Origin of the sequence: Amycolatopsis alba DSM 44262 (genome assembly GCF_000384215.1) — a bacterium.
Lineage (GTDB): Bacteria > Actinomycetota > Actinomycetes > Mycobacteriales > Pseudonocardiaceae > Amycolatopsis > Amycolatopsis alba.
Genome location: NZ_KB913032.1, coordinates 2,356,273 through 2,413,389, shown reverse-complemented (window position 1 = coordinate 2,413,389; position 57,117 = coordinate 2,356,273). Strand labels below are relative to the sequence as shown.

Sequence of the window (57,117 nt, the reverse complement as noted above, 5' to 3'; positions counted from 1 at the left end):
GTCTCGTACGACGACCTGATCGAGAACGGCTCCATGGCTGCCGCCCGGTCCGCCGGGAAGGTGCGGATGGAAGGCAAGGACTACGTCATGTCCGATGGTGACGTGGTGGAGTTCCGCTTCAACGTCTGAGCCGGTGCGGATGACACGCACGGATCTCGCGGAGAACCTGCCTGCGGCGACGGGAACACGTCATCGGACTTGGCGCCCCGCGGCTTGAATGAACGCGGTCAGGGTTTCCTGGCTGCGTTTTTCGAGCTGTTTCACGGTGGCCAGGTCCGGTGCTCGATGCAAAGCCCCGATCGGCTCGAAGGTGGCGTCGACGAGCCGGAGGAGCTCGGGATCTTCGGTGAGCATCCGGATCCTGAGCCGTGCGTGATCGGCCGTCGCGCCGCGCTTGTCCGACTCCGTGTATCCGGCCCGCATTTCCTCGTCCGGCGCGTCGCGCTCTTTGAGGAACCACTTCGCGACCACGCCTTGCCGAAGTTCAGTCATGGCTTCGGCGAAGGCCACGTAGGCGCTTATCCGTTCCTGACGAAGCCGTTCGTCACGAGCGGTTCGCTCTGTTCGACGCGTGTTCAGGAGACCGAGCAGATAGGTGAGGGTCGAACCGGCCAAGGTTCCGGATATCGCGACGACAGTGGTCAGCACACCGTTCATGCCGGTGAGCCTGCCACTTCACCCGAGCAGTGGTTCGAAAGCGGAATCCTCCTCGCCGGGAACGTGCGGCAGGAATCCGTCGGTGACCGTGCGGGCGGCGCTGGCGAGCAAGCGATCCAGGACTTCCTGCCCGGTGGCAGGGGGCAGCCGGAGTTCGACCAGGAGCCGGTCGCGGACGGCGGGGTGATCCGGGTTGTCTTCGAGGTGGTCGGCTCCGAGTTCAGGGGGACGTGAGCCTGCCAGAGCGTCGTGCCAAGACGGGAGGACGATCGCGAGGGTCAGCGCCTCGGCGACGGATTCGGCGATGAGGGAAGCGCCGCCTTCCGAGTCGGTGTACAAAACGGGGCGCGAGCCGTCCGGCGTTGCCGGGCCGCAGAGGTAATGGGTGCCGCCGGCGTTGCAGCCCGCGACAGGTTTCACCGAGAAGCCGTTGGGCAGGGCGATGGACTCGATCGGGTCGGTGCGGGCGAGATCGAATTCGCCGTCACAGGCCAGATATGAGGCGGCTTCGGGATGCTCGGCGATCCTCTCGAGCAGTGCTTCGTCGGAGAGCACGGCCGGGTTGAGGGCCACGGCGACCGCGGGGGTGAGCGGGTTCCCGTCGAGGACATGACGGATGGCGTCGAGAGGGACAGGGCGCTCGTAATAGTCCTCGAAGTGGGATCGGACGGCCTCAGGAGAGCGGTCGACGAGGAGTCCGAAGAGGAAGCCCGTACCGTCCGGGCTCTCGCTGTCGGCAGGGAAGGTGATGGCCGATCCGGTGTGCCAGGCGGTGTCTCCGTGCTCCCACCACAGGCAGGCGGTGACCCGAGGAACGTCGCTGCCCTCTTCGTGGAAGGCGGCATCGTCCAAGAGCGAGCGCAGGGCGGCGGGCACGTCGTCGATGACGCCGGGCCAGACCTGCTCGTCGTCCGCCGCGTAGGGACTCATCGGCGACTCGTGGTCGAAGCCGCGGACGAGCACGCCGGACGGAGTGAAGAGAACGGTGAAGTCGTCGCCTGAACCGTTGTCCATGAAGGCGGCTTCGACACCAGGACCCCAGTCGGAGTCGAAGGTGTACTGGCCGTACTCCGGATCTTCGCCGATCGCCGATTCCAGGACCGCGAGTGCGCGCAGGTGTTCGCGGAGCCGGGCGGGGTCGGGCAGGAGTGCGGCGATCTCGTGCGCGGTGGTCATGGCGTAATGGAAGCAGTGGCCACCGACAATCAGGACCCCCGAGTGTCATGAAAGGGTCGGTCAGGGCAAGAAACGTCCTGACCGACCCTTTCATGACATGGGCGTGCGCTACTTCCGCAGCAGGCTGTACGCCGCAGATCCGATCAGCTCCAGCGAAACCTGAAGCCGCTCAAGGGAAACGTTGTCCTTGATGGTGTCTTCCGGCGTGTGATAGGTCGGCTCCAGCAGCGCCGGGCCGCTCTCGCCACGCCAGCTGAAGTTGCCCGACGCGATGCCACGCTCGAAGAACGGCACGTGGTCGCTCGAACCGCGCGCGACCGGGCCCTTGACCCGCGGGTCGTAGCCGAGCCGCTTGGAGGCGGCGTTGACGGCCGCGGTCGTGGCGTTGTCGGCACCGTCGACGGAAAGCAGCCAGTAGGTGATCGCCGGGTCCCAGCTGGTGGCGACCATGTCGTTCTGGAAACAGCCCGCGATCCGCTTCGCCTCCGGGTCGGACAGGTTCGACACGTAGTGCCGCGAGCCGATCAGCCCGTACTCCTCCGAGCCCCACAGCGCGAACCGCAGCGTCTTGTTCGTCGGCAGGTACCGCAGGACCCGCGCGAGTTCGAGGCACAGCACGGTGCCGCTGCCGTCGTCGTTGGCGCCGGGGGAGCCGGGGACGCTGTCGTAGTGCGCGGTCACCATGACCACGCCGTTGTCCTTGCCGGGGAAGGTGGCGGGCCGCTCGGCGATGACGTTGTACGACGTCAGGTTCTTGTGGTGGGTGGCCGTCGCCTTCACCTTGACCGAGCCCTTGGCGAGCCGTTCGCGCAGGCGCTCCACCTGCACCTGGGCCAGGCCGAGCACCGGGATGGTGACCGGGGTCGGGAGCGTCGGGGAGAACGCGGACAGTTTGCGTGCCGGGTCGGCGCCGACCCGGCCGAGCAGCACGGCGTCCGCTCCGCGCTGCGCGGCCGTCAGGTACGCGTCGGCCTTGTTCGTCACGGCCGCGATCAGCACGATCTTGCCGGTCAGGTCGTCCGGAAGCGTGGTCCCGTCACCGGCGTCGACGACGACGGCCTCGCGCGTGACGTTCTGCGCGCCTTGGGGCGAGGAGCCGGTCTGCCAGCTGTCGCGCCCGACCGACAGGCCGCCGAGGAACTTGTCGGCGATCGGGAACGGCTGCAGCGTGACCTGGTAGCGCAGGTCGCGCAGCACCTTCGCGATGTAGTCCTTGGCCCGCAGCTCGCCTTCGGTCCCGGCGATCCGGGGGCCGATCTTGTCGCTGAGCACCCGCAGGTGCTCCAGCGCCCGCCGCGACCGGACCCGCGCGATCACCGGGTAGTCGCCGAAGTCCAGCGACGGCGGGAACTGCGCGCCCGGACGTTGCTGCGTCGCCGCGGCGGCGGTGCCGGGGTTCAACCCGATCGTCGCCGCGCCCGCCAGTGCCACCGCGCCCGCGAGCACCTCACGTCTGCGCAGACCTGCCATGGAACACCCCTCACTTCTCGGAGAACCGTCGTCCGAGTAGCCAATAGGCACCGATGTGTCAGGACAACCTCCGATCGTCCCCTTTTTCCGGTTCAGCGCGCGGCGACCCGGCGGTATGCCTGCGAGACGGCGACGACGCCGCAGGTCGCGGCCGCGATCACCCCGCCGATCAGGAGCACGGTGCCGACGAAGGGCCCGAAGTCGCCGACGTCGGCGAGCCGTCCCCAGAACGAGCCTTCGAGCAACGCTCCGACGAGGATGAACGTCGGAGCGACGATGCCGAGGAAGAGGATCCAGCGGAACCGGGCGGCCAGCGTCAGGACGAGGATCCCGGTGCTGCCGAGGATGAACGGGCCGGGCGGGATGTCCGGGAATCCGGGTACGCCCGACGCGATCTGGATGATCAGGCCGGCGACGCCCGCGAACAGGAAAAAGGCGTTGGCGACGGCTGCGGTGGAACGGTTCATGGCGGAACTCCTCACTGGGTCGGATGACCACTGAAGAGTCCTCTTCGAGGCAGCTGAGGGCGTCGGCCCGGAAGCGGCAATCGGGTCTACGCGGACCTGCGTACGGGTTCGCCGAGGACTTCCGTGACCTCCGCCGAAATCGCCGTCACCAGCGCGTCGCCGAACACGCAGAGCGTGTACTCCCACGGGTGCCCGAACGTGCCCAGCCGGAAGTCGGAAGTCAGGTACACGTAGTAGTCACCGTCAGGGAACGGGCTGAGCGGCCAGTCCTTCGCGGACGTCGGGAACCGGAACGACTCGTGGTGCCAGTCGAGCGCGTACAGCTCGTCGGCGCAGGAGGCGAGGCCTCGCTGGATCACCGCGACCATCCGGTCGAGGAGCAGGTAGCCAGGGTCGTCGTCGAGGGCGGACAGGCTCCAGGTCGCCGATCCTGCCGGCTCCTCGATCCCCGGCCACTCGAACCGGTCGGTGCTCGGCCGGAAGGCGAATTCCCTGGAGAAGCGGTCCCACACCTGCCGGTACTCGGCGTCCCCCAGCGTCTCGATGCTCACGCCGGGAAAATACGCTCCGCCAGTCTGATACCAGAGTGGTAGCATCAATCTCATGGCCATGACTCTGAGGTTGAACGACGAGCAGGAGCGCGCTCTCGCCCTGCTGGCGGAGGCCGACGGCGTGAGCAAGCACGAAGCCACCGTTCGGGCCATCACCGAGGCCGCCGCGCGCCGCGTCCGTGACGACCGTGTCCGCGCGCTGTCCAAGGACGGCAGGGAGCGCTACGCCGCTCTGCTCGACCGTCTCGCCCAGTGATCGAGTATCTCACCGTCGAAGACCTGCTGGCGCTCGCGGAGGATCTCCGTGTGCCCGACATCCGTGATCTCGGGCTGCTCGACTCCGCCGCGCACCGGCCGCAGGCGTCGTTGATGGGCCGGGACGCGTATCCGACACTGCACGAGAAAGCGGCGGTGCTGCTCGAATCGCTGACGCGCAACCACGCGCTCGTCGACGGCAACAAGCGCCTGGCCTGGATGGCGACGTTCGTCTTCTACGGGCTCAACGGTCACGACCTCGACGCGCCGGAAGACGACGCGTACGACCTGGTGATCGCGATGTCCATCGGCTCACGCAGGTACCCGGAAGCCGCGGTCGAGCTGGCCGCGTGGGCGAGGGTAACTTCGAACGGGTGAAGCCGTTGAGCCCCGACATGTTCGCGCCCGAATGCCCGTCGAATCTGACGCCGTTCCGGATCGGCGACAAATGGGCAGGCCTGGTCGTGCTGTGCCTGGAAGAAGGTCCGCGCCGGTTCACCGAACTGCGGGTGCCGCTGAGAGGCATCACGTCGAAGGTCCTCACGGAGACCCTCAGGGCTCTGGAGCGCGATGGCATGATCACGCGGACGGCGTACGACGAGACGCCGCCACGGGTGGAGTACGAGCTCACCTCGCTCGGCCGCACGTTGTTCGAGCCGATGGAGGCATGCCGCGAGTGGGCGGCGAAGCACCTTCCGGCGCTCGCCGCGGCTCGTGAGGCTTCTTTGGCGGGCGGCCAGGCGAAGCCTGCCCGTTGAGGGTGGTGGCGGGGCGGGGTCGGGCTAGCCGAGGAGGCCGAGAACGACGATCGTCAGCAGCGTGATGGCGGCGGCGAAGGCGGTCACCCAGGCGCGCTGGGCGGCGGTGATGGAGGCGTTGTTCACGGCGGCTCTCCGGGGGCGAGAAGCGACAGGTCCGCCGGGAACAGCGCGTTGATCAGGCCTCGCGTTACCCTTTGAACGCCAGTGTGATCAAGGTCACTGATCGTGCTGATGGTGCCGATCACGCGCCGTGTACCAGAGCACTCCGGCAGCGGCCGCCACCATCGCGCCGAATGCGGAGAAACCCACCACGATCGCCTGCGTCATCATTCGTCCTTTTCTCTTCGGTCGTATCCGGGAGACGTCCGAGAAGCGGTGTCGTGGCGCAGTCGTTGCGGACGTCACACAGCGTCGAGTACCCCGTCGATCTGCGACGCAAGCGCGAAGTCCTTCTCCGTCAGCCCTCCGGCGGAGTGCGTGCTGAGCCGGAACGTCACCGTCCGCCAGCGGATGTCGATGTCCGGATGGTGGTCGGCAGCCTCCGCCAAAAGGGCCACCTTGTTCACCGCCGCGATCGCGTCAGGGAAGCTCGGCAGCTTCGCCGTCCGCTCGATCGTGACGCCGTCACGCGTCCAGCCGGAGAGTTTGGTCACGGCCTCGTCGGCCTGCTGGTCGTGCAAGATTTCCGCCATGACTCCATGGTGGTACGCCGTCGGCTACGCTGCACGTTTGCCACGGGTCCCCCCTTGAAGAACGCAGGAGGCTAGATGAAACGCGCCCTCCGCACGGTCGTTGCGGCTGGCACGGTGGCCGCCCTCGTCGCGGGCTGCTCGCTCTCCGGGAACACGGGGAACGACCCGCAGGCGCCGACGACCGTCACCCTCGTGACCCACGACTCGTGGCTCGCCCCGCAGGAGGTCCTCGACGCGTTCGAGCGGCAGTCCGGGATCAAGATCTCCGTGCTCAAGCAGGGTGACGCGGGCGCGCTGACCAACAAACTGGTGCTGACCAAGGCGAACCCGATCGGGGACGTCGCGTACGGCGTCGACTCGACGTTCGCCTCCCGCGCGCTCACCGAGGGCGTCTTCGAGCAGTACACCAGCCCGGAGGCCGATCGCGGCCCGCAGCGTTACTCCGTCGACCCCGAGCACCGGCTTTCCGCCGTCGACCTCGGCGACGTCTGTGTCAACGTCGACAGCCGGTACTTCGTGGACAAGGGGATCCCGGAGCCGAAGTCGTTCGCGGACCTCGCCGACGCCAAGTACAAGGACCTGATGGTCGCCGAAAGCCCCGCGACGTCGTCGCCGGGGCTGGCGTTCCTGCTCGGCACCGTCGCCCAGTTCGGTGAGCAGGGCTGGCAGGCGTACTGGACCCAGCTGAAGGCCAACGGCCTCAAGACGGTCAGCGGCTGGGAAGAGGCCTACACCAAGGAATTCTCCGGCTCCTCGGGCAAGGGGCCGCGCCCGATCGTCGTTTCCTACGCGTCTTCGCCCGCCGCCGAGATCGGCGACGACGGCAAGCCGCGGACGAAGGCGCTGCTGGACACTTGCTACCGGCAGGTCGAGTACGCGGGTGTGCTGGCGGGCGGCAAGCAGGTCGAGAAGGCCCGCAAGGTCGTGGACTTCCTGCTGTCCCAGCAGTTCCAGGTGACCGTGGCGAGCAACATGTACGTGTACCCGGCCCGTCAGGGTGTCGAGCTCCCGCAGGGCTGGGCGCAGGCCGCGCCGCTTCCGCAGCAGCCGAAGACGCTCGAACCGGCCAAGATCCAGGCCGGGCGCGAGCAGTGGATCGCCCAGTGGCGCACGCTACTCGAAGGCTGAACACCGGCAGGCTGACTCTCCGAGGAGCCGGGCTGGCCGCACTCGCCGTGCTGCCGCTCGGTTTCCTCGTGCTCTTCTTCGCCTGGCCGGTCGCGGCGATCATCGGCCGGGGCTTCGGTTCCGGCGGGGTCGGCACGGCCATCGGCGACCCGCTGACCTGGAAACTCGCCGGATTCACCGTGGCAAGCGCGGGGGTTTCGACGATCGTCGCGGTGCTCGCGGGCCTGCCGGTCGCGTTCCTGCTCGCGCGCGTGAAGCTGCCGGGTGTCTCGCTGGTCCGGACGCTCGTGCTGGTGCCGTTCGTCCTGCCGACCGTCGTGGTCGGCCTGGCGTTCCGCGCGCTCTGGCCCGACGGCGGACTGCTGCCCTTGGTGCTGGCCAACGCCTTCTTCAACGTCGCCGTCGTCGCACGCACGGTTTCCGGGCTGTGGAGCCATCTCGACCCGCGCACCGTGGACGCGGCACGGGCGCTCGGCGCGTCGCCGTGGCGTGCCTTCCGTTCGGTGACGCTGCCCGCGCTCGCGCCGGCCATCGCGTCCTCGGCCGCGGTGGTGTTCCTGTTCTGTGCCACCAGTTTCGGGGTCGTCCTCATTCTCGGCGGGGCGAAGTACCGCACCCTGGAGACCGAGATCTACCTGCGCACGGTCGAACTGCTCGACCTCTCCGGCGCGGCCGCGCTGTCCCTGGTGCAGTTCGCGGCCGTGATCGCCGCGCTCGTCGTCGGCGCGCTGGCGAGGCGGCGCCGCGAGAACGCGGTGCGCTTGCGTTCGGGGAGCGAGACCGCGCGGCGGCCGAGGGGCGGCGAGTGGTGGGCCGTCTCCGCCGGGCTCGCGGTGATCGCGCTCCTGATGACGCCGATCGTGGCGCTGCTACTGGAGTCCGTGTCCACTTCGGACGGTTGGAGCCTCGCCGGGTACGAGGCGCTCGCCGGTCACGGATCCCGTGGCGCACTCCAGGTCTCGGGCTGGGACGCGGCGTCGATGTCGCTGCGGACGGCGTTCGACGCGACCATGCTCGCGATGATCATCGGGGTGCTGGCCTCGGTCGTGCTGGTCGCGTTGCGCCGCACGCCGGGCAGGCTGGCGCGGGGCATGGGCGAGACGATGGACGCCGCGCTGATGCTCCCGCTGGGTGTGTCCGCGGTGACCGTCGGCTTCGGCTACCTCGTCACGCTCGACGCGTTGCCTGGTGACCTGCGGACGTCGCCGCTGCTGGTGCCGCTCGCGCAGGCGCTGGTGATCATCCCGCTGATCGTGCGGATGGTGCTGCCGGTGCTGCGGTCGGTCGACATCCGGCTGCGGCAGGCCGCGTCGACCCTCGGCGCGAGCCCCGGCCGGGTGTGGCGGGAGATCGACCTCCCGCTGACGGCGCGTTCGCTGGTCGCGGCCGCCGGATTCGGTTACGTGGTCGCGCTCGGCGAGTTCGGCGCGACGAGCTTCCTGGCCAGGCCGGACGCGCCGACGCTGCCGGTCGCCGTCGCGACGCTGATCTCGCGGCCGGGAGAGCTGAACAACCAGATGGCCTACGCGGCCTGCGCGCTGCTCATGATCGTGACCGTGGTGGCGGTGGTGCTGATCGACCGGTTCGGCGCGGTCCGCGGGCAGAATTCGGTAGGGGAGTTCTAGTGTCGCTGTCGGTACGGGATCTGACCGTCCACTATGGATCCTTCGCGGCGGTGAAGGACGCCGGGCTGGACATCGCCGACGGCGAGGTGCTGGCACTGCTCGGCCCGTCCGGTTCGGGGAAGTCGACGCTGCTGCGGGCGATCACCGGACTGGAGCCGCTGACGTCGGGCATCGTGCGGTGGGACGGCGACGACCTGTCCGGTGTCCCGGTGCACCGGCGGGGGTTCGGGCTGGTCTTCCAGGACGGGCAGCTGTTCCCGCACAAGGACGTCGCCTCGAACATCGCGTTCGGCCTGCGGATGCACGACGTCCCGCGCGCCGAGCACACTGACCGTGTCCGTGCGCTGCTGGAGCTGGTCGGGCTGAGTGGTTACGAGCGGCGAAGGGTGACCGAGTTGTCCGGCGGACAGGCGCAGCGGGTCGCGCTGGCCCGCGCGCTGGCGCCGGAACCGCGGTTGCTGCTGCTGGACGAACCACTGTCCGGTTTGGACGCCGGACTGCGGGAACAGCTCGCGATCGACCTCGCGGCCCTGCTGCGGCGCAGCAAGATCACCGCGCTGCTGGTCACGCATGACCAGGAAGAGGCGTTCACGCTCGCCGACCGGGTCGCCGTGCTCGACGACGGCGAGATCCGGCAGGAGGGCGCGGTCCGCCGCGTCTGGCGGCAGCCGGTGGACGAGAACGTGGCGCGGTTCCTCGGCGTGACCACGTTCGTCGACGGTGAGGCGTCCGGCGGTGTGGTGCGGACGCCGCTCGGCGAGGTCTCGCTGCCCGACGTCGAGGACGGCGCGGTGCGGCTGGGGCTGCGGCCGCACGGTCTGCGGGTCGCGTCCGATGGCGTCGAAGGCGAGGTCACCGCGGTGGTGCACCGGCGGGAACACGTCCGGCTCGTGGTGGCGCCCGGCGGCGATCCGGCTGGAGTGTCCACTGTGGACGCCGTCGCGCCGGTGACCGCCGATCTGCGCCCCGGTGACACCGTGCGGCTCGCCCTGGACCCGGACGGCGTCGCCCTCGTCAGCTGAAGCTGACCGGTGGGTGGGCGTGAGTGACGATTCGTGTCTCGTTCGCCGGGTTCGCGGCCAGGACGAAGACGTGACTCGCGTGATTGAAGGCGGAACTCACGTGACTGGACGCCGAACTCGGGTGTGCGGCTTCTGATCACGCGAGATCCGCCTTCAAGCACGCGAGTTCGGTGCCCCGTCACCGTTGCCTTACCCCTTGAGAGGACGCGAATCGCCACTTACGAGCCAGCGAAGGTCAGCCGTCCCGTGTGGTCAGGCGCGAGTAGGCGATCGAGAGCCCGATGACGATGTAGCAAGCGGCCCGCAGGGCGCCCTCGCCGAGCAGCGTCGTGTCCAGCGGGTCCATCAGCACCGACGCCGGTGCCTGCGCCCAGTCCTTGTTGAGCAGGAACGGATGCAGCCACGAGACCGCGTCCAGGAAGCCGAGGATGGTGAACACGATCGTCCCGGCCAGCACCGAGGCGACCACCAGCATCGGATGCTCGGTGAACGACGAGATCGCGAGCGCGACCGCGCCGACCGCCCACAGCTGCAGCGTGATCCACAGCGCCACGATCAGGAGCCTGCCCAGCGCGTCCCACACGCTCAGCGTCGAACCGGTGAGGGTGAACATCGAGTCGGTGCCGCTGATGATCAGCCCGGTGACGAAACCGGTGAACGTCATCGCCAGCACCGCGAGCACCGACACCGTCGCGACGCCGAACGCCTTGATCGCGAGCAGCCTGCCCCGTCCGACCGGCGCGATCAGCCAGCCCCGCAGGGTGCCGTGCGCCGCCTCGCCCGCGATCGCGTCCGCCCCGGCCATCGCCGAAGCGAGCGGCAGGAGCAGCGCCAGCGTCATGGTCAGCGCCGCGACCGGCAGGATGAACCCGTTGTTCATCGCGGACGCGAGCAGCGCGCCGTCCCCGCCGCCACCACCGCCGTTCGCCTCCGCCGGGTCGACCAGCGTCAGCGCGACCCCGATCACGATCGGGATCAGCGCGAGCAGCCCCAGCACGGCCAGCGTGCGGGGCCGCCGGAAGATCCAGCGCAGTTCGGCGCGGTACAACCGGAGCAGGCCGACACTGTCCTGGCCCGTTCGTGCCGCGGGTGCCGCGGCCAGAGCGTGGGTCACGACTCCCCCTCACCGTCTACAGTGGACTCCGGCTGGGTCAGCCGGGCGAACAGGTCTTCCAGCCCGGTGCGCGCCCGCGCCGCCTCGTGCACGGCCACCCCGGCCGTCACCAGATGACGCAGCACGTCGGGAGCTTCGGCGGCGGTGAGGTCCACGCGGACGCCGTCCGGTGTGAGCCTGCTGCCGATCCTGTTCTCCCGCAACGTTTCCACCGCGAGCTCGGCGTCCGGCGTCCGCACCAGCAGCGCCGCGTTCCCCGACTCCAGCAGTTCCGTGAGCTCGCCCTGGGCGATCACGTTCCCCGACTGGAGCACCGCGACATGCGTGCAGGTCGCCTCGACCTCGGCCAGCAGATGCGACGACACCAGCACGGTGACGCCGTCGGCGTGCAGTTCGTCGATGATCCGGCGGATCTCCCTGGTACCCGCCGGGTCGAGGCCGTTGGTCGGCTCGTCGAGCACGACCATCCGCCGCGGCACGAGCAGCGCGCTCGCCAGCCCCATCCGCTGCTTCATGCCCAGCGAGTACCCCTTGTAGCGCCGGGTCGCGGCGTCGGTCAGGCCGACACGCTCCAGCGCCGCGTCGACCGCGCCGGGGATCCCGGCCGAGGCCAGTCTCGGTTCGGCCGCCGCCACGCGCAGCAGGTTCTCCCGCCCGGAGAGAAAGGGGTGGAAGCCCGGCCCTTCGACCAGCGCGCCGACGTCGGGCAGCGCGTGCGCCGCCTCGTCGGGCATCCGCTTGCCGAAGAGTTCGACCTCGCCCTCGGTGGGACGCACGAGTCCGAGCAGCATCCGGATGGTCGTGGTCTTGCCCGAACCGTTGGGGCCGAGCATCCCCAGCACGGCGCCTTCGGGAACGTCGAGATCGACGTGGTCGACGGCCACCGTGCGGCCGTAGACCTTGCGCAGGCCCCTGGTGCGGGCCGCCAGGGGTACCGCCGGAGCGGACGTCTCCTGAGAGGCGTCCGTCCCGGCTTCGAACGTGGTGGTCACTTCGCGGCCAATGCCTCGAAGAGGACCTGCTCCGGCACCGCGCCGACGGCGTAGCGGCCGTCGTCGGTCAGCACGCCGCTGCCGACCTTGGTGGTCACCAGCCAGCCGCTGCCCCACGCGCCGCTGACCGGCTTGGCGAACCGCGAAAGCAGCGCCTTCGGGTCGACCTGACGGCCTTCCTCGTCCTTCGCGCTACCGGCCTTGGCCAGCGCGTCGGCCGGGATCTTGCCGGTGATCGCGGTGTCCCAACCGTCGCCGACGACCTTGACGTCGGACTTCGCCTGCTCGGCGAGTTCACGGTTCTTCGGGTCGACCTCGGCGGTCTTCTCGGTCACCTTCGCGCCCTTCGGCGGGGTGAACTCGAAGTTCCCCGCGGGCTGGTTCGCGAAGTTGATCTCGCTGAAGGAGACCTCGAGTGCCGGGGAGGAGGTGCCGTTGGCCAGCACCGTCAGCCGCAGCGGCATCCGGGTCTGCTCGTCGATCGCGACCCGGATCTCGCGCAGGAGCGTCCGCTCGGTCGGCTTCGGGGTCAGCACCAGCTCGTACGCCGCCCGGTTCGCCACCGAGGACGTCCCGTCGACGGCGATCGTGCTGCTCTCGCGCACCTTGCCGAGCAGTTCCGAAGCCACCGTCGCCGGGTCGACGGCCTGGCCCTCGACCTTGTTCTGGTGCTCCTTGGCCAGGTCGGCCGGGATGGTCACCTTGGTCGCGGAGTTGTCCTTGGAGTTGTACTCCCAGACGGTCTGGCCGTTCCGGACGATGGTCTGCTGGCTGGAGCCCTCGGTGAGCGACACCTTGCTCTTGCCCGCGCCATCGGTCGAGATCTGCGCCGAGTCGATGCTCAGCGCGGACGCGCCGGGCAGCGTGCTGCCGATCTGCGGCAGGCCGAGGTCGTTGTTGACCTTGACCTTCCCGTCGAACGCCGACGGCTTCGCGTTGAGCGTGGACTGCACCAGCTCTTCGGCGCTGATCTGCGGCAGCACCGGGGCATCACCCGCGCTGGCAGGCATCGCGACGACGGCGAGCCCGCCGACGCCCAGAGCCGTCCCCACCACCGCCGCGGTGATGGCCTTCCTCTTCGGATCCATGCTGTCTCTCCCTGTTTCCCCGAACCCCAGTGTGCTCGGGTCTTGGCGACAACGCTTCCCCGGAAACGCTGAGATACCACTCAGACTCCGCCGTCCGAGCTGAGATGGCGCTGAGAGCTCGCGCGTGAGCTGGTGAAAGCGTGAATGATGAGGGACGTGAAACCTCGAGTACTGGTGGTCGACGACGAACCCGGCGTCCGCAAGGCGCTGCAGCGGGGGCTGCGCGCCGAGGACATGGACGTGGTCACGGCGGCCGACGGGCCGAGTGGCCTGCGGCTCGCGCAGACGGGCTCCTTCGACGTCGTCCTGCTCGACATCATGCTTCCCGGTCTTTCCGGCTATCGCGTGCTCGAACGGCTGCGCGCGCTCGGCGTCACCACGCCGGTGCTGATGATCTCCGCGAAGGACGGCGAGGTCGACCAGGCGGACGGTCTCGACCTCGGCGCCGACGGCTATCTCGTGAAGCCGTTCTCGTTCGTCGTCCTGGTCGCGCAGGTGCGCGCGGTGCTGCGGCGGGCGTCGCCGGACGCGATCCGCGGACCGCTGCGGATCGGCGCGCTCGAAGTCGACCGGAGCCTGCGGCAGGTCCGCTACGACGGCATCGACGTGGCGTTCAGCCCCCGCGAGTTCGCGCTGCTGGAGGTATTGGCAGGCCGGGCGGGCACGGTGGTCACCAAGGACGAGCTGCTGCGCGCCGTCTGGGGTGACGAACAGGCCGCGACCCGCAACGTCGTCGAGGTCTACGTCGGCTACGTGCGCCGGAAACTCGACGCGGTCGGCGCGGGCGCGCTGGTCCGGACCGTGCGCGGGCACGGCTACCTGGCCTCGGATCCGCAGCTCGACGAAGTGATCGCCCCGGCGGGACAGGGGTGATCGGCTCGCCGTCTTGGTGGCGCCGCCGCTCGCTCCAGGTCCGGATCACCCTGCTCACGGCCGCGGTCACGCTCGGTTTCCTGCTCGGGCTGGCGGCGGTCGCCGGTGACAATCTCCGGCCGCTGCTCATCGGCTCGGTCGACGACGAACTCAGCGCCCAGCTGGAGATCGCGAAGGCCGACGCCGCCGCCGGGCGGTCACCGGCGGCCTCGGCGGTCACCGTCCGCGTCCTCGACACCGGCGGCGCCCCGGCCGACGGCCTGCCACCGGCGAACCTCGGCCCGGCGGACGTCCGCGCGCTGAAGGCGGGCGAGCCGGTCACGACCGGCGGCGAGCACAGCTGGCGCTGGGTGGGCACCGTGGTCACCGCGCCCGACGGGCAGCAACGCCTGGTCGCCGCCGGCGCCGGTCTGGTCGGCTTCGCCACCGCCGTGCATTCCGGCGGGCTGTGGCTGTTCGTGGTCGCGTCGGTCGGCGCGGTGGGCGCCGGGATCGCGACGTGGCTGCTGGTGCGGTTCGCGCTGCGGCCGGTGGCCCGGATGCGCGGTTCCGTGCGGGCCCTGCCACCGGGCGCGCGGCTTCCGCTGCCGGACTCGCACGACGAACTCCGCGCGCTGGCCGAGGAGTTCAACGCCCTGCTGGCCAGGCAGGAGGAGGGCGCCGACCGGCTGCGGCGGTTCACCGGCGACGCCGCGCACGAGCTGCGTTCGCCGGTCGCGTCGATCCGTGTGCAGGCCGAGGTCGCCGTCACCAATCCCGATCCCGACCTCTCGCAGGAGACGCTTTCCGACATCCTGGAGGAGTCGGAACGGCTTTCCTCGCTGCTCGACGGGCTGCTGGCGCTGGCGAGGTCGGACGCGGGGGAGGTGCCGCCCGCCGAACCGGTCGAGCTGGTGAGCGAGGTGCGGGCCGCGGTCGCGCGGATGCCCGCCGACGCGCCGGACGTCCGGGTGAGCGGCACGGCCGGGACGGCGTGGGCGCTGGCCACGCACGCCGAGGTCGAACTGGTGCTGAGCAACCTGCTGCGCAACGCCTCCCGGTACGCGCGCGGCGAGATCGTGGTTTCGGTGCTCGCGTCGCGGTCCTCGGTGCGGGTGGTGGTCGACGACGACGGGCCGGGTATCGCGCCGGAGCACCGGGACCGGGTCTTCGACCGCTTCTACCGCGTTTCCGATTCGCGGGCCCGGTCCTCCGGCGGGACCGGGCTGGGACTGGCGATGGTCGCGGAGGCCGTCCGGCGGCGCGGGGGTCGGGTGCGGGTCGGCGAGTCACCCGATGGCGGGGCGCGTTTCCAGATCGTCTGGCAGGCCGCGCGGCCTCAGTAGACGCTCCCGCTCCTCGTACCTGTGACCAGCCGGCCGACCCGCGTGTAGTCGGGTTCCGTCGCCGTGTCGTCCGTCTGATCACACGTGTCGTCCGTCTGGACACGCGTGCCGTCCGTCCGATCACGCGAGCAGGCGGCCCGGCCTCAGTAGGGTGTGCCGCGTGGTGATCGTGGGTGCCGCCATCGTGCGGAACGGACAGTTGCTGGCGCAGCAGCGGGCCTGGCCCGCCGACCACGCCGGGCAGTGGGAACTGCCGGGCGGACGGGTCGAAGACGGCGAAAGCGACGAGGCCGCTCTGGCGCGTGAGTGCCTGGAGGAGCTGGACGTCGCCGTGACGGTCGGTGGCCGGGTCGGCGACGATGTTCCGCTGCCGAAGGGAAAGGTGCTGCGGATTTACGCCGCTTCGCTGGTCAGCGCGGGGGACGAGCCGCGGGCGGTGGAGCACAAGGACGTGCGGTGGATCACCGCGCGCGAACTCGACGACCTCGACTGGCTCCCCGCCGACCGGATCCTCCTCCCGGCCCTGCGCGCCCTGCTCGCAAGTCCGTGAAGGCCTCCTTCCCTACTTTGAGGGTAGGGAAGGAGGCCTTCACGGACCTTCAACCGGCACCGATGAGACGTAGGGCGGACTGGAGCCGGTGGTCACCGCGCTCCGCCGCCCGGACGGCACCCGCCTTGCGCACCCGCTCCAGCTCGCCGGGGTCGGCGAGCAGCGCCAGGGCACGCTCCCGGACCGGCCGCAGCTCCTCGATGAGCGCCTCGGCGACAGCCTCTTTGACCTGGCCGTAGGAGTCGAACCGGTCGGCGAGTACTTCGGGCTTCTCCTTCGTACACGCCGAGAGGATGTCCAGCAGGTTCGCCATCCCTGGCCGGGCCTCCGGCGCGTACGCGGGCTTCGACCCGCCGTCGGTCTTCGCGCGTTTGACCTTCCGCCTGACCTGGTCGGCCTCGTCGAGGACGAAGACGACCCCGGCCTCCTCCCGCGTCGACTTCGACATCTTGCGGGTCGGCTCGGCGAGGTCCATCACGCGCGCCCCGGCGGGCGGCAGGACCGCCTTCGGCATGGTGAACACGTCGCCGTAGGTGGAGTTGAACCGCTTCGCCAGGGTTCTCGCCAGTTCGACGTGCTGCCGCTGGTCCTCGCCGACCGGGACCTCGTCCGCGCCCTGGAGCAGGATGTCCGCCGCCATCAGCACGGGATAGGTCAGCAGGGACAGCCGGACCCCGGCGCGGCCCTTCGACTTCTCCTTGAACTGGATCATCCTGGCGGCCTCGCCGTAGTTGCAGGTGCACTCGAGGACCCAGTTGAGGGCGCCCAGCTCGCGGGCTATGTCGGATTGCACGAACACGCGGTCCGGCTCGATCCCGGCCGCGATCAGCACGGCCAGCTGTTCCGACGCCATCGAGCGCAGCTTCGCCGGATTGTGCGAGTTCGTCATGGCGTGCAGGTCGGAGACGAAGTACAGGTCGTCCGGCCCGCCTTCGTCCGCCCAGCGCCGGATGGCTCCCAGGTGGTTCCCGATGTGGACGTGGCCGGACGGGGTGATCCCGGACAACCTGATCATCTGCCTTCTTCCTTCCGGATTCGGGCCGCCCCAGGAGTCCGGGCACGAAAAAGGCCGCCCGGTGGGGCGGCCTGTGGTGCGCTCGTCTGGTTCAGCGCAGGACTTCGGGGCCGCCGGAGGGCGGCCACCACGAAGCGTGCTGCGTGCGCATGACGACGATGGTACGCGGCCCGGCAAGTGGTCCGGCGGACACGTTCGAACGAGTACGAACAGAGAATCTCGTACAAAGTGAAAAAATAGGGCTGAGTCACTCATTCCGGGCACGTCGCGTCAATACTTCGTATCGGCTGATCCAGTACACCCGTCATATAGGAGATCCGGGTCTACCTTCATCTCATGTATGTCGTGATGCTGACCTATACGGCCCCTATCGAAGAAATCGACTACGTGCTCCCGGATCACGCCGACTGGCTGACCAAGCAGTACGAGCACGGCATTTTCCTCGCCTCCGGCAGGCGCAATCCGCGCATCGGTGGTGTCATCATCACCAGGCCCATGGCCAGGGGAAAGCTGGACGCGATCCTCGCGACCGACCCCTTTTCGATCAAGCATATGGCCGCCTATGAGGTGATCGAGTTCTCGCCGACCAGAACCGCGCCGGAACTGCGGTTGATCAACGAGGCGGTGGTGCACTGACGATCAGTGCCGACGATGCGGTCAAGCCGCTTTCGCGATCTTCGTTTTCGCCTTTTTCAGGGCGAGAACGGGGCATTTGCCGCATCGTGACTTCGAGCGGCAGCATTTCTTCTTGACCTTGCCCGACTTCATCCATTTGCGCACGAGCTTGTGCGGGTCGTCGGGTAGTTTCTTGCCCACTCGTGCTCCTCGTCGGACTGCGTCGGCGACGCAGTCCACGTTAGGTGAGGCTAACCGATCTTGGGGCGTGGGGGTGCTCACAGTTCGGCTACAGGTAGGCTGGTGAGGTCCGCGTATGGCCAAAGTCGGCCGACGTTACCCGATCGCGTGAGTAGAGCGACCGGGGCCCGGCGCGGGCACCACACCCGAACTTGAAACCTTTGGAGCCTTCGCGTGCCCGCAGCCAGCGCCACCGCAGTCGATGCCGGCCGCTCGTCCGGCAAGACCCGGCCCGACCTGCGCAACGTCGCCATCGTCGCACACGTCGACCACGGCAAGACAACCCTCGTCGACGCCATGCTCCGGCAGTCCGGCGCGTTCGAGGAACGCGCCGAGGTCGTCGACCGCGTGATGGACTCCGGGGAGCTCGAGCGGGAAAAGGGCATCACCATTCTCGCGAAGAACACCTCCATCCACCGCGAGACCGAGAACGGCCCGGTGACCATCAACGTCATCGACACCCCCGGCCACGCCGACTTCGGCGGCGAGGTCGAGCGCGGCCTCGCCATGGTCGACGGCGTCGTCCTGCTGGTGGACGCCAGTGAGGGCCCGCTGCCGCAGACCCGGTTCGTCCTGCGCAAGACCCTCGAGGCCGGCCTGCCGGTGATCCTCGTGGTCAACAAGACCGACCGTCCCGACGCCCGGATCTCCGAGGTCGTCGAAGAGACCCACGACCTGCTTCTCGACCTGGCGGGCGACATCGAGGACGCCGACCTAGACGCGATCCTCGACCTGCCGGTCGTGTTCGCCTCCGCGCGAGCGGGCAAGGCGAGCCTCGAGCAGCCCGCCGACGGCGCGGTGCCCGAGAGCGAGAACCTCGACCCGCTGTTCGAGACCCTGCTGCGTCACGTGCCGCCGCCCTTCGCGGACCGGGAAGGCCCGCTGCGCGCGCTGGTCACCAACCTCGACGCGTCGAACTTCCTCGGCCGGATCGCGCTGATCCGCATCCACTCCGGCAACCTGCGCAAGGGCCAGACCGTGGCCTGGATGCGCGAGGACGGCAGCATCCAGAACGTCCGGATCTCCGAGCTGCTCGTCACCGAGGCGCTCACCCGCGTCCCGGCGACCGAGGCCAGCGCGGGCGAACTGGTCGCCATCGCGGGCATCCCCGACATCACCATCGGTGACACGCTGGCCGACGTCGAGAACCCCGAGGCGCTGCCCCGGATCGCCGTCGACGAGCCCGCCATCTCGATGACCATCGGTGTCAACACCTCGCCGCTGGCGGGCCGCAGCGGCGGCGACAAGGTCACCGCGCGGCTGGTCAAGGCCCGGCTGGACCAGGAGCTGATCGGTAACGTCAGCATCAAGGTGCTGCCGACCGAGCGCCCCGACACCTGGGAGGTCCAGGGCCGTGGCGAGCTGGCGCTGGCGATCCTCGTCGAGCAGATGCGCCGCGAAGGCTTCGAGCTGACCGTCGGCAAGCCGCAGGTGGTCACCCGGATGATCGACGGCAAGCTCCACGAGCCGTTCGAGCGCCTGTCGATCGACTCCCCGGAGGAGTACCTCGGCGGCATCACGCAGCTCCTGGCCGCCCGCAAGGGCCGCATGGAGCACATGGGCGGGCACGGCACCGGCCGGATCAAGCTCGACTACGTCCTCCCGGCGCGTGGCCTGATCGGCTTCCGCACCGACTTCCTCACCGAGACCCGCGGCACCGGTATCGCGAACCACGTGTTCGAGGGCTACTTCCCGTGGGCCGGCGAGATCCGCACCCGCCACTCGGGTTCGTTGGTCGCCGACCGCTCCGGCCCGATCACCGCCTACGCGATGATCCAGCTGGCCGACCGCGGCACCTTCTTCGTCGAGCCGGGCGCCGAGGTGTACGAGGGCATGGTCGTCGGCGAGAACCCGCGCGCCGAGGACCTCGACATCAACATCACCAAGGAGAAGAAGCTGACCAACATGCGTCAGTCCTCCGCCGACGTGATGGAGACGCTGGCCCGCCCGCGCAAGATGGGCCTGGAGGAGGCGCTGGAGTTCTGCTCCGTCGACGAGTGCGTCGAGGTCGCCCCCGACGTCGTCCGGATCCGCAAGGTCACGCTGGACGTCAACCAGCGCGCCAAGGAGCGCAACCGCAACAAGAACCGCGGCTGATTCCCTGACCGACGCCGAAGGGCGCCTGCTCACTCACTGTGAGTAGGCGCCCTTCGGCGTTTTCGGCGACAGAATCCGTCACTCACCGTATTCGATCAGGTGTTCTTTGTGAGAGGGAGTCCTTTCCCGACAATTCCGCCGGGACGCCGTTCTCCATTTTGGACGGTGTTCACAACGCCGGAACGGCTTCCCGGCGCGGCGAAAGTACCGCGCCGCCGGGTGGGCCGAGAACTTCGATCACACCCGACGCGAAAACAAAGGCAGCTAAATGTGTCCGGATAGGACTCCGTAGCACGATCGTTTCCACCGTCGAATCGTCATTCCGGCCCCCGTTCCGGAATGTTCCGGGTCGCGGAACCCATTGCCGGACGAGCCCGTTTCGGCGGGTGCCGAAATACCCCGGCCATGGCAGGAACCCCGAGGGCCTCCCGGACGTCCACCGGAGGAGGCGGCATCCGGTCGGGCGACGGCCGGGCCGATATGGGAATCTCGCTGCCGAGGCCATGCCCGGCGTGGTAGCTCTATGGCGACGGGGCGAGGGACAAACCAGGAGGATCCAGGCGTGCGGTCACCGAACACAGCGGCGCCCATGCTGGCGTGCGCGGCCGTGCTCCTCGCTGCCTGCAGCAACACCCCGCCCCCGCCGGTGGTCAGCTCGTCGGCCTCACCGGTGAGCAGCTCGACCACGAAGACGCCTTCGCAGGTCGTCGTGGGTGTCGACGACGTTCTCGGCGGCTACAACCCGCACAACCTCGCCGACGCCTCCCAGGTGACGTCGGCGCTCTCGCAGCTGCTGCTCCCGTCGGTGTTCCGCCCGAAGGACGACGGCAGCTTCGAGCTGGACAAGAGCCTGATGAAGTCCGCCGAGGTCGTCTCGCAGCAGCCGTTCACGGTCGCGTACACGATCCGGCCGGACGCCTCCTGGTCCGACAGCGCGCCGATCGCCGCCGAGGACTTCGCCTACCTGCGCGAGGCGATGCGCGACCAGCCGGGCGTCATCGGCCCCGCGGGCTACCGGCTGATCTCGGACATCCAATCGCGGGAAGGCGGCAAGCGGGTCGAGGTCACCTTCGCCAAGCCGTATCCGGGCTGGCAGACGCTCTTCGGCAACCTGCTTCCCGCCCATCTGCTCAAGGACGCCCCGAACGGGTGGCAGGGCGCGCTGGCGACGACGTTCCCCGCCGTCGCCGGGCCGTACTCGATCAAGGGCCTCGACACGGCGCGCGGAGAGGTCGTCCTGGAGCGCAACGAGCGCTACTGGGAGAAACCCTCCGCCCTCGACCGGATCGTGCTCCGTGCGGCCGATGAGGACGGCACACTGGCCGCTCTGCGCAGCGGCAACGACCAGTTCGCGATGACCAGGACCGGCGGCACCGGTCTCAAACGGCTCGGCGAGCTCGGCTCGGCCGTCCAGCTGCACACGGTCGCCCGCCCCACGGTCGCGCAGATCCTCCTGCGGCCGGTGAGTTCGACGCTGTCGGATCCCAAGGTGCGCGAAGGCGTCACCGCGCTGATCGACCGCGGCAAGCTGATCACCGAGTCGGCGAAGGGCGGCCCCTCGGAGAAACTCCGCGCCGACGCCCAGGTCCGCGTCCCGTCCGCCCCCGGCTTCCAGCCGACGATCCCGGCCCCCGGCCCGCCGTCGGCGGCGGATCCGGCCAGAGGCGAGGAGCTGCTCAAATCCGCCGGCTACACCAAGGAAGCCGGAACCTGGCGCAAGAACGGGAAGAACCTTTCGCTGGTCGTCGCCTCGCCCGCCAAACAGGAGCCGTACGCGACGATCGCCAAGGAGCTGACGGCGCAACTGGTGGCCGCGGGGATCGAGGTCAACGCGATCGCACCGCAGCCGAGGGAGCTCTTTTCGACGCTGCTGGCCATGCCGGTGCTGAACGGGATCCAGCAGACGACCCCGGAGGGCGCGGGCAACGTCGGCATCGACATCGCGGTGATCGGCCAGGTCACCGGGGGCGCGGACGTCGCGTCGGTGCTGGCGTCCACCTTCGGCTGCCGTCCCGATCAGCTCACCGACAAGACCAAGGCCGTGGTCCCCGGCAACCCGCTGGGCTTCTGCGACCCGGCCCTGCAGCCGTCGATCGACGCCGCCCTGACCGGCACCACGCCGGTGGCAGACACACTTTCGGCCCTCGAACCGGAATTGTGGCGCCGGAATGTTGCCATTCCGTTGTTCCAGCTGGCCGATACCCTCGCCATCGGCTCTGGTATTTCCGGAGTAACCGCTGGTCCTCCTATGGTGGGCCCTTTCGGGTCGGCGGTGAACTGGACGAGGGGTCCGAAGTAGCCGATTCGAGTCCGAGTCCGCCCCTGGCGGGTGACCTTTCCCGGCACGTTCGAGTGGCGGACTGATTCCTCAAGGTAACCACTGTATTTCTCGATGTCGGTCGCAAGTTACCCTTTGGTCACGATCGCCCCGGAACTGGTGACTGTTCGTGCATTTCCTTTCTAGCGTGCACCCGCAGTGCGCCAAATGAGTGTCGCTTGGCGTGTCATAGGCTCCGGGCCATCTCACCGGAGCGGTGTGGGGTCCTGTTCCGATCTCAGGAACCCAGTGCTAGGAGGGCACACTTCATGAGGAAGTCCAAGGCAGTCTCCGCCTGGTCGCTGGTCGCGGCCTCCGCGCTTGTGCTGAGCGCATGCAGCGGTGGCGACAGCGGTAGTTCCGACCAGAACGGGTCGTCGACCGACATCAAGAGCATGGCGGTCGGTAAGGCGCAGAACGGCGAAAACTTCAAGCTCGCGGACACCAAGGGGTACGAAGGCACCGTCACGGTGGGTATCGACGACGGGTACTCGGGCTACAACAACGACACGCCTGACACCAACACGTCGTACAACACCTACGTCCTGACCTCTGTGCTTGCCGGCGCCGATGTGCTCGACGGCAACAACAAGGTGCTGCTGAACAACGACGTGTTCGACTCCTGGGAGGTCACCTCCAAGTCGCCGCAGACCGTCGTCTACAAGATCAAGCCGAACGTGAAGTGGTCGGACAACGAGGCGTTCGACTGCGACGACATGTACCTGTCGTGGCTGGCGCACTCCGGCAAGGCGAAGACCTCCGACGGCAAGCAGGCCTTCCTCGCCGCTTCGACGACCGGCTACCAGCTGATCAACGAGGCGACCTGCAAGGACGACCTGACCTTCGAGACCAAGTACACCGAGCCGTACCTGGACTACAAGGGTCTGTTCAACTCGACCGCGATCATGCCGGCGCACATCGTCGAGAAGCGGGCGAACGTCCCCGACATCACCAAGCTGACCCCGACCAGCGACGCGGCCCAGCTCAAGGCGGCCGGTGAGTTCTGGACCAACGGGTTCAAGGCCTTCAAGGCCGAGGACATGCCCGCTTCGGGCCCGTACAAGATCACCGCGTTCGACGCCAACCAGAAGGCCGTCACGCTGGAGAAGAACCCGAACTGGATCGGTGGCAAGGGTGGCCCCTCCAAGATCGTCGTGAAGGCGATGGAGGACACCAAGGCCATGGCGACCGCGCTGCAGAACGGTGAGATCGACATCGCCGCCTCGACGCAGCCCGACGCCACCGCGGCCAACACCATGAAGGGCCTTTCCGCCCAGGGTGTCACCTACGGTTCGGCCTCGCAGCTGACCTTCGAGCACATCGACCTCAACTACAAGCGCATGTTCAAGGACAAGAACCTGCGCAAGGCGTTCTTCGAGGTCGTCAACCGCCAGGAGATCACCGACAAGCTCCTGAAGGAGGTCCAGGCCGACGCGACCCCGCTGAACAGCATCGTGTTCATGCCGGGCGAGCAGGGCTTCAAGGACCTGTACAGCAGCAAGGCAGGTCTGGGCGCCCAGGCCGCGGCCAAGACGCTGACCGACGCCGGCTGGGTCAAGGGTGGCGACGGCATCTTCGCCAAGGACGGCCAGCGCGCGTCGTTCAAGATCTCGCACAACCAGAACACCCGCCGTCAGCAGACCGTCGAGATCATCATCTCGCAGGCCAAGGCCGCCGGTATCGAGATCACGGACGACCAGGACGCCAACTTCCTGAAGGGTGGCCGTCTCGCGGCCAGCGACTACGACGCCGCGCTCTTCGGCTGGTCCGCCGCTCCGTTCAAGGCCGAGCAGAAGTCGATCTACATCACCCGTGTCGACGACAGCAGCCAGAACTACCAGGGCCTGTCGAACCCGACGATCGACTCCTCCTTCGAGGCGGCCGTGAAGGCCACCGACGAGGCGGTCCAGCTGGAGAGCTACCAGAAGGCCGACCAGGCGATCGCGGACGAGTACGCGACGCTGCCGCTGTTCCAGACCCCGTCCATGTGGGCGTTCAAGGGCATCGACCGCACGTACATGCAGTCGTACAACGGTGTCCTGTGGAACGCCGGTGAGTGGGAGCAGAAGAAGTAGGGCTTCCGCCCCGCTTTTTCACCACTCTCTTACGCGATCCTGGTGGTAGGGGGCCCGGCCACAAGCCGGGCCCCCGTACCCGCCGGAAGTAGCTGTTGACCGTAGGGTTACCGCCACTACCGTGGACAACCGGGCAGCGGTCCAGCACTTCGGCGACCAGGCCCGGATGAGGAGCAGTTCGTTGAACCTGGTGATCTACATTCTTCGCCGTCTGGCGATATCGATCCCCGTCCTGTTGGTCGGGACCTTTCTGTGTTTCATCATGGTCGCCGGCACCGGCGACCCGCTCGCCGAGATGAAGAGCAACCCGGCCATCAGCAAGGAAGCCATCGCTCAGTTGGCCTCGCAGCTCGGCCTGGACCAGAGCATCGTGCCCCGGTACTTCACTTGGCTCGGCAACTTCATCACCGGCGACTGGGGCGTTTCCATCGCGCAGGGCAACGCGCAGGCCCCGGTGTTCCCGAAGGTGATGGCCGCGTTCGAGGTCACCTTGAAGCTCGTCGTCGGAGCCGAGATCCTCGCGCTCATCCTCGGCGTCCTCGTCGGTGTGGTCGCGGCGGTCAAGCAGTACTCGATCCTCGACTACATCGCCACCACGCTGGCCTTCCTGTTGTTCTCGATGCCGATCTTCTGTGTCGCCATCGTGCTGAAGGGCTACGCGATCCAGTTCAACGGCTGGGTCCGGGACCTGGGACTGTCCGATGTGCTCGGTAATCCCTGGATCCGCACCACGAGCCCGGAATCGCTGAACTTCAACGGTCCAGGCGGTTTCCTGGCAAGTTATGTCGGCGCGTATCTGCTGCCGACGTTGTCCATCATGGCGATCAGCTTCGCCGCCTACAGCCGGTTCCAGCGCGCTTCGATGCTGGAGACGCTGAACGCGGACTACGTGCGGACGGCGCGTGCCAAGGGACTCGCCAACGGCCGGGTCATCTTCCGCCACGCCTTCCGTAACGCGCTCATCCCGGTGACCACCCTGTTCTCCGTCAACTTCGGTGCCGTGCTCTCGGGCGCGATCATCACCGAGACGGTGTTCAACTGGAATGGCATGGGCAAGCTGCTCGTCGAAGCCGTGATCAAGAGCGATACCCAGGTGATGATGGGGTGGCTGGTGCTCATCGCCAGCAGCATCATCGTCGCCAACCTGATCGCCGACCTGATGTACGGCATCCTGGACCCGAGGATTCGCGTTGGCTGACTTGAACTCCCTAATCGCGGCGGAAGACGCCAAGTCCGCCGATGGCACGCTTCCGGAAGAGGCCCTGCCCGAGCCCCGGAGCCAGGGCAAGCTGGTCCTGCGCAAGTTCCTGCGGCACAAGCTGGCGATGATCTGCACGGGGGTCCTGCTGCTCCTCGTGCTGACCGTCATCATCATGCCGATCTTCTGGCCGCACAGCTACGAGGACAGCTCCTTCCCCTCCTTCGCCAAGCCCAGCGCGGATTACCCGCTCGGCACGACGCAGGTCGGCAAGGAAATGGTGTCGCAGATCCTCCGCGGCACCCAGTACTCGCTGCTGATCGCGCTCATCGTGTCGATCGTCGCCACCACCATCGGCACCGTTTTCGGCGCCATGGCCGGCTACCTGCGAGGCTTCACCGACTCGGCGATCTCGCGGGTGACGGACCTGTTCCTGATCGTCCCGCAGATCGCCGCCGCCGCCATCCTGGCGAAGGTGTTCGGTGGCGGCAGCTGGTACATCGTCGCGATGGTGCTGGCGGCCTTCGGCTGGATGCCGATCGCGCGGATCGCCAGAGCCGAGGCGATGTCGCTGTCCCAGCGGGAATTCGTGGACGCCGCTCGCGCGTCCGGCGCCGGGACCCTGCACATCGTGTTCAAGCACCTGGTGCCGAACATGGTCGGCCTGATCACGGTCAACGCGACCCTCGCGGTCGCGCAGGCCGTGCTGATCGAGGCGGCGCTGTCCTTCATCGGGCTGGGGGTGCAGCTGCCGGACACCTCGCTCGGCCGCGTCATCCTCGAGAACTACTCGCAGCTGCAGAACCGGCCGGCGCTGTTCTTCGGCCCGTTCATCGTGCTGGTGCTGATCTCGCTGACGATCAACTTCATCGGTGACGGCCTGCGGGACGCTTTCGACCCGCGGCAGCGCCGGATGAAGGCGTAAAGCCCTCTAACCGTGTGAAGGCCCCCTTCCCTCGGCTCAGCCGAGGGAAGGGGGCCTTCACGCTGTTCAGGGCTTGTGAGGGGACCTTTCGCAACACTCCGGCGGCACCGGGTGTCGCGAAAGCCACTTTCGCGACATCAGACGTCCCGAAAGTGGCTTTCGCGACACCCGAAGCCGACCCTCCACCGTCGAGCCCACCCTGCCCCGCATCGCACTCGCCCCCAAGTACGTGAAGGCCCCCTTGCTCGCGCCAGGCGCAAGCAAGGGGGCCTTCAAGTCCTTACAGGGAGTCGGCCACCGGAGCGAGCTTGCCCGCCTCCCAGGCCGCACGCCGCTCGGCCTGCAGCACCGGGTCCGCGACCGGGGCGGCCGAGAGCAGGCGGCGGGTGTAGTCCTCGCGCGGCGAGTGCAGCACCTGGTCACGCGTGCCGACCTCGACCAGCTTGCCGTACTGCATCACCGCGACGCGGTCGGCCAGCAGGTCGACGACGGCGAGGTCGTGACTGATGAACAGGCAGGCGAACTGCAGCGAGCGCTGCAGGTCGAGGAACAGGTCCAGCACGCGAGCCTGCACCGACACGTCCAGCGCCGAAGTGGGCTCGTCCGCGATCAGCAGCGCCGGGTCGAGCGAGAGCGCCCGCGCGATGGCGACGCGCTGACGCTGGCCGCCGGAGAGCTCGTGCGGGTACCGGTTGCGGTAGTGGCCGCCGAGCTCGACCTTGTCCAAAAGGGACGTCACACGCTCGTTCAGGGCCTTGCCGGACAGGAACTTGTGCAGCACCATCGGCTCGGCGATCGACTCGCCGATGGTCATCTTCGGGTCCAGTGTGGACGCCGGGTCCTGGAACACGATCGAGAAGTAGCGGCGCAGCGGGCGCAGCTCCTTGTTCGACATGTTCGTGATGTCCTTGCCCGCGATCGACACGGTGCCTTCGGTCGGGGTCAGCAGGCGGATCGCGCAGCGGCCGACGGTCGACTTGCCGGAACCGGATTCGCCGACCAGGCCGACGATCTCGCCCTTGGCGATGGTCAGCGAGACGTCGTCCACCGCGCGGTTCTTCGCCTGGCCGCGGCGGCCGGGGTACTCCAGCACGAGGTTCTTGATCTCGAGCGCGGGCGCGCTCTCCTCGATCACGGCCGCGAGCTCGGAGTCTTCGAGCCGGATGTCCTCGGCGATCTTCGTGGCCTCGTCGCTGTCGGCGGAGATGCCCTCGTCGTCGAGCAGGCGGCGGCCCTCGGGACGCTGGCCGAGCACCGGCACCGCGGCGAGCAGCTTGCGGGTGTACTCCTGCGACGGCGACGCGAACAGGTCGCGCACCGGCGCCTCTTCGACGATGTTGCCCTGGTACATCACGACCACGCGGTCGGCGAGGTCGGCGACGACACCCATGTCGTGCGTGATCAGCACGATCGCGGTGTTCAGGGTGTCACGCAGTTTGCGCAGCAGGCCGAGGATCTCCGCCTGCACGGTGACGTCGAGCGCCGTCGTCGGCTCGTCGGCGATGATCACCTTCGGGTCGCACGAGATCGCCATCGCGATGACGACACGCTGGCGCAGACCGCCCGAGAGCTGGTGCGGGTACTGCTTGAAGCGCAGCGGCGGGTTCGGGATGCCGACCATCTCCAGCAGCTCGATGGCGCGCTTGTCGGCGGCTTCCTTCGAGATGTCCTGGTGCGAGCGGAGCGCTTCGCGCAGCTGCCAGCCGACCGTGTAGACCGGGTTCAGCGCGGTCATCGGCTCCTGGAAGATCATCGCGACCTGGTTGCCGCGGATCTTCTGGAGGTCCTTCTCCTTGAGGTCGGCGAGGTTGCGGTCGCCGAGGCGGAGCTCACCCGCGATCCGGCTCGTCTTCGGGAGCAGCCCGAGCACCGACATCGAGGTCACCGACTTGCCGGAACCGGACTCGCCGACCACCGCGACGATCTCACCAGGCTTGACGTCGAACCCGATGCCCTTGACGGCGTCGACCACGCCGTCGTCGGTCGGGAACGAGACGCTCAGGTCGGAGATGGACAGAACCGAACCCGACACGCCGCCGAGGTCCGACGATGCTGCTTCAGTGCTCACCAAGATGCCCTTCGTGGGGGTACATATGGTCACGGCGCAAAGCCCGTGACGGTGTCAACGCGCCCTCGGCGGGAAAACATGCCTCGGACGTGCGCGAGGATAACCGAGAGTCGCCCGACTAAGGTCGGTGCTCGGGGCTTCCGTTCCCGACACCCTATAAAGGAATGCCCGCCGTGTTCGAATTAGTCTTCAAGCCGTGATCTCCGATAGGCCCAAATTGCTCCTCGTCCACGCCCATCCGGACGACGAGAGCATCACCACCGGCGGCACCATCGCGCGCTACGCGGCCGAAGGCGCCGACGTGACTGTCGTCACGTGCACTCTCGGTGAGGAAGGCGAGATCATCCCGCCCTCCCTCGACGGGCTCGGCTCGTGGGCTTCCGACCAGCTCGGCGGCTATCGCGCGGGAGAGCTGGCCTCGGCCTGCGCCGCGCTGGGCGTCACCCGGCACCGTTATCTCGGCGGCATCGGCCGCTGGCGTGATTCGGGGATGGCGGGGACGCCGTCCGCGGCCCATCCGCGCGCGTTCTCCGGCGGCGACCCCGACGAGCAGGCGGCCCAGCTCGCGGAGATCCTGGACGAGGTCCGGCCCCAGGTCGTCGTCACCTATGACGCTTTCGGGGGTTACGGGCATCCCGATCACATCCGCGCGCACGAGATCACCATGGCGGCGGCGCCGAAGGCCGCGTCGGTCGAGCGGGTCTTCCATACTGTTTCTTCTCGCGCCGCCGTCGCCGCCGGGCTCGCCGCCCTCCGCGGGCGTTCGGCGTTCCGGGTCCCGGAAGACGGCGAACTGCCGGTGACGCCGGACGAGACCATCACGACCGCCCTCGACGTCGGCGCGCACATCCCGGCGAAGGCCGCCGCGTTGCGGGCGCACGAGACCCAGGTCAGCGTGCCCGCCCCGCCGCATCTCGCGGACCACTTCGCGCTGAGCAACGACGTCGCGCAGCCGATCACCACGGACGAGTACTTCGTGCTCGCGCACGGACCGGCCGAGGGTGCCGGGGCCGACCTGTTCGGTGGACTCGCGACGTGACCGCCCCGTCACCGCTCACCGCGCGGCAGCGGTTGCTGCTGGCCTTGCTGTCCTTCGACGCGTTCTTGCTCGGCTTGCTCGAACTGTTCTTCCTGCCGCTCCGGCTCGACGGGATCGTGCTGCCGAAACTCGGTGACGCCCCGTTCCCGGTGACCGTGGTGCTCGCGGTCGTCACCACACCGCTGCTGGTGCGGACGACCGCGAAAGTGGTCCGGCCCACCTTTTCGGTGATTCCGCTACTCGTCTGGGTACTCGTGGTACTCGGGATGGGCGTGACCGGCCCCGGTGGTGATCTGGTGCTGATACAGGACTGGCGGGCGCTGCTGCTGATCGGCGGCGGGGCCCTGCCGGGAGCGCTGGCGCTGGGCGGCGGTCTGGGCATGGCGGCGAAAGCCGTGAAGCCCTCGAAGGGAGGCAGCGGTGGGTGAAGCGATTTCGGACCGCCAGGTCGTGGCGGTGCTGCGGCCGTTCGTCCGCGCCTGCGGACCGATGGTCGACGCGCTGCGGGACGCGGATCCGTTCGGCCTGCAGGCCAGGGGACGCCGTCATGAAGACCTGGACGGCGTCGAGCCGGGACTGAAGGACAAGCTGCTCGACGGGATCACCTCGGTCAAGGTGCCCGGCACCGCGGCCTGGGCGGAGATGTCGAACTACCAGCGGACCCATTGGTGGGTGAATCGGGTCGGCCGGATCACCGCGCTGGTCACCGCGATCCCCGGTATCGGCGGCGCGCTCGCCGACAGGCTGCCCGTGCAGGACGCGCTCGGCTCGGCGGCGCAGGGGGTGTTGCTGTGCGCGATCGCGGGGGAGTACGGCGTGACCGACGTCGGCGCCCGTGTCCGGCTGATCGCGTGGGTGCTCTTCGAACGCGACATCGATCCGGTGATGGCGGCGGGCAAACACGCCGAGCATGACAAGGCGACCGAAGACGACGAAGCGGCGAAGCTCACCGAGGAACTCGAAGACGCGAAGAAGAAACACGGCAAAGTCACCTTGAAGGCCGCCGCGGGCACGCTGTGGCGGCTCGGCCGGGGACTGCTGGGCATCGTCGAGGAACTGGAGAAGCGTCCGCGTGGCCGTCTTTTCCACCGTGCGCTCGGGAAACTGCCGGTGGTCGGCATGGCAGGCGACTACCTCGGCGAGCGGTCCGGCCTCAAACGCGTCTGGAAACGGGCGCACGAGTGGTTCACCGAGCACCCACAGGGCGAACTCACTTCCAGAACATGAACGCGTCCTGGCCGTACATGGCGGCGAGCTTGAAACCGCCGACGGTGTCGAAGATCGCGTAGGACACGTCCCAGAGCAACGGGCTGGCTCCCGGAATGCCCCACAGGACGGCGAACAGCGCGAGCGGCGCCCACGGCCGGGCCTTCGCGCCGAACGCGCGCGCGCCGGGCGAAAGGTACGGCTCGATCGCGCCCCAGCCGTCGAGGCCGGGGATCGGCAGGATGTTCAAGAGGAACGTGACGATCTGAAGCAGGGCCAGGAACGAGAGCCCGATCACGAGCCCGTTCGTCATCGGCACCAGTGCGACGACGAGGGTCAGCGCCACCCCGACGGCCAGGTTGCTCAGCGGCCCGGCGAGCGAGACCCACGACTGGACCCCGCGTGAGCGCAGGCGTCCGTGCTCGATCCACACCGCGCCACCCGGCAGCGGGATGCCGCCGATGATGAGGAACACCAACGGCAGGACGATGGACAGCACCGGATCCGTGTACTTCCGGACGTCCATGGACAGGTAACCCTTGTGGGCGACGCTGTGGTCGCCGCCGCGGAACGCCACGACCGCGTGACCGAACTCGTGCAGCGTCAGTGACGCGATCCAGCCGCCCGCGACGAGCAGGACCACGCCGGTGATGATCAGCGGGTCGTACTTCTGGCTGGGAATCGTGGTCGCGTCACCGAAAGCGGCCAGGACACCGCCCAGGATGGTGACCCCGAGGATGCTGAGGAAGATCGGGCTGGGCCGCACTGCTGATCTCTGCACCCCACCAGTCTTCCGTATGCCCGATGTGAAGTTCTCGGCGTGTCCCCTTGCGCGATGCGGCCCGTGTATCCCCCGAACTCGCTACTCCGCTTGACCTGACCGCACTACACGGGTGTAATCACAGTGATGTCATTCGTCGCTGGAAGGGGGCGGCGGATGGTGTTTCAACACCGCCAGCCTGGGGAGTGCGTGGACAGCGAGGAGGCGGACGTGCGGTTGGAAGCAGATGGAAGGGAATGGGGGCAAGTCGTGGGTTGGGGTGAGGTCCCGGAGCAGCAACTGGGCGATCTCACCGAGCTTTTCGACGATGCCTCCGCGGAAGAGCAGGACTGGCAGGAACGGGCCCTCTGCGCGCAGACGGACCCGGAGGCGTTCTTCCCCGAGAAGGGCGGCTCCACCCGCGAAGCCAAGCGGATCTGCCTCGGTTGCGAGGTCAAGGACGAGTGCCTCGAGTACGCCCTCGCGCATGACGAGCGGTTCGGTATTTGGGGCGGGCTCTCCGAACGCGAGCGTAGGAAACTGAAAAAGCGAGCTGTGTGACGGCGATCTCCGGCACCCCCAGTGCGCCGGAGATCGCTTCCTGCCCGCGTCTTGTCTTGTTCCACACGGTCTTGTCTTGTTCCACACAGTGGGGCCACCAACGGGTGACAGGGTCGCGTCGTAGGGTGGCGGCAGTCGACTTCGCCGCCACCTCTGGAGTGCCCGTTGTCTCGCACCGCCGCGTCAGCTGTGCCGCGCACGGCCCCCGTTCTGGCCATTGTGGTCTGTCACAACGGCGAGAACTGGTTGCCACTGGCGCTTTCCGCGCTGCGGCGCAGCGGTGTCCGGCCGCGGCACGTGCTCGCCGTCGACACCGGGTCCACCGACCGGACGGCGAAGATCCTCGCTGAAGCGGCCGCCTCTGAAGGCGTCGCCGCCGAAGCTCCGGTTCTTGACGGAATCCTCACGCTTTCGAGTGAAGTCGGCTTCGGCGCGGCCATCGGTGAGGCCGTCGAGCACGCCGTCGAACGCTGGGGTGATCCCGGCGGCTGGCTCTGGCTGCTGCACGACGATTGCGCACCGGAGCCGGACTGTCTCGAGAACCTGTTGGCAGCGGCCGAAAACGAGTCCGCGGCGACGGTGCTCGGTCCGCTCGCGGTGGACTGGAGCGACCCGCGGCTCATCGTCGAAGCGGGGCTGTCGACGGACGCCATCGGCCACCGGCAGCAGATCTCACCCGACGAGAACGACACCGCGGTGCTCGCGGTGCCGAGCGCGGGATCGCTGGTGCGCCGGGAAACCTGGCACGATCTCGGCGGCTACGACCCCGGATTTCCCTTGCTGCGCGAGGATCTCGACTTCGGCTGGCGCGCCAACGCCGCGGGTGGCCGGGTGCTTTCGGTACCGTCGGCCCGGCTCCGGCATGCCCGCGCGCTCAGCACTGGACAGCGGGAACCGGCCGCGCTCGGCCTTTCACTGGCGGCGGCGAACCGCGCGCACGGGCTCCGGGTGTTCCTCGTCAATTGCTCCCCGCTGTCCTTTTGGTTCGGTCTTTTTCGAATCCCGGTCTTCGCGGCGCTGCGGGCGCTCGCCTTCCTCCTGCTGCGGCGCACCGGCGAAGCGGGCGCGGAACTCGCGGCGGCCTGGTACCTGCTGCGCGGTCGTGGCGGGTTGCGCGCGGCCCGTGCCGGACGCCGGAAGACCGACCGGCCGGGCGATGTCCGAGGCCTGTTCACCGGGCGGATGACGCGGGTGCGCAACGCGGTCCGCGCCGGTGTCGTCGGCCTCGTCCGGCGCGGTGTCGAACGGGACTTCGCCCTCGGGACCGTGCCGGAGAGCGCGGATCAGGCAGGGGCTTGGATCCCGCCGGAGGCACTGGAAGCCGGGCAAGACCGCCCCGTCGGTCCCGGTGCGCTGCCCGCCGGGGCGATGCGCGGGGTCGGCTCGCGGGGGACTGGCCTGCGGCGGCCCAGCGCGGTCGTCGCGGTCGCGGTCCCCGAGAAGCCCACGGCGAGCGGGCCGAAACCGTCACCGGTGCCGCGGGACGGTGGGCGACGGCCGGAACCGGAACTCGTGTTCGTCGAGGTCGACCGGAAACGGGTGCTCGGGGCGACCGTGCTCGCCCCGCCGGTGCTCATGCTGGTCGTGCTGACGGCGCTCGCGTTCGCCGTCAACGGTTCCCGGCTCGGGCTGGACCTCTTCGGCGGGAAGCTGCTGCCCGTCGGCGGGCTCGGCGAGATCTGGGCGTCGTATCTCGCGCCGTGGCACGCGATCGCGGGCGGGACGGCGAGTCCCGCGCCCGCGACCCTGCCGGTGCTGGGCACCCTCGGCGCGATTTTCGCCCCGATCGGCGGGCCGGCGGCGCTGGTCGCGATCCTGCTGATCGGCGACATCCCTCTCGCCGCCCTGAGCGCGTACGCGGCCACTCGGCGCCTTCGCGTGCGACGCTGGGTTCGCGCCGTTGTCGCGGCTGCGTACGGCGTGCTTCCGGCGGCCACCGCTTCGGTCGCGCAAGGACGGCTCGACGTCGTCGTCGTGCATCTGCTGCTGCCGCCGGTGATCGCGGGCATCGTGGGGCTGCTGGTCCGCGCGGACTCGCGGTGGCTGCATGTTTCCGCGCTGAGCGCGATCGGGCTGGCGCTGATCGGCGCCTTCTCGCCGCTGGCGCACGCGCTGGCGGTGGTCGGGCTGGTGATCGGGTTCGTGGTGCTGCCGTCGCCGACCGGGCTCGCGCGGCGGATCGCGTCGGTGGGCATCGTGGTCTTCCTGCCGCTGGCGCTGCTGCTGCCGTGGCCGAGTGTGCTGCTGCGGCATCCGGAACTGTTGCTGCACGGGCTCGGCGGTGGTACCACGGCCGCGTCCGGTGCCGATCTCGCCGGGCTGGACCCCGGTGGTCCCGGCGCGTGGCCGATCGGGGTGGCGCTGGTCGCGGCCGCGATCGTCGCGCTGGTGGTGCGGCCGTCGAAGGGCGCGGGCGGCGGTGTCGCGGTCGTCGTGCTGGGTGTGCTCGGACTCGTGGCGGTGCGGTTCGTGGCGGTGACGCCGATGTCGGGCGGCGCGCACGCGACCGGGTACGCCGGGGTGCCGCTGCTGGTGATCGGCGCGGGGTTGCTGTGGACGGTGCTGGCCACCTGGCAGCGTGGCGGGACGAGTGTCGAGCCCGCGCCGTGGCTGACGAAGGTCACCGCCGTTGCCGGGGTGCTCGTGCTGCTGGCGCTGGCGACCGGTGCGGTCGTCGGCGGACGGGAAGGCCCGTTGCGGTCGGGTGAGCGGCCGTCGCTGGCTCCGGAGATCTCGGCGGAGCTGGCCGCGACCGGACGCTCGGTGCTGGCGGTGGGTTCTTCGGCCGAGCCGGTGCGGCAGACCGGCGGGCGGTTGCCGTTCTACGGCGACGACGAACTCGCGCCGACACCGGGCAGCGCCGACCGGCTGGCCTCGTGGCGCCGGGACCTGCTGCAAGGCTCGCCGGACGCGGTCAAGCAGGCCTTCGCGGCGGCGTTGGCTTCGGGGGCGCTGTACGTCGTGCTGCCCAGTGGCGCCGATGGTGGTGCTTTCGTCGCACTCGCGCGTGATCTGGTCGCTCCGGCGGCGCCGACCTCCGACGGGCGTCCCGTGCTCCGTTTGCTGCCCGCCGGTGGGCAGGTGGCGTTGATCTCACCGGAACTGGCGCAGGCGGCGGTGACCGGGAAGGGCGCGCCGGGTGCGTCGCCGGGGGTGGCGCCGGTGCAGGCCGGGCTGCCGGACGTGCGGGTGCGGGTCTCGGAAGGGCCGACCGGGCGGCTGCTCGTGCTGGCCGCGGAGTTCGAGGCGGGCTGGCAGGCGAGCGTGGACGGCAAGGCGGTGCCGATCGTGCGGGCGTGGGGGCATCAGGTGGCGGTCTCGGTGCCGCCCGCGCCTTCGGAGGTGGTGGTGGAGCATCAGGGGACCACGCGGAACCTTCTGCTGCTGGCTCAGGTGGCGGCGGTGCTGTTCACGCTGCTGACCGCTGTACCCACGCGGCGGCGCCCCACCCTCTAGCGGGGTTTCGGGTTGCCCGCGGGGCTCGGGTGCCTCGGGTGTGTCCTGAAGGTCGCCTTTGAGACGTTCAACGTCTCAAAGGCGACCTTCAGGACGTTCGGACTCGGGTGCTCCGGGGTTTCGGTCGCTCCTCATGTCCCGAGCGCCACGCTCGGGACCTCAGATCCCTGCTGGGGTGTTCCCGATGCGACATCGGGAACCTTCGCGCCTGGCCCGCACTGGAGTTGTCCACAGCCCAATCCCCTTGTGGACAACTCGGGGCTCCGGCACCGTTTCCGCAGGTCCCGTCGGTGCCCGGCGATACACTGGGCTGGGGACGCCCCCCCAGGGACGGGCGGGGGCTGGGTCAGGGCTGGGGCGGGAGGGGAGAGGGTGGCTAGTCGCCTTCGATGACGTCGGGTTCGACGCCGAGGTAGCCCGCCACCTGTTCCACGAGGACGTCGTGGACGAGTTCCGCGAGTTCGCCGGGGTCCTTCGCGCGTGCTTCGAGGGGGCGGCGGTAGAGGACGATGCGGGCGCGCGTCGGGAGGCCGGCGCGGTCGACGCCGGCGGGCACGAGCCGCGAGAGCGGGACGGCGCCGTCGTGCAACACGCCGTCCACTCCGGCCGGTGCGCCATCCGAGCGAACTTCGGGGACGTCGTCGACGGCGACGTCGAGCTTCGTCAGCTCGTGCCGCCACCGCGCTTCGATCGGTTCGAGCGCGTCCAAAACCAGCGCGTCGAACCTCTCTGCCCTGCTAGCGGCGGCGGGAAGGGTCGACGGATACAGCGCTCCGCGCAGGCCCCGGCCGTGCCGGTCCCGGCGCATCCGCCGTCGCTGTCGGGAATCACGAGCCGTCGCCACGATCCGAAGGGTACGCGCTCGGCGAGTCGAAGCGCGTGTCGCCGGTACACCTGGCCGAGGACGCGCTATCGTTCTCGATCGTGCGGAGCGTACGAAAGTGTTCGCGAACGGGTTGTCTCGAACCCGCTGTCGCCACGCTCACGTATGCCTATAGCGATTCGACAGCCGTAGTGGGGCCGCTGGCCACCGCGAGCGAGCCGCACTCCTATGACCTCTGCGAAGCCCACGCCCTCCGGCTCACCGTGCCCAAGGGCTGGGAAGTCGTCCGGCACGAGGGCGCCTTCGCCGCCCCAGACCCGTCCGCCGACGAGCTGACCGCGCTGGCCGAGGCAGTCCGCGAAGCGGGCCGCTCGGACAAGCCCGCGCCGGACCCCGAACCCGAGGGTCCCTCCGGCAGGCGCGGCCATCTGCGCGTCCTGCCCGGCCGAGCCTGACGCGAGGGCCCGCCGGTAGGCTTTCGAGCGCGCCAGAGGGCGTTGTAACGAGACTATCGGCGGGGAGCAGGCGTGCCAGACCTTTCGGGCATCGTGAAGGCCTACGACATTCGTGGTGTTGTCGGTGAGCAGCTGGACGCGGCCCTCGTACGCGACCTCGGCTCGGCGTTCGCCCTGCTGATCAAGCCGGAGTCCGACTCCGTCGTGATCGGCCACGACATGCGCGACTCCTCGCCCGAGCTGTCCGCCGCGTTCGCCGACGGCGTGACTTCGCAGGGCCTCGACGTCGTGACGATCGGCCTCGCCAGCACCGACCAGCTGTACTTCGCGTCCGGGTCGCTGAACCTGCCGGGCGCCATGTTCACCGCCAGCCACAACCCGGCGCAGTACAACGGCATCAAGCTGTGCCGCTCGGGAGCCGCCCCGGTCGGCCAGGACTCCGGTCTCGCGGAGATCCGCGACACCGTCGAGCAGGGTGTCCCCGCCTTCGTCTGCCAGCGCGGTTCGGTGACCGAGAAGGACGTCCTCGCGGACTACGCGGCGTACCTGCGCAAGCTCGTCGACCTGTCGGGCAACCGCTCGCTGAAGGTCGTCGTCGACGCGGGCAACGGCATGGGCGGCTACACCGTCCCGACCGTCTTCGCGGGCCTGCCCATCGAGGTCGTGCCGATGTACTTCGAACTCGACGGAAACTTCCCGAACCACGAAGCCAACCCGCTCGACCCGAAGAACATCGTCGACCTCCAGGCGAAGGTGCGCGAGGAAGGCGCCGACGCGGGCCTGGCCTTCGACGGCGACGCGGACCGCTGCTTCGTCGTCGACGAGCGCGGCGAGCCGGTGTCGCCGAGCGCGATCACCGCGCTGGTCGCGATCCGTGAGCTGGAGAAGGAGCCGGGCGGCACCATCATCCACAACCTGATCACGTCGAAGGGTGTCCCGGAGATCGTCGCCGAGCACGGCGGCAAGCCGGTGCGCACCAGGGTCGGGCACTCGTTCATCAAGGCCGAGATGGCCAAGACGGGTGCGATCTTCGGCGGCGAGCACTCGGCGCACTACTACTTCCGCGACTTCTGGCGCGCCGACACCGGCATGCTGGCCGCGCTGCACGTCCTCGCGGCCCTCGGTGAGCAGACGGGCCCGCTGTCCGAGCTGACGGCGGAGTACTCGCGCTACGCGGCCTCCGGCGAGATCAACTCGACCGTCGACGACCAGGTCGCGCGCATGATGGCGGTCAAGGACGCCTTCGGCGCGCGCGACGGCGTCGAGATCGACGAACTGGACGGGCTCACCGTGCAGCTTCCCGGCGGCGGCTGGTTCAACCTGCGCCCGTCCAACACCGAGCCGCTGCTCCGCCTGAACGTCGAGGCGGCCGACGCCGAGGCCGTCCGGGCGCTGACCGAAGACGTATTGGCGATTGTCCGTGGGTAACGAATGTGTCGTGAAAACACACATAGAGATGTCCCACAGGTAGGGAGTAGTCATGGCCGTCACGTTTGACGCACAGTTGCTGGAGATCCTGGCCTGCCCGTCCCCCGATCACGCGCCACTGCGCACGGGTACGACGGCCGATCCGGAGGCCGACGCGCTGACCTGCACGGAGTGCGGTCGCGTGTATCCGGTCCGTGATGGAATCCCGGTACTGTTGCTGGACGAAGCCACCGAGCCGACGACCCCGGATGGCGCCCATGCCGACGGTCCCTGACGATTCCCTGTTCGACGATCCCGCGAGGCTGGCCGAGGCCGACACCGCGGGGCTTCTCCGTGCCGCCGCGATGGCGGGCGCCCAGGTCCGGGCGACCGCCGAGGCCGCGGCCGAACTCGAGCTGAGCGATCGCCTGGACGTCGGGCGCCCGCGCTCGCTCGTGCTGATCGACCGGCCCGGTGTCAGCCGGACGCTGACCCGGCTGGTCGCCGCGCTCCTGACCCCGTCGTGCCCGGTGCCGGTGGTCGTCGCCGAGGTCGTGCCGAGCTGGATCGGCGCGCTCGACGTCGTCTTCGCGCACACCGACGACGCCGGTGACCGCGAGCTGGCCGCTTCGCTGGAGCGCGCCGCCCGGTTCGGGGCGACGGTCGTGCTGTCCGCGCCCGCCGAAGGCCCGGTCGCGGCCTCCGTCGCGGGCAAGGGCCTGCTGCTCGCGCCGAGGCTCCCGGTTCCGCCGGAGATGGCCTTCCCTCGCGGGCTCGCCGCGGCCCTGCTCACCGCGAACGCCCTCGGCCTGCTCGTGGCCGACCTGGAGCAGCTCGCCGACCAGCTCGACGCGGAAGCCGAGAAGGACTACCTGGCCAGGGAGTCGTTCGCGAACCCGGCCAAGGCGCTGGCGCTGAAACTGGCCGAGCGCCAGCCGCTGCTGTGGGGGCTGGACCCGGTCGCGGTCGCCGTCGGCGAACACGCGGCCCACGCGTTCGCCGCCCACGCGGCCGTCGTCTGTGACGTGGAGGACTACCGCCAGGCACTGGCCAGGCCCGCCTTGCGGCGGGCGGCGTTGTCCGGTGGCGTGGAACGCGATATCTTCGCGGACCCTGAGGAAGGGGCGGGCTCGACGCCGAGGGTGTTGCTCCTCTCGGTCCGGACGGGGCCCGCCACCGAGGCGGCTCGCTATCAGGCGGAAGACCTGCTGCCCGGCGCGGATGTGATCGCCCCGGCCGAAGAGATCGAAACGGACGAGATCGTGCGTGCCGCCGTTCTCGCGCTGCGTTTCGAACTGGCCGCGGTCTATCTCGGGCTGGCCGTCGGCAGCATCGGCGGCGCCGGGAGGTACACGCCTGCAACGGCGTGAGCCCCGCGCGCGACGTAAGACATGAGGGCCGGCACAAACAACCCGTGCCCGGCGAGGAGTTGAGGTGACAGTGGAGCTGCTGCGCAATGCCGTGCGGCCCTACGCGTGGGGGTCCAGAACGACGATCCCCGAGCTGCTGGGGCGTCCGGTGCCGGCGCCACATCCGGAAGCGGAACTGTGGATGGGCGCCCACCCCGGCGACCCGTCCCACGTCATCGGCCCGGACGGCACCGAGCGGAGCCTGCTGGAGCTCGTCGAAGCCGATCCGGTCGGCCAGCTGGGCACCAGCTGCGCCGGCCGCTGGGGCGGCAGGCTGCCGTTCCTGCTGAAGATCCTCGCCGCCGAAGAGCCGCTTTCGATGCAGGCTCATCCGTCGGCCGCGCAGGCGGCCGAGGGCTACGCGCGCGAGGAGTCGTCAGGGATCCCGCGTGACGCGTCGAACCGCAACTACCCGGACCCGACGGCGAAGCCGGAACTCGTCTGCGCACTGACGGAGTTCCACGCGCTGGCGGGTTTCCGTGACCCGGAACGCACGATCGCGCTGCTGAAGGCGATCGAGACACCGGGGCTGGCGAAGTACGCGGTGCTGCTGGAGGCCCAGCCTGATCCGGCCGGGCTGCGCGCGCTGTTCACCACCTGGATCACCCTGCCGCAGGCCGCGCTCGACGAACTGCTGCCCGAAGTCCTCGATTCGTGTGTGAAGCACGTCCGGGACCGTGGCGAGTTCGACGTCGAATGCCGCACCATCCTGGAACTCGGCGAGGCGCATCCGCGGGACGCGGGGGTGCTCGCGGCGCTGCTGCTCAACCGCCTCACTCTCAGCGCGGGCGAGGCGATCTACCTGCCCGCCGGCAACCTGCACCTGTACCTGCACGGCACCGCCGTCGAGATCCTGGCGAACTCGGACAACATCCTGCGCTGCGGGCTCACCCCCAAGCATGTCGACGTGCCGGAACTGCTGCGCGTCGTCGACTTCGCGTGCGGCGAGATGCCGGTCCAGAGCGGCGAGCGCGAGGAGCGGTTGTCGGTGTACCGCACCGACGCGCCGGAGTTCGAGCTGTCGCGGATCGAGTGGGAGGCCGGGGACGATGGCGAGATCGCCGTTCACGACGTCGGCCCGCAGATCCTGCTGTGCACGGCCGGTGGCCTGCTGGTGACGGCCGACGACGGCGAGCAGGTCGAACTCCGCCGCGGCCAGTCGGTATGGCTCCCGGCTGCCGACCCCGCCGTCCTCGTGCGGCCGCTTTCCGGTGAGCGCACCCAGGTCTTCCGCGCGACCGCCGGCACCTGCTGACGTCGCACGCCCTTGGGCGAAGTGTGTGCGTTCCGTGTGGCGCGTTCCGAGACCATCATCCTTACGGGTGACCCGGCGATTGTCGTCGGCTCTTCCCGGATGACGATGGCCGAGGAGAGCAGCAGCAGTGACTTCCCACCCCGACGCGGTGAGCGGACGCGCCTACCGGGTCCCGGTTACCGTGCGCCCCGCCGCCCTGCTCGCCGTGCTCGGACTCGCCGTCGTGACCGTGCTCGTCCCGGTCGTCGATCTGGTACTCCCGCTGCCGGACGGCCAGGACCTGGCCGGTTCGGCGCCGGCGCTGGCGGGGCTCGCCGCTGACGCGATCGAGTCCGTCAAAGCCGCGGGTTCCGGTCTGCAAGACCTCGCCGTCGACGCGGAGAACAGGCTCAACCTCCCGCTGGTCGTGCTGGTCACGCTCGGCGCGCAGGTGCTGCTCACCGCCGCGCTGGTGGTGAGCGGCACACAGCCCATCCGCGTGATGCTGACCGTCGCCGGCCTGATCAACGTGTTCGCGGTCGCCCGGCTCGAACCCGCCTCGCCGCCGATGTGGGACGCCGCCGCCAACGGGGCGCTGGTGATCGCGCTGGCCTGGTTCTCCGCCGTCAGGCGTGAACCGCTGTTCGGCGCACAGTGATTTCCGGGTGGTGCTCGTCTGAGGGGTCGGGCACCACCCGGTCAGGCCGGGGCGGGTTCGGTGAGCGACAACAGCAACCGGACGAGGGTCGAAGCGTTGGCGTCGTGGGGGACTTCCAATCGCTTCGCCTCTTCGCCCGCCGCCTCGGCCGCCTTCGTTTCCCCGACGGCCTCATAAGCCCTGCGCAGCACGTGCAGGGTGAGGCCTGTCGCCGGTTTCCCGCCCATGGCGCGGAACTCGTCAAGGCATTGGCGCAGCACGGGAATCGCGCTTTCGGCCCGGCCGTCGCCGATCCAGCTCGCCGCGATCGCTCGCGTGCACGAGAGCTCTCTCGGCCGTTCTTCGAGCGCGCCGGCCAGCCGCCGCGCGTTCTCGTAGGCCTTCACCGCGTCGGCACGCCGCCCGGCTCCCGCGAGGATCGCGCCCTGCGTGCGCAACGACTTCGCCAGCGCCGATTTCGCCGTCGTCCGGCGGAGCACCCGGACCGATTCCTCGATCGTCTCCAGCGCCTCCTCCCGGCGGCCGTCGAGCATCAGCGACCACGAAAGTCCTTGCAGGGCAATGCCGAGCTGGCGGTCGTCGGCCGATTCCCGTGCCCGTGCGAGGATCCGGCGATCGATTTCCAGCGCCTCGGATATCTTGCCCAGCCTGTGCAGAGCGGCGGATTCCGCGCGCCTCGCGTAGGTGCCCGAATCCTCCACAGTGGACAGTTCGCGGGCCTGGGTCGCGGCGTGCAGGGATTCCCCCGCCCTGCCGAGGCCGACCAGGCAGCGCGCCAGATTCGTCTCGACCCACGCCTGCGCGGAAACGTCGCCCAGATCCGCCAGCTCCTTCGAGCATTCGCGATAACCCTCGACGGCGCGTTCGTACTCGCCGTGAACATGCAGCAACACCGTCAGGTTCGCCTCGGCGATGACCGCGATGTGCCGGTCACCGGCCTCGCGGGCGGCGTCGCGCAAGGTCTCGTACGCCGTCCGCATGTCGGTGTAATGGCTGTGCAGGTACAGGTACGCGCTCAGTCTTTCCACTATCCGCAAGGCTTTTCGCAGCCAGCCGACGGCGCACATCGACGAGACGGCGGCGACCAGGTTGGCCCGCTCCACGGAGAACCAGGTGCCGGGGTCGCGCAGCAGCCGCTCGACCAGTTCACCGGACAGGGGCTGCGCGGGCAGGTCCTGGTCCGACAACGGCATCGGCACCGTCCTCGGCAGGCGGCGGGCCGCCGTGTCGGCGAGGCACAGCGCCGCGTCCGACACCTTCGCGACGGTGGCCACCCGCTCGGCGTGGGTCTCCAGTTCCCGGCCGAGTTCCGTGGCGAACACGCGCACGAGATCGTGCACGCGGAACCGCTGCTCACCCGTCGGGTCGAGACCGGTGGCTTCGAGCAGGCTGGCTTCGACGAGTTCGTCGATGGCCTCGTCCGCGTCCTCGTCGTTGACCAGGGTTGTCACCGCCCACGCGGGAAGGTCGAGGGTGCGGCAGCGGCCGATCAACCGGAACGCGCGCCGCGCGGACGGGCTCAGCGCCTCGTAGCTCAACGCGATGCTGCCGCGCACCTGGAGATCGCTGACCTGGAGTTCGTCGAGGCGCGAGACCTCGTCCTCCAGCTTCCCGGCGAGTTTCCCGAGCGGCAGTCCCGGCCGCATGGCGAGCCTGCTGCCCGCGATCCGCAGCGCCAGCGGGAGATTGCCGCAGGCCTTGGCGATCCGCTCCGCGTCCGCGCGTTCGGCGCCCACCCGGTCCGGCCCGGCCAGCCGCGCCAACAGGGTCATCGCCTCGGGACCGGACAGCGGTGCGAGGTGCAGGCGATCCGCCCCGGCCAGCCCGGAAAGCCGCCGCCTGCTGGTGACCAGGACGGCGCTGCCCGGCGTTCCCGGCAGCAGCGCGCGGACCTGGTCGGGGCCGGCGGCGTCGTCGAGCACCACGAGGACCCGCCGATCGGCGAGACGACCGCGATAGACCGCGGCCCTGGCCTCGACGTCGTCCGGGATGGCGGGCCCGGTGACGCCCAGCGCGCGCAACAGGTCGCCGAGGACGTCGGCGAGGTCTCGCGGGTCGGAGGCGCCCGCCAGCGGGACGAACAACTGCCCGTCCGGGAAGGAGCGGCGGAGCCTGTGCGCGGTGCTGACCGCGAGGGTGGATTTGCCCGCGCCGGGTTCGCCGGTGATCACCGCGACCGGGACGCCCGCGCTTTCGCCGAGCAGTCCGGAGAGCTTCGCGATCTCGCCCTCGCGGCCCGCGAAGTCCGCGATGTCCGGCGGCAGCTGGCAGAGCGGGAAGACCTGCGCCGCCTTGGTCGCGGGCGCCGGATCCTCGCCGCGCAGCACGGCGGCGTGGACACGGCGGACCTCGGCACCGGGCTCCACGCCCAGTTCCTCGACGAGCGTGGTGCGCAGCTCGCGGTGGACGGCCAGCGAATCGGCCTGCCGCCCGGCGCGGTGCAGCGCTGTCATCAGCTGGGCGGCCAGCCGCTCGCGCAGCGGATGTTCGGTGATCATCGCCTGGAGTTCGCCGGTGAGCTCGCCGTGCCTGCCGTCGGACAGTTCGGCGTCGACACAGTCTTCGAAAGCGGCGAGGCGTTCCGACTCCAGCCTGGCGACGTCCGCGTCCAGCCGGGGGAGGTGCAGTCCGGACAGGACCGGCCCGCGCCATTCCGCCAGTGCCCGGCGGTAATGTCCGGCGGCCACCGCCGGATCGCCCGCCCGCGCCGCCGCCTTCCCCGCCGCGGCGGCCTCGCGGAAGGACAGCAGATCGAGGTCGCCGGGCGCGACCACCAGCCGATAACCGCGCGGGTCCCGCTCGATCTCCAGCCCCTCGAACCGTGCCCGCAGGCGGGAGACGTACGTGTGCAGATTCGAGGAGTACGACTTCGGCGGCGTGTCCGGCCAGAGGGTCTCGACCAGCGCGTCGACCGGGACTGACGAGTTCGCGTTCAGCAGCAGGACGGCCAGCAGGGCGCGCTGATGATCGCCGCGCGGCGCCGTGCGCCGCCCCGGCGGGCTTTCGATCGTCAACGGTCCGAGCACGCCGAATCGCGGCACGGGCACCTCCCAGGTCCAGAGAGGGGCGAGACTAGCGAGGGGATCCGACAATTCTGTGACCTGTCCCGCCCGGCGCGTACCGGCTCATCTGCACTGCTAGCCTTCGAACCCGGCATATCGGGACACCATTTGGGGAGTTGCACGTGTCTGCAGGTGGCGGAACCAAGGCGATCATCGCCGCGCTCGTGGCGAACGCCGGAATCGCGGCCGCGAAATTCACCGGCTTCCTCATCACGGGGTCGTCCTCGATGCTCGCCGAGTCCGTGCACTCGCTCGCGGACACCTCGAACCAGGGCCTCCTGCTGCTGGGCCAGAAGACCTCGCAGCGCGCCGCGACCCGCGCGCACCCGTTCGGCTTCGGGCGGGACCGGTACTTCTACTCGTTCATCGTCGCGCTGATGCTCTTCAGCCTCGGCTCGGTGTTCGCGCTGTACGAGGGCATCCACAAGATCAGCGAGCCGGAGGCCTTGAAGACGCCGTGGGTGGCCGTCGGCATCCTCGTGGTCGCGATCGGACTGGAGTCGTTCTCCTTCTACACCGCGATCCAGGAGTCGAAGAAGATCAAGGGCGACGCGGGCTGGTGGGCGTTCATCCGCCAGGCCAAGACCCCCGAACTGCCGGTGGTCCTCCTGGAGGACGCGGGCGCGCTGCTCGGCCTGGTGTTCGCGCTCGCGGGCGTCGGGCTCTCGGTCGTCACCGGCGACCCGGTGTGGGACGGCATCGGCACCGTGGTGATCGGCCTGCTGCTCGGCGTCATCGCGATCATCCTGATCATCGAGATGAAGAGCCTGCTGATCGGCGAAGGTGCCTCCGAGCCCGACCTCGACACGATCATCGACGAACTCGCCGCGGGCAAGGTCGAGCGCGTCATCCACATCCGGACGCTGTACATCGGCCCGGACGAGATGCTGGTGGCCGCGAAACTCGCGCTGGTGCCGGGGCTGGAGACCGGCGAGGTCGCGCAGGCCATCGACGACGCCGAAGCGCGTGTGCGGGCGAAGGTTCCCACGGCGAAGCTGATCTACCTCGAGCCGGACCTGGACCGCTCGCTGGCCTGAGCCGCGCCGCCTCGCGCTCACGGACAGACATCTGGAGGAGCCGCGACCGCCGATCGGCGCAACTGTCCGTACACCGCCGATTACCAGCGCGACCTCCGCGTACTTCGTTGCTCTCCCACCGCGCTGCCGTCACGACCGGGCGATAAGGTCCGATGAACCGCAGTCAGGTGTATGGAGGTCAAGGGTGCCCGGAAACGGTCTGTGGCGTACGAAGTCCATCGAGCAGTCCATCGCGGACACCGACGAACCGGGGACCAAGCTCAGGCGGAACCTGAGCGCGTGGGACCTGACCGTCTTCGGCGTCGCCGTCGTCATCGGCGCCGGTATCTTCACGCTCACCGCGCGCACGGCAGGCGACTACGCGGGGCCGTCGGTGTCGCTCTCGTTCGTCTTCGCGGCCATCGCCTGCGCGCTGGCGGCGCTCTGTTATGCGGAATTCGCGTCGACCGTCCCGGTGGCCGGGAGCGCGTACACGTTCTCCTACGCCACGTTCGGCGAGTTCATGGCGTGGATCATCGGCTGGGACCTGATCCTGGAACTCGCGGTCGGCGCGGCCGCGGTGTCGAAGGGCTGGTCGGCCTACCTCGAAACCGTGCTCTCCTACATCTTCGGCAAGGGCACGAAGACGACGTTCGAGATCGGCGGTGTCCCGGTCGACTGGGGTGCCCTGATCGTGGTGCTGGTGCTGGCGACGCTGCTCGCCGTCGGCACGAAGCTGTCTTCGCGGTTCTCGATGGTGATCACCGGGATCAAGGTCGCGGTGGTGCTGTTCGTGATCGTGCTCGGCGTCTTCTACATCAAGGGCTCCAACTACACCCCGTTCATCCCGGACGCCCAGTCCGGCGCCGACTCGTCGGCCACCGGGGTGGACCAGTCGCTGTTCTCCGTGTTCGCGGGTAGCAGCAGCAGTTCGTTCGGCGTCTTCGGTCTGCTGGCCGCGGCGTCGCTGGTGTTCTTCGCGTTCATCGGTTTCGACATCGTCGCGACCACCGCGGAAGAGACCCGCAACCCGCAGAAGGCCGTGCCCCGCGGCATCTTCGGCTCGCTCGCCATCGTCACGGTGCTCTACGTCGCCGTGTCGCTCGTGGTCGTCGGCATGGTGAACTACAAGGACCTCGCCACCTCGGCGGGTGACGGCAGCAAGAAGACGCTCGCGTCCGCGTTCGCGGTCAACGGTGTCGACTGGGCGGCCAACATCATCTCCGTCGGCGCGCTCGCCGGCCTCACGACCGTCGTCATGGTGCTGATGCTCGGCCAGATCCGGATCATCTTCGCGATGTCGCGTGACGGTCTCATGCCGCGCGGCCTGGCGAAGACCGGTGCGAACGGGACGCCGAAGCGGGCGACCATCGTCGTCGGCGCACTGGTCGCCGTCGCCGCGACCTTCTTCCCGGCGGACAAACTGGAAGAAATGGTCAACGTCGGCACCCTGTTCGCCTTCATCCTCGTTTCCGCGGGTGTGATGGTGCTGCGCAAGACGCGACCGGATCTGCCGCGCGCGTTCCGGGTGCCTTGGGTGCCGCTGATCCCGATCCTGGCGATCCTCGCCTGCCTGTGGCTGATGCTGAACCTGACCGTGCTGACCTGGCTGCGGTTCATCGCGTGGATGGTGCTGGGCGTGGTCGTCTACTTCGCCTACAGCCGTCGTCATTCGCTGCTCGGCAAGAAGAACAAGGAAGAGAAGACGGAGTCCGTATCGGACTGATCAGTCTCGTTTCGGCGGCCCACCATTCCTCTGTGGATGGTGGGCCGTTTTTTTCGGGGGCCGGTTTCGGTGTGAAATCGGTGTGCGATAGCGTCCGGGCTCTTACCTCACCCTGTCGGGTGAACGGGGCTCGTGGAGAACACCGCGAGTTGACCTTCATCCCACGAAAGAGGTAACCGCGCTTTTGCTCGTTTGTCCCCCGATCGGTACAGGAGAGCTCTGAATGCAGATCATGTCCGGACGGCGTGTCCGCTCCGCCGTCACCGTCGTCGCACTGGCGACCGCCGCCCTGCTCGGCACCGCCGGCTCGGCGCTGGCCTGTCACTCCGACGACGAACACGCCAAGCCGATCCCCGGCAGCGTCAGCAAATGCGAGCAGGTCAAGGCCGGCGGTTCGGCCCTGTCCGACTCGGACTTCAAGTTCACCGGCGGCGCCGGTGAGAAGCGGCTGAACATCACCGGTCTCGGCGAAGGCGTCAAGGTGACCGCGATCGTCGTCCTCGGTGGCGACGACGGCTACAACGTCTACGAGCCGGGCAAGCGCAAGCTCGCCGACACCCCGCCGTGGACCGAGCTGCGCGCGCCGTTCAACCGCGACGGCAGCAAGGCGAACATCGACAAGTGGTTCGCGTGCGGCGAGAAGACCAAGCCGACCGAGCAGCCGAAGCCGTCCGAGCCGACGAAGACCTCGACGGCCAAGCCGCCGACGACCGCTCCGACCACCACGGAGAAGCCGTCCGACACCCCGACCAGCACCGTCGCCCCGGCTCCGAACGTCGGCGGTAACGGTGGCAACGGCGGTGGCCTCGCCAACACCGGTTTCGACAACGCCTGGCTGCTGTGGGCCGGTGGCCTGCTGGTCCTGGCCGGCGCCGGTGTCCTGGTCCTGCTGCGCGTGCGTCGCGGCAAGACCGACTGAAGCTAGCTGGTGACTGAAGGCCCTCTTCCTCTCGAAGGGGGCCTTCAGCGCATTTGGGGGAAGTCCCCGAACAGCGATCCCTGTTCGCCCCAAGGGTTCGACGGCCGGGGGCGGCCGAGACCGGCGGCCATCGCGACGGCGTTGTCCCATTCGGCGTCGGCGACGTAGTCCGTGTGCCTGAGGACACCGGGTGCCCAGCGGTGCCGTCCGGTCGGCCCGCGCAGCGGATCGGGCAGCCAGTGATCGCCGCCGAGCACCAGCACGCCCTGCTCGTCGGGTTCGGCGGCCAGCGGCCCGGTTCCGCCGCCGGGCAGGTAGCCGTCGCCCAGCAGCTTCCCGGACACCACGCGATGCCGCCAGGTCGTGACGCCACCGCCGAAAACGTCCGTGCCGCGGCACAGCGCCCGCCAGCGGCCGTCGAGATCCTCGTACAGCCCGGCCAGCTGCGCCTGCGGCAGCATCGCGGGAAAAGCCCGCTGGTAACCCCACTGCAGCGGCGAGCCCGCGGTCAGCAACCCGACGCGTTCGCGGTCCTCCGGCGGGAGATCGGCGATCACGCGCGCCGCGGCGAGCACGGTCAGCAGGCTGCCGAGGTTGTAGCCGGACAGCACGACCCGAGTGCCCGGATCGGCGAGATGTTCCTTCACCCGGTCCGCGAGTTCCGGGACGACCTTGAGCGCGTAACTCGGCGGCACGGTCGGATGGGCGGCCCGCGGCCAGAAGCACACGAGATCCGCCAGCGCGCCGAGATGACGGCTGCGCGTGGGTTTCGTCGCGGCCGCGAACACGACGCGCAGCAAACCCGCCGCCAGCGCGCCCAGCGCGAACACGCCGATCGCCGAAATCGGGGTGAACCAGCTCGCCAGCGGGCCGAAACCGAAGCGCAGCACGAGGAGCGCGCCGCCGCCCGCCGCCATCGCCAGTGCCACCGTGAGCGCGAGATGGTGCAGATGCTTCCGCTCCCACGAAGCGCGGGCCCAGACGCGCGCGGCCTCTTCTTCCTGCGCTTCGCTGATCTCCATCAGCGCGACGACCTCCGGGACGCCGCGCCGCAGCCGCCGCAGCGGGACAGCCACCGCGAAGCCCAGCACACCGAGCACAAGGGCGAGGGCGAGCCCGGCGCCCCACAGGACGGTCACCAGGACGTAGGTGTCGGGCAGCCGGAGATCGGCCGCCCCGACCAGTTGCCGCAGCGCGACCGCGAGGCCCGCGCCGAAACCGCCGCCGAGCAGACCGGCGAGCGCGACGACGGGCGCGGCCGCCCAGCCGCCGAGCCAGGGTCGCAGCCGTCGCGGCATGTGCTTCCAGGCCGACCGGCCGAACAAGGCGGCCGGGATGAGCATCAGCGCGAACAGCACGGTCACCACGACCATCGACGCGCCCAGCGCCTCCACCGTCCCGTCCGCTCCGCCGAGCCCGCCGCCCGTCAGCCCGGCAGGCAGCGGTGTCCGGCGCACGACGGCGATCCCGACCAGCGCGACGGCGATCGCGATCAGCCCACCCCGGATCACCGGTCCGGCCGAGAAACCGACCGTCGAGGCCAGCAGCGACGCGACGGCGAGGGCCAGCGCGCAGATCCAGACGATCAGGTCGAACGTCGTCGTCGGCAGCCGGAACGGGCCGCCGAGCAACGGAAGCGCGACACAGGTCAAGGCGGCGACGGTGTGCAGCGTCCGCAGACCCGGCGTCCGAGGCAGGTCCTGTGGTTGCAACGGGCTCGAACTGTGGGTGCGGTGCAAGCGGTTCCGCGATCGCCAGTCCGACGACGGGATCCGGTCGAGCACGAAGATCAGCGCCAGCAGCGGCACCACCCCGATCGCCGTCCGCAGCGGCGCGAAATCCCGCACGAACGACGGGATACCGGACAGGCAGTCCGAGCCGGGAGCGAGGCATTGCGCGGCGAACAGGTCGAGCGAGACCACCGCGAGCTGACTGATCAGCAGCATCGTCAGCAGGAGCGAGGCCACCCGCAGCAGTCCCCGGCAGATCGCGCCGAGCACCGCCGCGAACCGCCTGCCCTCCGGGACCGGCGGCAGCATCCAGTGCGCGACGTTCGCCAGCGAGAACGGGAACAGCAGCGCCCAAGTCGCCTTCGCCGCGCCCCCCGACGTCATCCCGCTCCACAGGTAGCCTTCGAGAATGCGCGGGATCGAACGGCCGAGCGCGGGCAGCACCGGACCGGGAGCGGGACGGCGCAGCCGGTCCGACGGCCGGATCAGCCTGCCGATCCCGTCGCCCGCGACGTCGACCACCGACGTCGAATCCAGCAGGCTTTCACCGCTCGTGCCCACCAGCCCAGGTACGCGTATTTCGACGACGCGGGTATCGGGACCCGGCATGACCACGGTGAACGCCTCCAAACCGTTTCAGTGGGCTTTGAGCCCACGACGGTACTGTTCCGATGTCATCCAACCTTGGAGGAAGCGCGCATATGACCCCCGAAAGCGTTGCCAAGCGGCACGACACCCGCAACGGCATCGAGTTCGCCGTCGCCGATCTCGAAGCCGCCGAGTTCGGCCGCAAGGAGATCCGCCTCGCCGAGCACGAGATGCCGGGCCTGATGGCGCTGCGCCGCGAGTACGCCGAGGTGTACCCCTTGAGGGGAGCCCGTGTGTCGGGCTCGCTCCACATGACGGTACAGACCGCGGTCCTGATCGAAACCCTCGTCGCGCTGGGTGCCGAGGTTCGCTGGGCCTCGTGCAACATCTTCTCCACCCAGGACCACGCCGCCGCGGCGATCGTCGTCGGGCCGCACGGCACCACCGAGGAGCCCAAGGGTGTGCCGGTGTTCGCCTGGAAGGGCGAGTCGCTGGAGGAGTACTGGTGGTGCACCGAACGGATGCTCACCTGGGACGGTGAGGGTCCGAACATGATCCTCGACGACGGCGGCGACGCCACCATGCTGGTGCACAAGGGAACCGAGTTCGAGAAGGCCGGAGTCGTCCCGTCCCCGGACGAGGACACTTCGGACGAGTTCCGTGTCTTCCTGCAGCTGCTGAGCGCTTCCGTCGCGGCCGACACCGGCAAATGGACCAAGATCGGCGAAGGCGTCCGCGGTGTCACCGAGGAGACCACGACCGGTGTCCTGCGGCTCTACCAGCTCGCCGCGGCCGGTGAGCTGCTGTTCCCGGCGATCAACGTGAACGACGCCGTGACGAAGTCGAAGTTCGACAACCGCTACGGCATCCGGCATTCGCTGATCGACGGCATCAACCGCGGCACCGACGTCCTCATCGGCGGCAAGGTCGCGGTCGTCTGCGGCTACGGCGACGTCGGCAAGGGCGCCGCGGAATCGCTGCGCGGCCAGGGCGCGCGGGTGATCGTCACCGAGATCGACCCGATCTGCGCGCTGCAGGCGGCGATGGACGGCTACCAGGTCAAGAAGCTGGAGAACGTCCTCGGCGAGGCCGACATCATCATCACGACCACCGGGAACAAGGACGTCGTGCTCATCGAGCACATGGCGCGGATGAAGCACCAGGCGATCCTCGGCAACATCGGCCACTTCGACAACGAGCTCGACATGGCCGGTCTCCAGCGCTACCCAGGCATCCGGCGGATCAACATCAAGCCGCAGGTCGACGAGTGGGTCTTCCCGGACGGCAAGAGCATCATCGTGCTGTCCGAGGGCCGCCTGCTGAACCTGGGCAACGCGACCGGGCACCCGTCGTTCGTGATGTCGAACAGCTTCTCCAACCAGGTGATCGCGCAGATCGAGCTGTTCACCAAGCACGAGGAGTACGACAAGGAGGTCTTCCGCCTCCCGAAGAAGCTCGACGAGAAGGTCGCGAAGATCCACCTCGACGCGCTCGGCGGTGAGCTCACGAAGCTGACCAAGGAACAGGCCGAGTACATCGACGTGGACGTCGAAGGCCCGTTCAAGACGGACCACTACCGGTACTGAGTGCTTGGGTCTCGTGAGTGGCAGGGACGGTCCTCTTGAGGGGTAAGTCGCGTTAGGGCGGACCGGTATTTGTCTACGTGCCGCAGACCTGCCCGAACTGACGGATGCCCGATCGATGGTGAAGGAATCAGGACACTCGACGTCCCGATTCCTTCACCGTCGCGAGGTCACCAAGGACGTACCCCCTCAACCCCCGCTCACCGGCATCCGGCACGAGCCCCGCACCGTGGCACGAGCCCCGCACCGTGACGCGATCCGGCTCCAGTGGGTAGGCAAATACGAGTCCGACAGAACGACACTTGCCACTCACGACCACCCCGGCCGCCGACACCGCACCGCCAGGCCTGATGTCGTGAAAGCCACTTTCGCGACATCAGACGTCCCGAAAGTGGCTTTCGCGACACCCGAAGCCGACCCGCAGCCGAGCGACCCGGCCCGCCACGGCCGGCCGTTCCCTCGATAACCGGTCTTGCCACTCACGAGGCCGCGAGTGCTACTCCCACTCGACCTCGATACCGGCCAGCCCCGGCCCGGCGTCACTGAAGAAACCGCTGGTCACCCCGCCCATGTCACAGGGCAGTTCCTCGGACTCGACGGGTACGGCGTCGTCGCGCGTCCGGAACTGCCGCGTGCAGCGGGCGGGCAGCGCGCCGAGCGCGAACTTCAGCTGCACCAGGTAGCTCGAACACTGATCGCGCAGCATCCGGAAGTACCCCGGTGACGCGGCGCCGGAGTCGTCCCGGACCCCGAAGCAGAACACGTGGATCTCGCCCTCGGCGAGTTTCCGGTCGAAGAGCAGTTCGGTGGCCATCGTCTCGGCCTCGGCGTTGCGCCGGATCCGGCCGACGCGGCAGCCTTCGGCGGTGATCAGCTCGACGTCGCCGATGTCGCAGCCGGGGTCGCCGTTGTAGACGGTGACGTACCGGTCCGGGCCGTGGCGCCGCGCCCGGCACACCAGCCGGGTGTGCAGGGCGACCTGCCGGTGCGCGGCGTCGAAGGTGATCGTGTCGTGCACCGACAGCATTTCGAGGTCGGCGTTGTAGCGATTGGACGACGGGTACGCGCCCAGTTCGGCCAGCAGCTGGTCGACGATCGAGCCCATGTCGCCGGACCGGATGTCGTGGAACGACGCGGCCATCTGGTGCCCGCGCGCCCTCGCCGTCCGCGGCCCGATCAGCACGACGAGCGCGTCCGCGGGCAGTTGCAGCACCGATTCCAGCGCACGGACCGCCGGGAGTGCCTTGGGTACCTCCGGCTGGCGCAAGCCGCGCTGCCAGTAGCTCAGCGTCGACTGTCCGATTTGGACACCGCGAAGCCCGAGGTGGGCGCGCAGCCGGGCAAGGGAGAGGCCGCGGTAGGCGATCGCCTGCCGGAGCGCGTGGTGGAATTCGCCGCTGCGAAGGGCCTCGACAAGTTCCTTCGGCAAGGATTCGAGCGGTTGACGACGTGTGCCGTCGATGATCGTCGGGGTGTCCCCGTCTCGTGTCACCGCTCGTCCCTTCACCAGACCAGTGTGTGCGCTGAGCGTGAACACCGCGGAACGTTCACGTTAGCAGCGCACTGTGAACACTACGTCCCCCGTTCGGGGTGGTTGACCCCGGAAGAGTGACCGTTCCGGGGTGTGGAAACGCCCCGGAACGGTCCGTTCCGCCGAGTGCCCATCTTGCTCTGTGTGAGCCTGCTGTTCACCGTTGTGACCACATTGGTTCGCCATGGTGACCAGGAGGCCCGTCGTGCCTGTGTTCTCGAGGAGGGTTTGCGCCGCCGGCGCCGCGAGTCTTGCGGCGTGGCTGGCGATCCAGACCCCGGCGAGCGCGCTGCCCCAGCCGCCTGCCCGCCAGAACACCGTCGCGATGCAGGTGCAGGAGAAGTCCCAGTGGTGCTGGGTGGCTTCCGGCAACACCATCGCGGCACACCACGGTGTGACCGTCACCCAGAACGAATTCTGCCGGATCGCTCACGGTGAGCGACGCCGGGAGTGCGCCGACGAGCCGGGAACGCTGGGCGACGTCCGGCGCGCCTTCGGCAAGCTCGGCTTTTCGGCCCCTGGGAACTACCTCAAGGGACGCATCTCGTACGCCGACGTCCAGGCGCAGACCGGTTCCGGCCGACCGGTGCAGACACGGGTCGGCTGGGCCGCTGGCGGTGGTCACATGCACGTCCTCTACGGCTTCGACGCCGGCCGGAAGTGGGTCTCGTGGGGGGATCCACTGCCCACCGGGAACCGCTACAACTGGTCGACCTACGACTTCTACGCCGCCAACAAGTCCTTCACCTGGACCCATACGCTCACCGGGATCCGGCGATGAGCGCGCGGCGGTTCCCCGTGCTCGCCGGGCTGGTCGCGGTCGCGCTGCTGATCTCGGCGCCGGGAGCGCGCGCGGACAACCTGTCGAGTGAAGATCTCGCGGCCGCGAAGGCTGCTGCCGACGACCCCACTCTGCGTGCCGAAATCGGTCGCTTCCTCACGCAAACGGGTGGTTCGGGCCGGACGCCGTCGGTGAGCGTCGTCAACGAATCCTTCCCGGTTTACGAGCTTTCGAGGGACTTCGTCGCCGGCGATGGCGCGGTCGCCGGGCGACTCGCCTACGTCGCCGTCCCGGTCACGGCCTCCGACGGGCAGACCGCCACCGTGTGGTCGGTCCGGGGCGACGACGGCGCCTGGCGCGTCGGGAACATCGCCTCGGGCGACCGGGAGAGCGAACTGGCCCGGCGGTTGCCCGCGGGCGCGACACTGCTCCACGAACCTCAGGTCGACGCCTGGTACGCGCTGCGCGACGGCCGGGTGACGCTGCTCGACTCGGGCGCCAGCGGCTACGCGGCCGGTGCCACGGCCACCCTCGCGGAGTACCAGAAGACGGTCTCCGGCCGGTACGGCGCCATGCTCGCGAACTCGCCCTACGCCCAAGAGGGCAAGGCCGGTGGCTACAACGCCCAGGTGATGCCTCGCGGCGACGGCGGCCCCGCGCCCGACGCGCAGGACACCGGCTACGTCCCGCTGCTGATCTTCGGCGGCTTGCTCCTCATTTGTGTCGCCGGCTTCTTCCTGCACTCGAAGAGGCGCGTCCCCTAGCGGACCGGTGGGCCGGACGTGAGCTGACCCCGTCTGGCCCGCCGGTCGACCAACCACCCGTATCCATCCATGCCCCGCCGCCCTCGACCGAACCGCTTCGCGGTGCTGGTCATATTCTGTGGCGGTGGGTCGACTCGTGGTGATCGAAGGTCTGGACGGCGCGGGCAAGCGCACGCTCGCCGGCGCGCTGACCGGCGCGCTGAACGCGGCAGGGGCGAGCGTCACGTCCATCGCGTTCCCGCGCTACGGCGAAAGTGTGCACGCCGATCTCGTGAAGGAGGCGTTGCACCGCGGGCACGGCGACCTCGCCGACTCCGTGTACGGCATGGCGATGCTCTACGCGCTCGACAGGCGGGGTGCCGCGGACGAGATCCGCGCCCGGCTCGGCGAGCACGACGTCGTGCTGCTCGACCGGTACGTCGCGTCGAACGCGGCGTACGGCGCCGCCCGGCTCCACCAGGGCGCGGACGGCGAGTTCGTGCGCTGGCTCCGTGAACTGGAGATCGACCGGTTCGACCTGCCGGTGCCCGCCGCTCATCTGCTGCTCCGGGTCACCGCAGACGTCGCGGCGGACCGCGCGCAGCGCCGCGCGGAGAGCGACGCCGATCGCGCGCGGGACTCCTTCGAGACCGACGACGCGCTCCAGAAGCGGTGCTCGGTGGTCTACGACGAACTCGCCGCGACGGGCTGGCTCGCCCCTTGGCACGTCCTCGACGGCGTCGCCGGTGTCGACACCGCCGCTTTGGCTACCGCCCTGCTCCGCGATTAGTCACCTACTTGCGCTCGGGGGTGAAGGGACGCGCGGAAGGTTCTCCTTGCCTCAGGTCTTGCGGTCCTCATGAGAGAGTCCCGGAGGTGTCGCGAAAGCCACTTTCGGGACACCTGGTGTCCCGAAAGTGGCTTTCGCGACACCGGGTTCGGCGTGCGGGCGAGCGACGGAACACGTCACGTGTGCCCTTACCCCTCAACCTGGGATCGGGGTGACTCGGGCGCCGTGTCTCGAAGGCCCCCTTTGGGACGTTCAACGTCCTGAAGGCCCCCTTTGAGACATCCCGAAGTGCGGCCGAAGGCACCAGAACCCGCCAGGACACGCGTGCCTTACCCCTCAATAACCCCCTAGCTGCGTGCGCAGCCAGGTGTGGAACTCGCCGATGTGGTGCTCGGACGGCATCAGCACCCCGCCGCCGCGGTAGGCGCGGGACGCCATCGCGGGCTGGCAGCGTTCGCAGGCGTCGAAGTCCTGCTCGTTGACGCGGTGGAACAGCTCCACCGACCGTGACACGTCCCGCCCCGACGCCACGACCTCCGCCGAATAGAGCCAGTCGCATTCGACGACCGTCCGGTCCGGCGCGAGCGGGTACATCCGGTGGAAGATCACGTGGTCCGGCACCAGGTTCACGAACACCTGCGGCCGGATGGTGATCGCGTAGTACCGCCTGTCCTGCTCGTCCGCGACACCGTCGAGCCTGCTGAAGCCCGAACCGCCGTCGATCGTGAACCCGGCGACGTCCTCGCCGAATTCGGCGCCGTGCCCGACGTAGTACTGCGCCGCGTATCCGCCGGCGAACTCCGGCAGCACTTCGGTCAGTTCGGGATGGATGGTCGCGCAGTGGTAGCACTCCATGAAGTTCTCGACGATCAGTTTCCAGTTCGCCTTGACGTCGTAGGTGATCCGGCGCCCGACCGAGAGCCCGTCGAGCCCGTAGCGCTCGATCGACTCCAGATCGCCCAGCCGTTCCCGCACCGCGCCTTCGACGCCGTCCCCGAACGACGGCGGGTCCGCGGCGAGGCAGACCCACGCGTAGCCCAGCCATTCCCGCAGGCGCACGGTGTGCAGCCCGTATCCGGCGCGGTCGATGTCGGGGAGGTTCGCCAGGTTCGGCGCCGCGATCAGTTTGCCGTCGAGCCCGTACGTCCACGCGTGGTACGGGCACTGGAACGCGCGTTTCACCGTTCCGGTCTCTTCGGTGCACAGCCGGGCGCCACGATGGCGGCAGATGTTGAGGAACGCCCGCAGCCCGCCGTCCCGGCCCCGGCTGACGATCACGCTCTCCCGTCCGATCAGGACGGTCCGGAAGTCGCCCGCGGACGGCAGATCCGCCGCCCTGACCGC

Annotated in this window: 52 protein-coding genes (2 of these 52 cut by a window edge); 34 read left to right on the top strand and 18 right to left on the bottom strand. The window is 69.2% G+C overall.

Going from position 1 to position 57,117, the window contains the following annotated elements; translation table 11 throughout:
* A protein-coding gene (gene ychF, locus AMYAL_RS0111280; RefSeq protein WP_020631410.1) for a redox-regulated ATPase YchF crosses the window boundary here: on the top strand, nt 1-129 show its 3' end. 954 nt of this gene lie to the left of the window's left edge; only the last 129 of its 1,083 coding nucleotides appear in the window; its start codon lies off the left edge, out of view; the stop codon is at nt 127-129.
* Between the two features lie 60 nt (nt 130-189).
* Here ychF and AMYAL_RS0111275 read toward each other — a convergent pair whose 3' ends face one another.
* The 5 genes from AMYAL_RS0111275 to AMYAL_RS0111255 all read right to left on the bottom strand — a co-directional run bounded on the left by AMYAL_RS0111275 (nt 190) and on the right by AMYAL_RS0111255 (nt 4,321).
* Complete coding sequence (locus AMYAL_RS0111275) at nt 190-510, bottom strand: hypothetical protein (RefSeq protein ID WP_245192874.1); 321 nt, start codon at nt 508-510, stop codon at nt 190-192.
* Between the two features lie 165 nt (nt 511-675).
* A complete protein-coding gene (locus tag AMYAL_RS0111270) occupies nt 676-1,833 on the bottom strand; it encodes a hypothetical protein (protein WP_020631408.1) in 1,158 nt (385 codons plus the stop codon).
* Between the two features lie 108 nt (nt 1,834-1,941).
* Nucleotides 1,942-3,303, bottom strand: coding sequence for a M28 family peptidase (locus tag AMYAL_RS0111265; protein WP_020631407.1), 1,362 nt, complete (start codon nt 3,301-3,303; stop codon nt 1,942-1,944).
* Nucleotides 3,304-3,395: 92 nt separating this feature from the next.
* Nucleotides 3,396-3,770, bottom strand: a complete 375-nt coding sequence (locus tag AMYAL_RS0111260; RefSeq protein ID WP_020631406.1) for a hypothetical protein — start codon at nt 3,768-3,770, stop codon at nt 3,396-3,398.
* A gap of 86 nt (nt 3,771-3,856) precedes the next feature.
* Nucleotides 3,857-4,321, bottom strand: coding sequence for a DUF2716 domain-containing protein (locus AMYAL_RS0111255; RefSeq protein ID WP_020631405.1), 465 nt, complete (start codon nt 4,319-4,321; stop codon nt 3,857-3,859).
* 52 nt (nt 4,322-4,373) lie between these two features.
* Between AMYAL_RS0111255 and AMYAL_RS0111250 the strand changes: the two genes are divergently transcribed.
* From AMYAL_RS0111250 to AMYAL_RS0111240, 3 genes are read left to right on the top strand one after another with little or no spacing between them, the layout of a single operon-like run.
* Nucleotides 4,374-4,577 (top strand): hypothetical protein, encoded by a 204-nt coding sequence (locus tag AMYAL_RS0111250; protein ID WP_016337139.1) that lies wholly within the window; start codon nt 4,374-4,376, stop codon nt 4,575-4,577.
* Nucleotides 4,574-4,954 (top strand): type II toxin-antitoxin system death-on-curing family toxin, encoded by a 381-nt coding sequence (locus tag AMYAL_RS0111245; RefSeq protein WP_020631404.1) that lies wholly within the window; start codon nt 4,574-4,576, stop codon nt 4,952-4,954. Before AMYAL_RS0111250 ends, AMYAL_RS0111245 begins: the two co-directional genes overlap by 4 nt.
* Before the next feature lie 17 nt (nt 4,955-4,971).
* On the top strand, nt 4,972-5,334 hold the full coding sequence (locus AMYAL_RS0111240; RefSeq protein ID WP_039795417.1) for a winged helix-turn-helix transcriptional regulator: 363 nt from the start codon (nt 4,972-4,974) through the stop codon (nt 5,332-5,334).
* A 404-nt stretch (nt 5,335-5,738) separates the two neighbouring features.
* Here AMYAL_RS0111240 and AMYAL_RS0111225 read toward each other — a convergent pair whose 3' ends face one another.
* Nucleotides 5,739-6,029, bottom strand: coding sequence for a 4a-hydroxytetrahydrobiopterin dehydratase (locus AMYAL_RS0111225; RefSeq protein WP_020631401.1), 291 nt, complete (start codon nt 6,027-6,029; stop codon nt 5,739-5,741).
* Between the two features lie 75 nt (nt 6,030-6,104).
* On the opposite strand from AMYAL_RS0111225, the gene AMYAL_RS0111220 reads away from it, so the two are divergent.
* From AMYAL_RS0111220 to AMYAL_RS0111210, 3 genes are read left to right on the top strand one after another with little or no spacing between them, the layout of a single operon-like run.
* On the top strand, nt 6,105-7,157 hold the full coding sequence (locus tag AMYAL_RS0111220) for a thiamine ABC transporter substrate-binding protein (RefSeq protein WP_020631400.1): 1,053 nt from the start codon (nt 6,105-6,107) through the stop codon (nt 7,155-7,157).
* A 47-nt stretch (nt 7,158-7,204) separates the two neighbouring features.
* Nucleotides 7,205-8,782, top strand: a complete 1,578-nt coding sequence (locus AMYAL_RS0111215; RefSeq protein ID WP_020631399.1) for an ABC transporter permease — start codon at nt 7,205-7,207, stop codon at nt 8,780-8,782.
* Nucleotides 8,782-9,804 (top strand): ABC transporter ATP-binding protein, encoded by a 1,023-nt coding sequence (locus AMYAL_RS0111210; RefSeq protein WP_020631398.1) that lies wholly within the window; start codon nt 8,782-8,784, stop codon nt 9,802-9,804. Before AMYAL_RS0111215 ends, AMYAL_RS0111210 begins: the two co-directional genes overlap by 1 nt.
* Nucleotides 9,805-10,039: 235 nt before the next feature.
* Here the strand turns inward: AMYAL_RS0111210 and AMYAL_RS0111205 are convergent, their stop codons facing one another.
* The 3 genes from AMYAL_RS0111205 to AMYAL_RS0111195 are packed head-to-tail and all read right to left on the bottom strand — an operon-like array spanning nt 10,040 to nt 12,998.
* Nucleotides 10,040-10,918, bottom strand: a complete 879-nt coding sequence (locus AMYAL_RS0111205; RefSeq protein WP_020631397.1) for an ABC transporter permease — start codon at nt 10,916-10,918, stop codon at nt 10,040-10,042.
* On the bottom strand, nt 10,915-11,910 hold the full coding sequence (locus AMYAL_RS0111200; protein WP_020631396.1) for an ABC transporter ATP-binding protein: 996 nt from the start codon (nt 11,908-11,910) through the stop codon (nt 10,915-10,917). The genes AMYAL_RS0111205 and AMYAL_RS0111200 overlap by 4 nt, the downstream gene beginning before the upstream one ends.
* The gene (locus AMYAL_RS0111195; protein WP_020631395.1) at nt 11,907-12,998 is read right to left on the bottom strand and encodes a LolA family protein; all 1,092 of its coding nucleotides are present in this window, start codon (nt 12,996-12,998) and stop codon (nt 11,907-11,909) included. Before AMYAL_RS0111195 ends, AMYAL_RS0111200 begins: the two co-directional genes overlap by 4 nt.
* Nucleotides 12,999-13,142: 144 nt before the next feature.
* On the opposite strand from AMYAL_RS0111195, the gene AMYAL_RS0111190 reads away from it, so the two are divergent.
* The 3 genes from AMYAL_RS0111190 (at nt 13,143) to AMYAL_RS0111180 (ending at nt 15,746) form a co-directional block, all read left to right on the top strand.
* Nucleotides 13,143-13,871, top strand: coding sequence for a response regulator transcription factor (locus tag AMYAL_RS0111190; protein WP_026466958.1), 729 nt, complete (start codon nt 13,143-13,145; stop codon nt 13,869-13,871).
* Entirely contained in the window at nt 13,868-15,196 is a 1,329-nt protein-coding gene (locus AMYAL_RS0111185) for a sensor histidine kinase (RefSeq protein WP_020631393.1), read from the top strand. Before AMYAL_RS0111190 ends, AMYAL_RS0111185 begins: the two co-directional genes overlap by 4 nt.
* Nucleotides 15,197-15,356: 160 nt before the next feature.
* Nucleotides 15,357-15,746 carry a (deoxy)nucleoside triphosphate pyrophosphohydrolase gene (locus tag AMYAL_RS0111180; protein ID WP_020631392.1) on the top strand — a complete coding sequence of 130 codons (390 nt, stop codon included), beginning with the start codon at nt 15,357-15,359 and terminating at the stop codon, nt 15,744-15,746.
* Nucleotides 15,747-15,795: 49 nt separating this feature from the next.
* Here AMYAL_RS0111180 and trpS read toward each other — a convergent pair whose 3' ends face one another.
* The gene (gene trpS / locus AMYAL_RS0111175) at nt 15,796-16,761 is read right to left on the bottom strand and encodes a tryptophan--tRNA ligase (protein WP_020631391.1); all 966 of its coding nucleotides are present in this window, start codon (nt 16,759-16,761) and stop codon (nt 15,796-15,798) included.
* 336 nt (nt 16,762-17,097) lie between these two features.
* Between trpS and AMYAL_RS0111170 the strand changes: the two genes are divergently transcribed.
* Nucleotides 17,098-17,397 carry a YciI family protein gene (locus AMYAL_RS0111170; RefSeq protein ID WP_020631390.1) on the top strand — a complete coding sequence of 100 codons (300 nt, stop codon included), beginning with the start codon at nt 17,098-17,100 and terminating at the stop codon, nt 17,395-17,397.
* Between the two features lie 21 nt (nt 17,398-17,418).
* Here AMYAL_RS0111170 and AMYAL_RS49860 read toward each other — a convergent pair whose 3' ends face one another.
* On the bottom strand, nt 17,419-17,577 hold the full coding sequence (locus AMYAL_RS49860) for a hypothetical protein (protein ID WP_007028942.1): 159 nt from the start codon (nt 17,575-17,577) through the stop codon (nt 17,419-17,421).
* A gap of 213 nt (nt 17,578-17,790) precedes the next feature.
* On the opposite strand from AMYAL_RS49860, the gene typA reads away from it, so the two are divergent.
* The 5 genes from typA (at nt 17,791) to AMYAL_RS0111140 (ending at nt 26,228) form a co-directional block, all read left to right on the top strand.
* Nucleotides 17,791-19,713, top strand: a complete 1,923-nt coding sequence (gene typA / locus AMYAL_RS0111160; RefSeq protein ID WP_020631389.1) for a translational GTPase TypA — start codon at nt 17,791-17,793, stop codon at nt 19,711-19,713.
* A gap of 589 nt (nt 19,714-20,302) precedes the next feature.
* A complete protein-coding gene (locus AMYAL_RS0111155; RefSeq protein WP_020631388.1) occupies nt 20,303-22,012 on the top strand; it encodes an ABC transporter family substrate-binding protein in 1,710 nt (569 codons plus the stop codon).
* A 287-nt stretch (nt 22,013-22,299) separates the two neighbouring features.
* Nucleotides 22,300-24,105: an ABC transporter family substrate-binding protein gene (locus AMYAL_RS0111150; RefSeq protein WP_020631387.1), complete on the top strand. Its 1,806-nt coding sequence runs from the start codon at nt 22,300-22,302 to the stop codon at nt 24,103-24,105.
* A 181-nt stretch (nt 24,106-24,286) separates the two neighbouring features.
* Nucleotides 24,287-25,303, top strand: a complete 1,017-nt coding sequence (locus AMYAL_RS0111145) for an ABC transporter permease (protein WP_026466957.1) — start codon at nt 24,287-24,289, stop codon at nt 25,301-25,303.
* A 1-nt stretch (nt 25,304) separates the two neighbouring features.
* Entirely contained in the window at nt 25,305-26,228 is a 924-nt protein-coding gene (locus AMYAL_RS0111140; protein WP_026466956.1) for an ABC transporter permease, read from the top strand.
* A 280-nt stretch (nt 26,229-26,508) separates the two neighbouring features.
* Here the strand turns inward: AMYAL_RS0111140 and AMYAL_RS0111135 are convergent, their stop codons facing one another.
* Nucleotides 26,509-28,296 carry an ABC transporter ATP-binding protein gene (locus tag AMYAL_RS0111135; RefSeq protein ID WP_051137520.1) on the bottom strand — a complete coding sequence of 596 codons (1,788 nt, stop codon included), beginning with the start codon at nt 28,294-28,296 and terminating at the stop codon, nt 26,509-26,511.
* Nucleotides 28,297-28,492: 196 nt separating this feature from the next.
* On the opposite strand from AMYAL_RS0111135, the gene mshB reads away from it, so the two are divergent.
* From mshB to AMYAL_RS0111120, 3 genes are read left to right on the top strand one after another with little or no spacing between them, the layout of a single operon-like run.
* Entirely contained in the window at nt 28,493-29,335 is an 843-nt protein-coding gene (mshB, locus tag AMYAL_RS0111130; protein ID WP_026466955.1) for an N-acetyl-1-D-myo-inositol-2-amino-2-deoxy-alpha-D-glucopyranoside deacetylase, read from the top strand.
* Nucleotides 29,332-29,763, top strand: a complete 432-nt coding sequence (locus tag AMYAL_RS0111125) for a hypothetical protein (protein ID WP_020631382.1) — start codon at nt 29,332-29,334, stop codon at nt 29,761-29,763. The genes mshB and AMYAL_RS0111125 overlap by 4 nt, the downstream gene beginning before the upstream one ends.
* Nucleotides 29,756-30,562, top strand: a complete 807-nt coding sequence (locus AMYAL_RS0111120; protein WP_020631381.1) for a hypothetical protein — start codon at nt 29,756-29,758, stop codon at nt 30,560-30,562. The genes AMYAL_RS0111125 and AMYAL_RS0111120 overlap by 8 nt, the downstream gene beginning before the upstream one ends.
* Here the strand turns inward: AMYAL_RS0111120 and AMYAL_RS0111115 are convergent.
* On the bottom strand, nt 30,546-31,307 hold the full coding sequence (locus tag AMYAL_RS0111115; protein ID WP_020631380.1) for a site-2 protease family protein: 762 nt from the start codon (nt 31,305-31,307) through the stop codon (nt 30,546-30,548). The genes AMYAL_RS0111120 and AMYAL_RS0111115 overlap by 17 nt on opposite strands.
* A gap of 171 nt (nt 31,308-31,478) precedes the next feature.
* On the opposite strand from AMYAL_RS0111115, the gene AMYAL_RS0111110 reads away from it, so the two are divergent.
* Nucleotides 31,479-31,862, top strand: coding sequence for a WhiB family transcriptional regulator (locus tag AMYAL_RS0111110; RefSeq protein WP_007028952.1), 384 nt, complete (start codon nt 31,479-31,481; stop codon nt 31,860-31,862).
* A 165-nt stretch (nt 31,863-32,027) separates the two neighbouring features.
* Nucleotides 32,028-35,318 carry a glycosyltransferase family 2 protein gene (locus tag AMYAL_RS0111105; protein ID WP_026466953.1) on the top strand — a complete coding sequence of 1,097 codons (3,291 nt, stop codon included), beginning with the start codon at nt 32,028-32,030 and terminating at the stop codon, nt 35,316-35,318.
* A 376-nt stretch (nt 35,319-35,694) separates the two neighbouring features.
* Here the strand turns inward: AMYAL_RS0111105 and AMYAL_RS0111100 are convergent, their stop codons facing one another.
* Nucleotides 35,695-36,126, bottom strand: coding sequence for a metallopeptidase family protein (locus tag AMYAL_RS0111100; RefSeq protein ID WP_005150818.1), 432 nt, complete (start codon nt 36,124-36,126; stop codon nt 35,695-35,697).
* Nucleotides 36,127-36,242: 116 nt separating this feature from the next.
* Between AMYAL_RS0111100 and AMYAL_RS45835 the strand changes: the two genes are divergently transcribed.
* The 6 genes from AMYAL_RS45835 (at nt 36,243) to AMYAL_RS0111070 (ending at nt 41,304) form a co-directional block, all read left to right on the top strand.
* Nucleotides 36,243-36,596 (top strand): DUF3499 domain-containing protein, encoded by a 354-nt coding sequence (locus AMYAL_RS45835; protein WP_074038239.1) that lies wholly within the window; start codon nt 36,243-36,245, stop codon nt 36,594-36,596.
* 72 nt (nt 36,597-36,668) lie between these two features.
* Nucleotides 36,669-38,024, top strand: coding sequence for a phosphomannomutase/phosphoglucomutase (locus tag AMYAL_RS0111090; RefSeq protein ID WP_020631377.1), 1,356 nt, complete (start codon nt 36,669-36,671; stop codon nt 38,022-38,024).
* 52 nt (nt 38,025-38,076) lie between these two features.
* Nucleotides 38,077-38,298, top strand: coding sequence for a Trm112 family protein (locus AMYAL_RS0111085; RefSeq protein ID WP_020631376.1), 222 nt, complete (start codon nt 38,077-38,079; stop codon nt 38,296-38,298).
* Nucleotides 38,282-39,373 carry a hypothetical protein gene (locus tag AMYAL_RS0111080; RefSeq protein WP_020631375.1) on the top strand — a complete coding sequence of 364 codons (1,092 nt, stop codon included), beginning with the start codon at nt 38,282-38,284 and terminating at the stop codon, nt 39,371-39,373. The genes AMYAL_RS0111085 and AMYAL_RS0111080 overlap by 17 nt, the downstream gene beginning before the upstream one ends.
* A 70-nt stretch (nt 39,374-39,443) precedes the next feature.
* A complete protein-coding gene (manA, locus tag AMYAL_RS0111075; RefSeq protein ID WP_020631374.1) occupies nt 39,444-40,667 on the top strand; it encodes a mannose-6-phosphate isomerase, class I in 1,224 nt (407 codons plus the stop codon).
* Nucleotides 40,668-40,794: 127 nt separating this feature from the next.
* Nucleotides 40,795-41,304 (top strand): hypothetical protein, encoded by a 510-nt coding sequence (locus AMYAL_RS0111070; RefSeq protein WP_020631373.1) that lies wholly within the window; start codon nt 40,795-40,797, stop codon nt 41,302-41,304.
* Nucleotides 41,305-41,345: 41 nt separating this feature from the next.
* Here the strand turns inward: AMYAL_RS0111070 and AMYAL_RS0111065 are convergent, their stop codons facing one another.
* Nucleotides 41,346-44,345 (bottom strand): AfsR/SARP family transcriptional regulator, encoded by a 3,000-nt coding sequence (locus AMYAL_RS0111065; RefSeq protein WP_020631372.1) that lies wholly within the window; start codon nt 44,343-44,345, stop codon nt 41,346-41,348.
* A 143-nt stretch (nt 44,346-44,488) separates the two neighbouring features.
* Here AMYAL_RS0111065 and AMYAL_RS0111060 point away from each other — a divergent pair, with 143 nt between their 5' ends.
* The 3 genes from AMYAL_RS0111060 (at nt 44,489) to AMYAL_RS0111050 (ending at nt 48,027) form a co-directional block, all read left to right on the top strand.
* A complete protein-coding gene (locus AMYAL_RS0111060) occupies nt 44,489-45,403 on the top strand; it encodes a cation diffusion facilitator family transporter (RefSeq protein ID WP_020631371.1) in 915 nt (304 codons plus the stop codon).
* 184 nt (nt 45,404-45,587) lie between these two features.
* Complete coding sequence (locus AMYAL_RS0111055) at nt 45,588-47,108, top strand: amino acid permease (RefSeq protein WP_020631370.1); 1,521 nt, start codon at nt 45,588-45,590, stop codon at nt 47,106-47,108.
* Between the two features lie 223 nt (nt 47,109-47,331).
* Complete coding sequence (locus AMYAL_RS0111050) at nt 47,332-48,027, top strand: LPXTG cell wall anchor domain-containing protein (protein ID WP_020631369.1); 696 nt, start codon at nt 47,332-47,334, stop codon at nt 48,025-48,027.
* 44 nt (nt 48,028-48,071) lie between these two features.
* On the opposite strand, the gene AMYAL_RS0111045 is transcribed toward AMYAL_RS0111050, so the two are convergent.
* Complete coding sequence (locus AMYAL_RS0111045; RefSeq protein WP_026466952.1) at nt 48,072-50,366, bottom strand: hypothetical protein; 2,295 nt, start codon at nt 50,364-50,366, stop codon at nt 48,072-48,074.
* Between the two features lie 92 nt (nt 50,367-50,458).
* On the opposite strand from AMYAL_RS0111045, the gene ahcY reads away from it, so the two are divergent.
* Nucleotides 50,459-51,931: an adenosylhomocysteinase gene (gene ahcY, locus AMYAL_RS0111040; RefSeq protein ID WP_020631367.1), complete on the top strand. Its 1,473-nt coding sequence runs from the start codon at nt 50,459-50,461 to the stop codon at nt 51,929-51,931.
* A gap of 493 nt (nt 51,932-52,424) precedes the next feature.
* Here ahcY and AMYAL_RS0111035 read toward each other — a convergent pair whose 3' ends face one another.
* Nucleotides 52,425-53,420 (bottom strand): hypothetical protein, encoded by a 996-nt coding sequence (locus AMYAL_RS0111035; protein WP_020631366.1) that lies wholly within the window; start codon nt 53,418-53,420, stop codon nt 52,425-52,427.
* Between the two features lie 250 nt (nt 53,421-53,670).
* Between AMYAL_RS0111035 and AMYAL_RS0111030 the strand changes: the two genes are divergently transcribed.
* From AMYAL_RS0111030 to AMYAL_RS0111020, 3 genes are all read left to right on the top strand, one after another.
* On the top strand, nt 53,671-54,240 hold the full coding sequence (locus AMYAL_RS0111030; protein ID WP_020631365.1) for a papain-like cysteine protease family protein: 570 nt from the start codon (nt 53,671-53,673) through the stop codon (nt 54,238-54,240).
* Nucleotides 54,237-55,004, top strand: a complete 768-nt coding sequence (locus AMYAL_RS0111025) for a hypothetical protein (protein ID WP_020631364.1) — start codon at nt 54,237-54,239, stop codon at nt 55,002-55,004. Before AMYAL_RS0111030 ends, AMYAL_RS0111025 begins: the two co-directional genes overlap by 4 nt.
* Before the next feature lie 136 nt (nt 55,005-55,140).
* Nucleotides 55,141-55,773 (top strand): dTMP kinase, encoded by a 633-nt coding sequence (locus tag AMYAL_RS0111020; protein WP_020631363.1) that lies wholly within the window; start codon nt 55,141-55,143, stop codon nt 55,771-55,773.
* Nucleotides 55,774-56,109: 336 nt separating this feature from the next.
* On the opposite strand, the gene AMYAL_RS0111015 is transcribed toward AMYAL_RS0111020, so the two are convergent.
* Nucleotides 56,110-57,117: the 3' portion of an aromatic ring-hydroxylating oxygenase subunit alpha gene (locus AMYAL_RS0111015; protein ID WP_020631362.1), read on the bottom strand. It continues 99 nt past the right edge of the window; only the last 1,008 of its 1,107 coding nucleotides appear in the window; its start codon lies off the right edge, out of view; it ends in the stop codon at nt 56,110-56,112.

What these genes read in the sequence shown, in the direction of transcription:
- AMYAL_RS0111270 (WP_020631408.1), bottom strand. Translation starts at nt 1,833, where the DNA reads ATGACCACCGCGCACGAGATCGCCGCACTCCTGCCCGACCCCGCCCGG.
- AMYAL_RS0111265 (WP_020631407.1), bottom strand. Translation starts at nt 3,303, where the DNA reads ATGGCAGGTCTGCGCAGACGTGAGGTGCTCGCGGGCGCGGTGGCACTG.
- AMYAL_RS0111260 (WP_020631406.1), bottom strand. Translation starts at nt 3,770, where the DNA reads ATGAACCGTTCCACCGCAGCCGTCGCCAACGCCTTTTTCCTGTTCGCG.
- AMYAL_RS0111250 (WP_016337139.1), top strand. Translation starts at nt 4,374, where the DNA reads ATGGCCATGACTCTGAGGTTGAACGACGAGCAGGAGCGCGCTCTCGCC.
- AMYAL_RS0111240 (WP_039795417.1), top strand. Translation starts at nt 4,972, where the DNA reads ATGTTCGCGCCCGAATGCCCGTCGAATCTGACGCCGTTCCGGATCGGC.
- AMYAL_RS0111225 (WP_020631401.1), bottom strand. Translation starts at nt 6,029, where the DNA reads ATGGCGGAAATCTTGCACGACCAGCAGGCCGACGAGGCCGTGACCAAA.
- AMYAL_RS0111220 (WP_020631400.1), top strand. Translation starts at nt 6,105, where the DNA reads ATGAAACGCGCCCTCCGCACGGTCGTTGCGGCTGGCACGGTGGCCGCC.
- AMYAL_RS0111195 (WP_020631395.1), bottom strand. Translation starts at nt 12,998, where the DNA reads ATGGATCCGAAGAGGAAGGCCATCACCGCGGCGGTGGTGGGGACGGCT.
- AMYAL_RS0111190 (WP_026466958.1), top strand. Translation starts at nt 13,143, where the DNA reads ATGATGAGGGACGTGAAACCTCGAGTACTGGTGGTCGACGACGAACCC.
- trpS (WP_020631391.1), bottom strand. Translation starts at nt 16,761, where the DNA reads ATGATCAGGTTGTCCGGGATCACCCCGTCCGGCCACGTCCACATCGGG.
- AMYAL_RS0111170 (WP_020631390.1), top strand. Translation starts at nt 17,098, where the DNA reads ATGTATGTCGTGATGCTGACCTATACGGCCCCTATCGAAGAAATCGAC.
- AMYAL_RS0111155 (WP_020631388.1), top strand. Translation starts at nt 20,303, where the DNA reads ATGCTGGCGTGCGCGGCCGTGCTCCTCGCTGCCTGCAGCAACACCCCG.
- AMYAL_RS0111150 (WP_020631387.1), top strand. Translation starts at nt 22,300, where the DNA reads ATGAGGAAGTCCAAGGCAGTCTCCGCCTGGTCGCTGGTCGCGGCCTCC.
- AMYAL_RS0111110 (WP_007028952.1), top strand. Translation starts at nt 31,479, where the DNA reads ATGGTGTTTCAACACCGCCAGCCTGGGGAGTGCGTGGACAGCGAGGAG.
- AMYAL_RS0111100 (WP_005150818.1), bottom strand. Translation starts at nt 36,126, where the DNA reads ATGCGCCGGGACCGGCACGGCCGGGGCCTGCGCGGAGCGCTGTATCCG.
- AMYAL_RS0111085 (WP_020631376.1), top strand. Translation starts at nt 38,077, where the DNA reads ATGGCCGTCACGTTTGACGCACAGTTGCTGGAGATCCTGGCCTGCCCG.
- AMYAL_RS0111080 (WP_020631375.1), top strand. Translation starts at nt 38,282, where the DNA reads ATGCCGACGGTCCCTGACGATTCCCTGTTCGACGATCCCGCGAGGCTG.
- AMYAL_RS0111050 (WP_020631369.1), top strand. Translation starts at nt 47,332, where the DNA reads ATGCAGATCATGTCCGGACGGCGTGTCCGCTCCGCCGTCACCGTCGTC.
- AMYAL_RS0111045 (WP_026466952.1), bottom strand. Translation starts at nt 50,366, where the DNA reads ATGCCGGGTCCCGATACCCGCGTCGTCGAAATACGCGTACCTGGGCTG.
- ahcY (WP_020631367.1), top strand. Translation starts at nt 50,459, where the DNA reads ATGACCCCCGAAAGCGTTGCCAAGCGGCACGACACCCGCAACGGCATC.
- AMYAL_RS0111025 (WP_020631364.1), top strand. Translation starts at nt 54,237, where the DNA reads ATGAGCGCGCGGCGGTTCCCCGTGCTCGCCGGGCTGGTCGCGGTCGCG.